The organism is Pseudoalteromonas sp. SG44-1, assembly GCF_014164315.1.
GTDB lineage: Bacteria > Pseudomonadota > Gammaproteobacteria > Enterobacterales > Alteromonadaceae > Pseudoalteromonas > Pseudoalteromonas rhizosphaerae.
Genome location: NZ_JACJEW010000029.1, coordinates 1 through 57,671, shown reverse-complemented (window position 1 = coordinate 57,671; position 57,671 = coordinate 1). Strand labels below are relative to the sequence as shown.

Here is a 57,671-nt window from a genome sequence, read left to right as displayed (position 1 = left end):
GATGTTATCTCTCAACATGCAGCACGGTTATTATTTACCAAAACTCGCGGTGCTCGTAACCAAGATAAAGACATCATCACATCATTTACACCATCAATTGTGATCCGTGAAAGTTCAGGGCCTAAACAGTAGCTACAGCCTTGACTGATAATAAATAAGGCGCTAAAAGCGCCTTATTTATTATCAGTCAATTGCCAGTCTTCTGCCCTGTTATTATAACAGTGCCATTCCACCGCTGAGATTATACACGTCAGTAAAGCCAAGCTGAGATAAGTTAGTTGCCGCTTGTTTTGAACGATTACCACTGCGACAAAGTAAAATATATTTACCCTGTGGGTTCAATTGCCTGTCCACTAATGCATTTGCCATTCTACTTAGCGGAATATTCATCACTCGCGCAGGGCTAACTGCAAATAACTGAGGAATATTGTTTGCCCCATGTTCATATGGTTCACGAGTATCAATTAAATAGACATCGCTTGCAGTTAACATATCTTTTGCTTGCACGGCGTTCAGTTCGTATGCTCTACTGTATTTTAAACTGTCAGCATAACCACACAAAGTTGCAAATTTACATAAATTGTCTTCATCGCTGCGCTGCTTGTTGTTAGCAAATTCAGTATCACTTAGTTCATTGTTCAATAATGCATGCAATAACGGCGTTTGCTGCTGTTGAACTTGCCAATTAATAGCAAAACATTGCTGGTAGTCATGACCAGAACAAATAACTGTCGACTCTGATAAGCATGTTGATAGTTGACGTAATGAGTGTGCCATAGCTAACGCATCCCCACCGTCAATTGCAGTATTACCAAGCCCAGCAGGCAGCAGCAAATCACCGCAAAAGCAAAATAGCACTTGTTGAGAGTTGTTACACCGCAATAAATAACTAACACTATCTTGGCTGTGCCCGGGTGTTGCTAAGCGCTCAATGGTGCATTCAGGTAATACAATACTCGTTTGCTGCACTGGCCACCCTAATTCATACTCGTCATGCAAACTGAATTTTAAGGCCTGAGCCAACAATGTAGTCGCACAGCATCGCTCTTGATGGGCATGTGTGTCTAAAATGGCTGCTACCGTTAAATTTTGTGTGTGTACTATTTTTTCAAGCCGCGGGATAAGCTCAATAATTGGGTCAATGATCACTGCTTGTTTATCTTGACTGACATACAACCAACAACACGCACCTTGATGTCTAAATTGTGTTAAGCCTAATGCACACGCTTCTTGCTGTGGTGATGACGAATCTGAAACCACCAAACAATTAGCTTGTAATATTGGTTTAAGTGAACGAATACGCGCACAGGCAGTGGTTATTTCAGCCTGTGTTGTCGCCGGTCCAAATGATAAACGTATTGCATTTTCACTACGCCAATCACTCACGCCCATGGCATCTAACACAAAACTACGATTTGCGCCTGAGCTACAGGCTGAGCCACCACTGATACGAATACCTGCCGCATCGAACAAATCCATCACTTCTTTACTACTGAGTTCATCGACAGCAAAATTTAACGTTGTTGGTACTGACAATGCAAAAGTATGATTAAAGGTTATATTACCAAAGGTATCCACTAAAGCCTGATGTAATTGTTCACGATAGCCGTTTAACACATCGATTGATTTAAACGTATCGTTTGTTTTATCCAGCAATAAACAAAACAGTTTGTTAAGACCTGCGATGCCTGGCAGGTTTTCAGTACCGGAGCGCATGCCACTTTCTTGACCACCACCGGCAATAAATGGCGTATAGGCACTGCCTTGACGAATATACAACACGCCTATACCTTTCGGTGCGTAAAGTTTATGGCCTGAAAATGGCGCGTAGTCAATCGTTGTATCACTAAGGGCTAATGCGGTTTTCCCTAGCGCTTGTACGCAATCCACCATCCACGCAACTTCCGTGTTATGTGCTCGTATTACCTTTTCAATCGCTTTTAAATCTTGATAAACACCGGTTTCATTGTTAACTGCCATGGTACAAATCATCAGTGCATCACCAGCGTGTTGAGCAATAAAATCTAAATCTAAAAGGCCATCACTCGATACCGGGATCGCAAGCACGGTTGCGTTTATACCCAATACGGCATTCCAATGTATTAATGTATTAGGTACTGCTTTATGTTCAGTCGCGCCATACAGTAATACTGGGTTTGGTTTAGCATGCTCTTTAGCTGCTATGAGCGTAGACACGACAGCTGTTTGAATTCCTTCGGTAGCCCCAGAAGTGAATAAAATATCCCCCTGCTGTGCACCTATCACATCACGGGCTTTTTGACGTGTTTGCTCTAATAAGTGTTTAGCTTGAATACCGGTAATGTGTGAAGAAGAAGGGTTACCAAAGCAGATTTGCATAGTATGCGAAACAACCTCTGCAATACAAGGTAGCACCGGTGTTGTTGCGTTTGCATCAAGGTAAATTTGTGACGATGAGTCAGTAGGTAATATTAAATCAGACATTAAAAAACGCACCATATTACTAAAAGATATATCTTATAACCCATTCTACATAAAATTAATGGGTCGCGTAAGAATCAATTAGTCTCTCAAGTGCGTTTTCTATACCATTTGATACTATACCCAAAATACCTAAATCTTCAGGTGATTTAGGTATAAAGCTAATTAAACAAAGTTCGTGTTAGCTATGCTCAATCAGTTGTTCTTCTTGTTTCGTTGACCAAGCATTGAGTAAGGCTTTTACCAATGACGCTAGTGGAATTGCAAAAAACACGCCCCAAAAACCCCATAAGCCACCAAAAAACAGTACCGCAACAATAATAAATACCGGGTTCAGATCAACCGCTTCAGAAAATAGTAACGGCACCAGCACATTACCATCTAATGCTTGAATAATGCCGTAGATGATCAGTATGGTCCAAAACTGGGTTTCTAAACCAAATTGAAATAATGCCACGGCCGCAACCGGTATGGTAACAAGTGCCGCACCCACAAAAGGGATCAATACTGATAAACCCACTAATACGCCCAATAGCGCTGCATAACGTAAATCAAAAATAGTGAACGCGATAAACGATACTGAGCCTACAATCAAAATTTCAAACACCTTACCACGAATATAATTCATGATCTGTTGGTTCATTTCGTGCCATACCTGCAAGATTAAGCGTCTTTGTTTTGGAACGAGTTTTTCTGCACTTCTGATCAACTCCAGCTTATCTTTGAGCATAAAGAATACCAGTAATGGTACTAAAATAAGATAGATCAACCACGCCACTACATCTTTTAATGATGTCAACGAGACCGATAATAATACTTGGCCAAACTCAATTGCTTTGGCTTCAACACTGCTGACCACTGATTGTACTTGCTCTGCATTAATTAAACTGGGGTATTGCTCAGGCAAGTGCAGTAAAAAAGATTTTCCCTGCTCTATCATGTGCGGGCTTTCTTGCACTAAATTACTAGCTTGCTGCCACAGTATTGGGCCCATGCCGATCACTAAGGTCAGCATCAACCCTGAAAAAATCAACATCACTATAATAGTGGCAGTAAAGCGATGTAAGCCAAAACCCTCTAAATGCGCAACCGGCCAATCAAGCAGATAAGCAATCACTAAAGCAATCAGCACAGGTACAATAAGTGCACCAAAGAAATAAAACATCGCCATTAAAGCGAGTAATAAAAACAATAAGGTCACTGAATGCGGATCTGAAAACTTCCTTTCGTACCACATTTTTACATATTCAAACACGATTTAGCTCCACGATTAACAATCCACGTTGTTGCTCTAATTTGTACTGATAATGATTTTTTTGCAAAAAGCGCTCCATATCTTTGGTAGATTGGTCTGCCAAAAGTGTAAATCTTATCGATTGCGCCGCAGCTAAAGCTTGGCGCAAAGCCAACTTAAACTGGATAAATTGCTGCGGGCATTTAAATCCGCGCAAGTCTTGCTCTAGCATAACCAATTATCTACCCTATAAAAATGAATAATACGGTCTTTATCAGTACTATTAATAACAAATGTAACTTTTTCTTAAAACACGCATCGCAATAGTTTATCCTTGTAGCATAGTTTGTAGTAAGGATAAGTTAATGTCTGGCACGCATAATAAAGCGCAACTACCCAGTAATCCAACTCTTAAAGAAATTAACTGGTATAAAAAACAAATAAATTGGGGTGAACTCCCACCCTTCTATCACCTTGTCGCCTCTTCAGTGAGCGAGTCGGAGGGGATATTAGAACACGGTTTTGATAATGCCGTGAAAAAAATAATTGATAGGCGCAATTGGAATCTCGATTTACTAGGAGGTCATGAAGACACTCTTGGGGAGATCCACTGTGAAAATAAGCCAAGAATTGCGTTGCATCAAGTGTTCACCGACCGAGGCTTTGAATTATGGGCACAACCCTACGCAAAAGACGTTACAATAGATAAATACGTTAAAGATAACCGCTTTATGGAGTTTAACGAGTGGGATCCAGTGTCAATGAAAAGTTTGATCCGGATTAACCAATTACATAAGTTTATTGGTTTTTACTTTGAACGTGGTGACAAAGCAGATAAGGCGCTTATTCTCCATGCACACAAGGTAGTACATAAAATCATTAGTTTTTTACAGCGAGAATTGAACGTTGTAAAGCTAGATGGGGTCACAATCAAAGAATTGTATCAATTGTGCGAACGAGATAGCAGAGCATGCAGTGACGAAATCGACATTGCTAAACTCATGCTAGGTGAAAACCATAACAAGGAATAAAATGCAGCTTAAATCAGCCTTTATTACATTATTCAGTACACTTTTAACATTTAGTGTGCTGGTAAGTGAGCCATTAAAGGCACAAACCAATTTTACATTGCCAGATCTTGGTACTTCAGCATTACAAGCTTTGCCGCTTGAAAAAGAACAAGCTATCGGAAAGGTGATGATGATGCAAATTCGTGGCTCATCACCGGTTGTTAATGATCCTGTGCTTGATGAATATTTAACCACAATTGGCCGTAAGCTAGTTGCCAATGCCAATGATGTACGCTTTCCGTTTTCATTTTTTTGGATCAACAATCCGGAAATCAACGCATTTGCTTTTTATGGTGGCCATGTTGGGGTGCACACCGGTTTAATTGCGCAATCCGATAACGAAAGTCAGTTTGCCTCAGTACTTGGTCACGAAATTGCCCACGTTACCCAGCGCCACCTTGCACGTCGCATGCAACAACAACAAGATAACAGCGCACTCACTATCGCCGGTATGATTGCCGGTATTTTAGCAACCGTTGTGTCTCCTGATGCCGGTATCGCGATTATCTCAGCCAGTCAAACACAAAGCGCATTTAGTCAACTCACTCATAGCCGCTCAGCTGAGCAAGAAGCCGACCGCATTGGTATGCAAACACTAAATAATGCAGGATTTGATCCTTACGCATCCAGTGAATTCTTAACTAAACTTGCTGCGCAAATTCGTTATAAATACAAACCACCAGCCTTTTTGCTGACTCACCCATTACCTGAGAGCCGCGTGTCTGATGTGCGCTTACGTGCACAGCAATTTGAAAAACGTCAACTTCCGGATAGCTTAGAATTTAACCTTGCCAAAAGCCGCGTGATTGCTCGCTACCACCAAACACCAGAAGCGGCTGAAAACTTCTTTAGAAAGCTCATACGTGAAAACAGTTTTTATAATAAAACAGCGCTTAATTATGGCTTGGGTATTAGTTTATTGGATCAAAAAAAGCTCGATGAAGCGGCGCCTATTTTAGACGAACTTTTAAAGTCTGATCCTAAAAATTTATTCTATATTGATACGCATACTGATCTATTGATAGCTCAGAATAAAGCCGCCGAAGCAGTAAAGTTTTTAGCCGCGTTGCATGAAAACCGTCCTAACAATCAAGTTATTACCTTAAACTATGCCAATGCTGCACTTGAAGCTGAGCAATACGATGTTGCAGTGCAAATATTAAAATCATTTTTACTCGAAAAGCCTGAACATAATTTAGGCATGCAACTTCTTGCAGATGCCTATAAAAAGCAAGATAACTTAGCCGCTTATCATGAAGCAAATGCCGACGTTCTTGCACAATACGGCGCCTACTTAAAAGCCGCTGACGAAGTACAAAAAGCACTCAATTTTGTAGAACCACAAGAGCTAATTAAACAACAACGTCTCAAAGCATTGTTAACGCAATACCGCCAAATGCAAAAAGAGCTCGCAAGGCTTTAAGTCTGGTGCTGCTTGGCCTAAAATAGCCTTACTTTATCTAATTGGATTGTTACTATGTCTGTTACTATTTTTCATAATCCACGTTGTTCAAAATCGCGTGAAACATTAGCCCTACTTGAGCAAAAATCGATTCAGCCAGAGATAATCGAATACTTAAAAACACCATTGAATCATGAGCAAATCAGCATCTTAGTTAAACAGCTAGGGTTTTCTTCAGTACGTGAACTAATGCGTACTAAAGAAGATATTTACAAAGAGTTAGACCTTAAAAATGAGCATGATGAAAACGTACTCATTGCAGCCATGGTTAGCAATCCAAAATTAATTGAGCGCCCTATTGTGGTAAATAACAATAAAGCCGCACTGGGTCGCCCACCAGAAAACGTACTAAGCGTACTTTAATGAGCGTCACTATTGTTGTGTTGTATCATTCAAGTCACGGCTCTGTTGCAGCCATGGCACATGAAATTGCAGAGTCGATTGAATGCCAAGGCGGTACTGCACTGCTAAGAACCTTTGTAGCTAGAGAACCTCACGATATTGTGATCAGCAAAGATGACTTAATCCAGTGTAATGGGTTAGCATTTGGCACCCCTACTCGCTTTGGTATGATGGCCTCACAAGCCAAAGCTTTTTGGGAAACCACCAGCGACTTATGGTTAAAAGGGCAATTAATAGATAAACCAGCCTGTGTATTCTCATCATCAAGTAGCATGCATGGCGGCAATGAAGCAACGTTGCTTAATTTGTCACTGCCATTATTACACCACGGTATGCTGTTAATGGGTGTGCCCTATGAAGTACCTGAATTACTTGCCACACAAACCGGTGGCACTCCCTATGGTGCAAGCCATGTTGCTGGTGCACAAAATAGCGCGCAATTAAGTAAAGACGAAATTAAAATTTGCCAAAGCGTTGGCCAACGCTTAGTTAAAATCACGAGAAAATTACAATGACATCGCACAGCGATTTAAACCCACAACTCACACCGAAAAAGGCTATCACTATCCGTTTTCAACGTATTGCAATAATTGGCTATATTGGCTTGTTACTGCTGATGCCACTTTGGTTGTTTTTATTAGAGCCTAGAGAAGGTCATAGCAATGGATTTATTTTTGTTGTGTATATTCTGCCGCTTTTACTGCCGCTAAAAGGCATCATTCAAGATAAACCTTATACGTATGCGTGGGCAAACTTTATTGTTATGTTCTATTTTATTCACGGTTTTACCCTACTGTGGGTCGCACAAGAACAACTAATATGGGTCGTTTTAGAGCTGCTGTTCGCCAGTATGATGTTTATTGGTTGTACTTATTATGCACGTCACCGAGGTCAAGAGCTGGGGCTAAAAATTCAAAAACTAAAAGATGAGTTAGCAACAGAAAAAGCGGCTCATGAATTTAATAAAAAAGACTAAAGTTAATACCAAACGACTTAAATATTTAACCATTCTAGCGAGCTAAATGGTCAGTAACTTAACACGATTGGTATAACAACTAAAAAACGCGCTTAATTAGCGCGTTTTTGTCTACGGTACATGCAAGAAGCTTAAACAACTTCACTTAACGTTGCCAATGCAACAATACTTGCTAAGCCTAGCTGCCCAACTAAACTGATCAATGAGCAACAACGCAGTACAAATAACCCCCATGGGTGTTTAATATGAGGGTATAAAGCGCAGCGCTTCAAACTAATTGCAAAAAAGAAGCAGACAATTGCCAACATGGTTAAGCAAAGCGTCAGTTCACTTTTAATTGCAATCGAATCATCAAAAAAGAAAAACAACTGTAGCGGCAACAATAAAGTCACGATGGCATGTAAGGCGTGGACTTTTTTGATCCGCGAAAATTGTCCATCCGGCGATAATTCTTTAATACCAAAATCACGCTCTAAGCATTTCACTAACTGACTGGCTTTAACACTCACTGCTAAACGATAACAACTTAAGCCATCACAGTTACGAACACGAAAGTCATAGCCAGACTTCAATAATAGCACCATCAAAGGTTCATTTTTTGCTAGTACCGCATAATGTAAAGCACTGTTACCAAGGGCATCACGTTGTTTTTTATCTTGTTTATCTAATAAGGTTTGTACTAAATTAACAAACCCTTTTTCAACTGCCCACATAAAGGCCGTTTTACCATTTTCATCCGCCAACGTGCCTGTTGCACCTTGCTCTATAAAACGCATCGCCATCGTTTGTTTAGCTGTGTCAAAACGCAAATGCGCCAACAGTGCTTGTTCTAATAGCACCACTGAGTCAACATCTGGTGATACTTGGGTTAATAAGGTGAAATAATCCTTTCCGCCAGCAACTTTTTTCGCCGCTAATTCACTTAACGCATTAACGTCATCGATTGAGTCAGGTATAAAGGTGCTAAAACGTTCACGAAAATCAACTTCTTTCCACAGTGCCAAGGCATCTTCAGCACTCATTTTACTGCCCGCATTGAGCGCATACTCGATGATTGTAAAATAGCGTTTTGAGAATAACTGAGATAATAACGTAACGGGTGTTTCTATCGTTGTTTGTGACGCTACAGCTGCATATTTTTCAAGGCGTTGGCAAAGTAATAGCACTAAACTCTCTGGGCTATACTCGTTATCAAAATAGTAATCTTTAGCTGCCGAAATATACTGTTGAGCGGCTTCATCATATTCACAGATATGTTGGAAAAAACACTCTTCAAATGGCTCAAGGGGAGTTAACCAGGTTAAATAATAGATAGGCGGTAGCACAGTGGTACACACGCCATTGTCTTCTTCAGTCGAGCGACAAGCCGGCCATGCTTCTAAAGCGTCTAAAATAAATGCACCGTTTTGCTCAATAAGTCCTTTGACTAATAACGGGTATTCTTTAGGCCAAATAAGTACATTTTCCATTAAAAAAACACAACTCCAGTGTCTATCTTGCTCGGTACAAAGGTCAGTAAAAGAGTTTAACAACTACAAACTGACACTGCGCTTAATATAATTTTAAGTACCCCAGTAAATTAGTGATACCAGTGGGTATGTAAGCGCTTATTCTAGCATACCCAAAACCACACGCTATAGCCAAACCGTGTGATTTTAAAAGAAAATAACAAAGCACCATGCAGTTAACACTGCATGGTGCTTTAGGTTGGAGACTTACTTGGAAATGATTACTTACTGTTAAGCTCAGCTGTCACTTGGTCAAGGCCAACTTCTGAAATTCGTTGAATAACTTCTTTTTGCTTTGCACTGAGTAACGAAATACCTTCAGCGACAATATCATATACTTTCCAGCTACCATCTTTACCTTGGCGAAGCTTAAAGTGTAAGTCAATCGTTGGCGCATTATCTGCAATAATTTGCGTCTTAACCGTGGCAAACTCGCTCTCTGCAGCATCGTTACTTTCTTCGAATTTTATTTCTTGCCCGGTATATTTCATTAATGCACTAGCATAGGTAGTGGTTAAGTAATGCTCCACTGCACTTATAAATGCAGTCGCTTGTTGGCGATCGATACCTTTAATATGCTTACCTAATAATTTATAGGAAACAAATTTAACATCTATATTAGGCATTAAATACTGATCAACAATGTGTGCCATGTCACTTTTGCTCGCTGTGCCTTGGCTGTTTATTTTGCCAATTTCACTAAACAGCTGATCGCCTACCTGAGTTAATAACTGATTAGGTGACTGTTGTGTTTGCGCAAACAAGGAAGCACTAAAAACTAGCGCGATTAATAATAAATAACGACCAAGTGAAATCATTGTTGATAAGTCCTAAGTAAATCTTGTAGCGTAATTTACGCTGTTCATAAGAGATTAAAAAGCCTCAAAATAGCACCTTATTAGTGCCAGTACAGCATCAATTGATTTAATCTTTTTATTTCATATTGTTAGCTAAGCTCATGTAATAACACACAGAGTCTGTGAATTTATGCCACTTGAATTAGCCTCCCCCACGCCCTTATTTTGTAAATAACGTTTTCATCTAAAGAGCTTTACCATGTTATTTAAAACATTAACTGTATTGATTTTATTATCTATTTCCATGTTCAGCAGACTATCTTATGGCGCGCCCTATACACTTTCTCCTCATGGCTATGCCATTGATTACATTCAGGGGGAAGGTGATGTTAAAGGTTTAAAACTGGCATACCAATACCATGCTCCAGCACTACAATCATTAATTGAAAATACCCATATTTACTTAGAATCAAGTATTAATATTTGGGAATACGGCGCAGATAATAGCCATCAGACAAATGTTGTCCTTGCAATGTCCCCGGTATTTCAACATCTGATCAGCTCAGTGCGCGGTATTCCTCTGTATTTCGAAGCCGGCATAGGAATTTCATTAGTAAATGACACTCACTTCGCCGGCAAAAATGTGAGTACCCACTACCAGTTTGAAGACCGACTAGGCTTTGTTGCTGATTTTGGAAAAACCAAAGCTGCGGTGCGTTATTTACACTATTCAAATGCAGGGTTTAAAAGACCAAACCCAGGTCTTGATTTTATTTCGCTGTCGTTTTCTAGACGTTTTTAACCCTAGAAATCTTTGCTACACTAAGTACTTATAAATGACTCATTAGAGATCACCATGCAAATTTGGCATATACTCATCATCATCTTAGTGTTGGCAATCATTATCGGTAATATTTTGCTGATCAAACACTCAGCAAAAATGGATTTTAAAAAACCAACCGATGAAGATGAACTCAAATCAGAGCAACAAAAAAAGCCCTAACTAAGTTTTGTTAGGGCTTTACATCGTAGGGGATGTTCTTACTGCAGCTCCTCACGCAGCTCTTTGGTTGCTTTAACCATATTATCAAGAGCTTGTCGCGTTTCTTGCCAACCACGGGTTTTCAAACCACAGTCCGGGTTTACCCATAAACGCGCAACCGGTATTTTTCGTGCGGCTTTATGGATCAACGTTTTCATCCATGCAATATCCGGTACATTCGGAGTGTGAATATCATATACACCTGGACCAATATCATTTGGATAATCAAAATTCTCAAATGCTTCAAGTAGTTCCATGTTAGAACGTGAGGTTTCAATGGTGATCACATCGGCATCCATATCTGCAATCGCGGCAATAATACCGTTAAATTCGGCGTAACACATGTGAGTATGAATTTGTGTTTCATCTTTCACACCGCTTGCTGAGACCCTAAATGCATACGCTGCCCATTCTAAATATGCTTGCCATTGGCTACATTTAAGCGGCATACCTTCACGAAATGCAGGTTCATCAATTTGAATAATATCAATACCGGCATTTTGTAAATCGACCACTTCATCACGTAACGCAAGTGCAATTTGATTAGCGATGGTGGGTTTGTCTAAATCATCACGAATGAATGACCAAAACAGAATAGTTACAGGACCTGTTAGCATGCCTTTCATTTTCTTACTCGTCAGCGACTGTGCGTATTTTGTCCACTGAACCGTCATCGCTTTTTCACGTGATACATCCCCCCAAATTACAGGTGGTTTTACACATCGCGAGCCGTAGCTTTGCACCCAACCAAACTGGGTAAAAGCAAAGCCTTCTAATAGTTCAGCAAAGTATTCAACCATGTCATTACGCTCCGCTTCGCCGTGCACTAACACATCTAAATCAAGCGCCTCTTGCTCTTCAACAGCGTAGCGAATTTCTGCTTTCATTTGCCTTTGATAATCATCCGCAGATAATTCACCGGCTTTATAATCACGGCGTGCTTGACGAATTACTTGAGTTTGTGGAAATGATCCTATCGTGGTGGTCGGCAGTAGCGGTAAATTAAGTGCTGCATGTTGTTTTTCAATACGTTGAGCAAATGCATGATTACGCTTACCGTCTTTTGCGGTGAGTGCAGTTACACGCTGTTGTACAGCTGTATTATTTACACGAGTAGAGGTTAAGCGTGCTTTAATAGGTGCTGAATAAGCAACGAGCTCACTGATATCATTGCTTTCAAGCGCGGCTTTTAATAATGACAGCTCTTGGCCTTTTTGTTTTGCAAATGCAAGCCATGAACAAAGTTCATCATCGAGCTTTTCTTCTTGCTCTAAATCAACCGGTGTATGCAGTAAAGAACAAGATGGGGCAAGCCATAGATTATCACCGCGCTTTAGCGCAATGTCTTTTATGCTATTAAATACAGCCTCTAAATCAGTACGCCAAATATTACGGCCATTTACTACGCCTAATGATAAAACTTGATCTGTACTTAATAATATATCTAGTTTTGCAACATCAACATTTGTTGCAACACAATCAAAATGTACGCCATCAACAGGGTAACCTGCAATATCATCAAAGTAGGCAGTGACTGAGTCAAAATAACTAGCAAGTAACAACTTCACGCCTTGACCTGCAAGTGCACGAAAGCTTGTTTTTAATGCCTCTTGATAATCTTCAGTCAGCTCTAAACCTAATATAGGCTCATCAACCTGTACCCATTCAATCCCTTGCTGCGCTAATTTAGCGAACACGTGTTGATAAACAGCTAATAGTTTTTCAAGTAAGCTAAGTTTATCAAACTCCTCACCAGCACATTTTGCTAAGTAAAGATAAGTGACGGGGCCGACCAATACTACTTTTGCATTGTGCCCCAATGCTTGTGCTTGAGTAACTTGCTCGAATAACTCAGTGCAAGTTAGTTGAAACTGCTGATCATGAGTTAGCTCTGGAACTATGTAATGATAATTAGTATTAAACCACTTTGTCATTTCGCTTGCTGCACATGAACAACCGCTTGGTGCACGACCACGCCCAATACGAAATAATGTATCAAGATCAATGCTACCATCCGCTTTTTGATGACGCTTGGGCACTGCGCCAATCAATAAAGAGGTAGATAACACATGGTCATACCAAGCAAAGTCACCTACCGGTAATAAATCAATCCCAGCATCTGCTTGAAGAGCCCAATTTTCTGCCCGGATCGTCTTACCTTGATCAAGCAACTGCTCTTGGCTGATTTTACCAGCCCAGTATGATTCTACTGCAAATTTTAGTTCACGCTTTCTACCTATGCGAGGAAAACCTAAGTTATGTAATTGTGCCATGTTGAAATTCCCTTCCAGCTGTTTAGATAGCTAAAACCATAAACCTATACCTGACATCAAACAATTGATGCTTCCTCAGTTTCAACTTGAGGTAAATTCATGGAAATGATTTTTTGCAAACTCAAAAAACACAATGACATCGCTGTCAAATATGATGCTATAGTAGACTTGTAAATTTCACGTAAAAAAACGGGGTTTATAGCCATCTAGACGTTGATGCATCTTAATTTAAGGCGTATTATGGCTGTAATCTGAGTTAAACTCACCTTTACCATGAGAATTATTAAAGATGATTGATGTAAAACACTTAAAGACCATCGCAACCTTGAAAGAAACCGGTTCTTTGGTAAATACTGCGCGCGAATTATTTTTGACTCAATCCGCTTTATCTCATCAAATCAAAGATTTAGAAAACAAGCTTGATTGCCAACTATTTGAACGTAAAACTCAACCGGTGCGCTTTACCCCACAAGGTATGCTATTACTTGAACTTGCCAGCGAAGTACTCCCGCGTGTTGAAGCAACCAAATGCCGTTTAAAAGAAAGTCTTAATCAACCAATTTCACAATTACGACTCAGTGTTGAATGCCATGCTTGTTTTCATTGGTTATTACCAACAATTAAAGAATTCAATAACTTTTGGCCTGATATCAAAGTTGATTATGAGCGCGGCTTTAGTTATGACGCTATTCCTGAGCTGCTCAGTGATGAATTAGATTTAGTACTCACTTCAGACATTCGTGAACCAGATAAACTTGAATACGCACATTTATTTGATTTTAAGCTTAAATTAATTGTTGCCCCAGATCATGAACTAGCGAAAAAAGCCTATGTAACGGCGCTTGATTTGAAAAACGAGACGATTATTTCATACCCTATTCCACGAGAGCGTCAGGATATCTTCAAACATTTTATTCAAAATGCACGTTTTGATGGCACCTTGAAAACCGTAGATCAGGGCTTGCTCATTTTTCAGCTTGTCAGTGCCGGAATGGGGGTTGCAGCATTACCGGATTGGTTAGTAACACCATATGAAAGCCAAGGACTCATTAAGTCGATTCCATTAGGCGCGCTGGGATTAACCCGTCCAATGTATTTAGCCATGAAAAAGAATATGAAAGATAACCCAGTGTATCGCCACTTTTTAAATACCTGTAAGTTAAATAACGGTCGATAAAATAGGTTTAACCCAGTAGCATACAGAAAACCCCTTTATGTGTGCTACTGTGATGTTTGAACTGAAAAAAATCCTCGGTGCAATGCTAATGCCATTGCCTCTGTTTGCTCTACTGTGCTTTGTTTGCTTATTAATCGCACTGCGTACCAAGAAAGTCAGCATATTTATTGGTTTAATCGCAATTACCAGTTTATTGCTGATCAGTACCCCTTTTATTGGTCAAAAAATAATTGCTCCAAATTCACAGTTAAAGTATGTTTTTGATACAAATAAACAGCCGATACTCGATAAAATAGTGGTACTTGGTTGTGATATAAATCCTAACCCAAAACTTAACGCCAATAGCCAACTTGGTAATTGTGCTAAAAGCCGCCTAATCGAAGGTATGCGCTTAGCATATGTGTACCCACAAGCTCAACTTATTGTTTCAGGTGGCGGTTACAATAAAGTGACCAACAGTAGTTTGATGCAACAAACCGCGATAAGTTTAGGTATTGATGCGCAGCGTATTAAACAAAATCCTACGGCTATGGATACCGCCGATGAAGCACGGCTTTTAGCACCTGCTCTAGTTGATTTTAAAGTTGCACTGGTAACTTCGGCAAGTCACATGGCACGAGCAAAAGATCTATTTAATAGCCAAGGCGTTGATGTTATTCCAGCCGCCACTGACTTTCATGACTTTAGCGAATGGCCTACCCATAAACAGTATATTCCAAGTGCTGATGTGCTATTAGCGGTGACCCGTGATTGGCATGAAAGAATAGGCATGTTTTTGATAAGTGTGCGCCGCTGGATTGATCCAGAAGCGCTTTAAGGTCTAACTCACTTAAAGTGAATTAGCTGGCAACTCAAACTGGGTTGTCTATATCAATGAAGGTTACATCAAAACCATGTTGCTCAGCCAATAACTCACCGAGCGCTTTTATGCCATAGCGTTCGGTGGCGTGATGGCCTGCGGCAAAAAAATCGATCTTTTGCTCACGCGAACTGTGAATGGTCTGCTCTGAAGCCTCGCCTGTTAAATAGGCATCAATCCCCTGGCTAGCAGCCAAATCAATATAACCTTGACCACCTCCAGTACACCAAGCGATGGTCTCAATTAGCTCATCACGTACTAGACTCACTAAAGGTTCACGAGCAAGCACTGTTAATATTTTTTGTGCAAATTGCTCACCACTCATTGGGATTTTTAAACGCCCTTTGACTGCGACACTATTTGCTACAGGCTCCAAACCATCGAGTATTTCTAAATCAAGTAGCTGTGCTAATTGCGCGTTATTACCGATTGATGGATGCACATCAAGAGGTAAATGATAGGCAAATAAATTGATATCATGATTAAGTAACGCAGCTATGCGACGCTTTTTCATACCGGTAATAGGTTGCGCTTCACCTTTCCAGAAATAACCATGATGAACTAATATTGTGTCTGCGCCATGCGCAATTGCAGCATCGATTAATGCTTGACTGGCAGTGACACCTGTAACAATTTTTTTTATCTGTTCACGTCCTTCGACTTGTAGCCCATTTGGGCAAAAGTCTTGAATAGAATCAGGTCTTAAAATGGTATTTAGTAATTGGTTAAATTCTCTGCGCTGCATTTTTTTATTCCAGATTAGCGTTAAATTTTGTGCAAATTTTGGCGTTTATAGGGCTAAAATGGAAGGAAAATCGCAAAAAATTGAAAAGTAAGTCAAAAATAGGTATAAATAAATATTCTCAATCTGTGTTTACAACGTATAGGGCCTCTGATGAGCAAACTAGACAAAACAGAAGTATTAAATGCCTTTGAAGCAGCATACCAAGCAGCCAATGGTAAGAAACCTGAAATCACCAGCAAACCTGGTTGGTACAGCATCGACGGCGGCAAAAACTTGCGCCTTGCAGAAGTTGCTGAATTAACAGAGCAGCTAACTTCAGGCGATACGTCTGCACAACCTGCAGCACCTGCTAAGAAAACTAAAACTAAATCAGCAGTGCCAGCTAAAGCAGCTGTTAAAAAAGCACCATTTACTATAACAACAGCTAATGAAGAAGGTTACACTGCCGAAGAGTTTTGGATTGTGTACCTAGCTAAAAAAGATCACGATTGCCGCTTACCTCGCGGTGTTGTGTAATAACTTTAGACTCGTAGCATAAAAAAACCGCTTTTAAGCGGTTTTTTTATGGCCAACAACGTTGAGTTTTGTATTCAACCACCCTGATATATACCCACAGATAACAATAAACACGGTACCAACAAGAACTGGCATAATCAAAAAGTCCCAACTTTGACCACTGACCATAATTAAAATAGGGTTGGCCCCTGCTGCAGGATGTATGGTGTTAGTCAACATCATTGCGGTCACAGCTAATCCAGTCGCAATAGCAATACTGATCGGATCCACGCCTATAAAACTAATAAAAGCCAAACCTATCACGGCAGTGATGAAATGCCCTACAATAACATTTTTTGCTTTTGCTAAAGGGCTTTTTGGTACACCAAACACCAGCACCGCAGTTGCGCCAAATGGTGCCATAAGCCATACACCATAATTCCCTAAACTTTCTAAATATGCTAATACCGAAAGTGTCAGTGCAGAAAAGATACCCGCGATAACGGCTTTGTAAAATACATCATTCATTAATATTACTTCCTTTAGAGGTAGACCGACTTGTCTACATTTAGATGATAGACAAGTCGGTCTACTTATGTCAAGCTTACTTTTTGACTAGGAGCAACCATGGATAAACGTACCCAGATAATTAATACCGCACTCAGTGCGTTCTATCAAAGAGGGATCCATGCGGTAGGCATTAATGAAATACTTAAAGAAGCAGGTGTTGCAAAAAAAACGCTTTATAATCATTTCGTCAGTAAAGATGAGTTGATCTGTGCGTGTTTAGAGCTCAGAGATCAGCGCTTTAATCAGTGGTTGTATGAACAATTAGAAAACTGCAATACCCCCTTCGAAGTGGCTAATGCACTTTTTAGCGCACTCTCCGCTTGGATAGATAATAAAGTCTCTGAGCTTGGACCTTTTAATGGCTGTTTTTTTATTAATACCGCAGCGGAGTTTCCACACAGCGAGCACCCTATCGCGATGCTTTGCAAAGCACACAAAGAATCAGTTTTACAATTATTGTTCGATAAACTCTCACACACAGAACAACTTAAAGGTCAGTTAGAAAAAACCATACAGTTAGCACAATTATTAATGACCTTAAAAGAAGGTATGATCTGTCAAGCTAGAGTGACGCACTCCAGTAATACACTAATGCAAGACCCAGTATTATTACGCCAACTTATAGCAAGTAGCATATAAAAAAAGCGGCTGTTCAGCCGCTTTTGATTGGTTATAACACTAATAATTACTTATCTTCAAAGTACAATTTGTCGCGTGCTTTTTTGCCAACTTCATTCATAGTCGCGGCATCAAATAACCGACCGTTGATCATCGTATAATCAACTTTATCTGTATCACGAATATTAGTCAGTGGATTACCATCAATCACCATTAAGTCAGCAAGTTTACCGACTTCCAATGAGCCGATATTCTGATCAAGGCCGATGTACTTGGCCGGATCAAGCGTCGCCGCACGAATAGCTTCCAGTGGACTCATACCACCTTGAGCAAACATCCAAATCTCCCAGTGCGCTGCAAGGCCTTCGCGCTGACCATGTGCACCTAGATTCACTAAAACACCTAAATCTTGTAGCTCTTTTGCTACCCGTGCATTGTTAAAGTGATTATAGTGATGATCGGGTGCTTTAACACGGCGCATTGAACGTGGTAATAATTGGTTTTTTGGCACAAATTTACTTAAGCGCGGGTGATTCCACACATCAGTCTTATCATACCAATAGTTTTCTCCCCAGATGCCGCCATATGCCACACCAAGTGTTGGCGTGTAGCCTACATCACTTTGTGACCAAAGCTGCTTGATATCATCATAAATATTCGCCACGGGAATTGAGTGCTCAATGCCCGTATGACCATCAACCACCATCGTTAAATTATGCTGTAATAATGAACCACCTTCTGGCACCACCATCATTTCAAGCTCTCGGCCAGCTTCAATTACTTGTTGGCGTTGTTCACGTCGTGGTTGGTTGTATGATTTAACACTAAACGCGCCAACTTTCTTTAATCGCTCTAAGTGAAATTTAGCATCATCTAACGAATCAATGTGTGATGTATAACCTGGCATATTGGCACCATATAAAATAGTACCGGTTGAGAAAATACGTGGGCCTACAATAGTCCCCGCTTTTTGCATTTCGCTGGCTGTAAAAATCTCTGTTGTATCGTTTGATGGATCGTGAATTGTCGTGACGCCTAACGATAGGCCCGCTAAGTTTTTCCAATTTTGCTCAGGAATGATCTCATCGCTGCCTTGTGAACCATGCGCATGCGCATCAACAATTCCTGGCATAATTGTTTTGCCAGATACATCAATTACCTGTGCGCCTTTTGGAATGTTAATATCAACAGCTGTACCAACGGCTTTAATATGTTTACCATCGGTTAATAGTATACCATTTTCAATGACTTGCTCGCCTTTCATGGTAATAATACGTGCGCCCGTTAAAGCTATCATGCCTTTTGGTTCAGCCATTTTGCTACTAAAGCCAATGTTATCGCCACTTTTTACTTTAAAGTCAGCGTCATCCGCTTTATTGATATCAAATAAACCTGCCAAACTTGCATGATAAAGCTCTGGGCCTAGCGTCCAATACAGTTTATCGCTGCTGGCGCTCCAGCTGATATTCTCACCGGCACGAACAGATAACTGCTCAATCGGAAATTGGCTGTCTTTAGGACCAATATTAATGGTTTTACCACTTTGCACTAATGGCGTAACAAACACTTTAAAACGTTCAGCAAAAGCGAGGTACTTGCCATCAGGCGATACTCTAAACTCAGTAGCATGCTCTGACTCATAAAGCTTAGTGATTTTTTTCGAATCAAGTTCAACCACACTTAGCGTTGGCTTAGGCCATGGGCTCATCACAAAAACTCGATCATTAGCTGATGCAAACTGCGGCTGATAACCACTTTTAGAAATTAACTCAGCTTTCCCGCCTTTGCTACTCACTGCATAAATACCCGGATGCAGTGACCAATCAGGGTTTAAAATGCTGCCTCCTGAGGCTTTACGGTACACTACCGTTTTGCCATCAGGACTAAATGTTGGCTCAACATATTTACCTGGCTCTGTGGTAATATCATCACCGCGACCACTACGCGCAGAGACAACTCGAACAGCCCCCTGTTCGTTATCATCCCAGGTTACATAGACTATTTTTTTACCATCACGGGAAAACTGCGGGAACAACTCAAAGTGGTCATTTTGTTCAGTTAAACGCTTTATTTTTCCTGACTCTAAATCGCGTTTATAAATATGTCCTAGCGCTTCAAAAATTGCTGTTTCACCATCCGGCGAAATCTGTACATTACGCAACATTTTTACAGCAAATTCATCGCTATCAATATTTTGTGTAAAACGCACTGCTTGTTGAATTTTCTTACTGGTTTTAACTTCAAATGGTACGGTTTCTACATCGCCATCTTGCACATCAAGTTTATGAATAGTACCGCCAGCCCAAAATACCAGTTGGTTATTATCTGGTGTCCATGCAATGGTTGGATACACGCCATGAATAGCCCAAGTCTCTTGCATATCACGTTCAAGCTTGTCATATAGCTTAGTATGCTTACCGCTGGTTAAGTCATATAGGTAGAGGCTAGTTTGAAAATCATCTCGTTTAATATACGCAAGCTTCTTACCGTCTGGCGACGGGGTTGGTCTAATCGCGCCGCCCATACCATCAATAATCGTTTCTATCTCACCCGTTTCGCGATCATAGCGTTTGATTTTATAAATGCCAGCAACCGAATCTTTTGAATAATGAAAGGTTTTACCCGGTGTGGCATCATGTGAAAAGTACACATAACGGCCATCCGGTGAGAACATCGGCTCACCTAAATCTTTTTGATCATTCTCACGTTTAGTGAGTTGTACACCTTTGCCACCCGCTTTATGATAAAGCCATACTTCACCTGCGCCTAATGAACGGCTCGCTGTAAAATGCTTACGAGCAACAATATAGTCGCCGTCGGGACTCCATGCGGGGCTGTTCAATAAGCGAAACGTTTCATCGGTTACCGCCGTTTGATTTTCACCGTTTAAATCCATCAACCAGATATTATCACCGCCACCTTGATCAGAGGTAAACGCAATATGTTTACCATCAGGACTAAAACGCGGTTGCATTTGCCATGCGATATCAGAGGTCAGTTGAGTGGCAGTGCCACCAGCCATCGGCATAGTGTAAATATCGCCCAGCAAATCAAACACAATGGTTTTGCCATCAGGACTGACATCGATATTCATCCAAGTGCCTTGAGAGACACTAATATTAGCATCAACAAATTGCCCTTGTGGCGCATCCACTTGCCATTTTTTGTCATCATTATCTTGTGCCTGAGCCTGACCATATAGCGCCAGTGACACAGCTACAGCCATTGCTGTATGAAGCATTTGTTTCATCGCCTTCTCGCTTATTTTTATTGCGGTTTTCATCTTATAAACATGATTGCAACAAAAACGGCAGCAAGTTACCAGCGATATCTGATAAAGCGTCGTTATTTGGCGGTTAATGCCATTTTATTGGATCAAACTGATAATAGCCGACCAATAAACTGTATATTTCAGGATCATAATGGCGCAGCTCACTGGGCTTTTCGAGAAAAGTTTCGGTGATCACGGCAAAAAATTCGGCTTCATTAGTTGCACCATAACTATGAATAACATGCGGCATATTATACGCAACATGAGTTTTTAACTGATTATAAGCGCGGCTAAAAACACGCCCCCACTGTTTATAATCTGCCTCTTTAGCTAATATAGGCGTGCCTGTGGTTTTACCTGTTTCTTGATCAAGTTGGTGAGCAAATTCATGAAACACTAAATTATGTCCGTCACTGGGTAAACGATTCCCTTCAAGCACATCGTGCCAGCTTAGAACTAAAGTCCCTCCAGGCCATGACTCGCCTTGACGAACAGTATTATGATAGCTTACTAATCCGGCACTATCACGAGATGTCTGCGGCGCGTAATAGGCACTTGGGTACAGCAAAATTTCTTTCACATTTTGATAAAGTGGCCATGGTTTATTAAGCACCAACACACATGCATCCGCAGCAATTATTAACTTCATACTCTCGTTTAGAATTAAACCATCACAACCAATAAAGCGTTTTTCATTTAGAAACCAGACAATATGACGCTCTAATTTTTCCCGATCAGCATCCGTCATTTTTTGATAGATAGGCATATACCGTAACAATAATGTTTTTTGCTTTTCATCTAAACGATAATCTTGATACTTTTTTTGCCACAAGCGGTTTTGAATAACCGGCCAACGCCAATAAACAACTACAAACGCAATCAGCGCAAATATTAATAATCCATTTACCATTACGAGGTCCTATCAACAGGTGTAGCTTATTAATATGTCCTGTGAGGATAAAATTCAATCATCTAGCCTAGCAACAGCTAAAAAACCGCCCATAACTATGTTAAAGGCGGTCAACTATATTATTACGTAAAATCAATTATATTAACGATATAAACGGTCCCATGCACAAGTACGGTAACCATTACGCTCAAAGTAGAAACGATTACAATTGTCATCGTAGTTGCTATTGCCGACATCAATACGATGACCACTAATATATTGATTATGTAATGACACCTGCTGGCCGTTATACAACAAAGTAAAATGCACGTGAGGACCTGATGATTGTCCCCCTTCACATAGTGCTTGGTTATAATTGTTCGCATAACGACCGAGCCATGCACCTGGCTGCACAAAATCACCGCTACTATACTGCAGATTAGACATATGATAATAGTTGGTTGAATATCCACTCGAATGCGTTACGCGGATATTACATGACGAAAAACGTGTGATAGTACCGCCATGCGCCGCTTGAACATATGGTGTATTTGCGCCCCAACCACCAGAGCCATCATTAAAATCAAGCGATGAATATGGATAACCAGAGCCAGTATTAGAGTGAGCCCCACCGCTGTACCAATAATAACCTGATGACCATGGTAAGTTCATTGAAAAACTAGCCGCGGCAAACTGCTGATTGCTACTTTGTAGTGCACTTTTAGAGGATCTTTGTAACTGAGCGCGACTATCAGGGAATAGAAGCTCAAACGTCGCTAAAAAGCCGGTTAGATCGCTCTTAGCGTAATTAACATTATCTTTGCTTAATACTTGTTTTTTAAGAACACTGACCAATGCTACTGTCGCTGCAGTACTGCTGTTGGTATTGACTCTATTGGTGATTTCCTCGCCCGCATACTTTGATGTTTCCGGGGTGGCTTGGCTATCTTGCCACTGTTTATATGCATAAAAACGTTGACTTAACATCATTACCACATCTTCTAGCTGGGCATCAAAACCGTGTTCGTCCGATAAACCTGCAAAAGCATTATTAATATCTGCGTCAGGATCAGAAAGTAAGCCACTTTGCAGCTCAATCAACGCTAAGATAACTTTAGGGTTGATACTTGTATAACCTGCCCAGTGCAAAACACGCTCTTTTTTATCTTCCAGTACAGGCGCATGCAGTGCAAAGAAATTATCCCAATCTTCACGCAACAAGTCATTATTGAACACAAACTGAGTATCGTCCACAGCCACCAAGGAGGTTAACTTAAGTGACTCAATGGACTGTGCAGTAAAGTTAAAATCATTATGCTTATGGCCTTGTGCAAACAACGCTGGCGACACACCTAAAACACCTGCTAAAGCTACATATATCATCTTACTTTTCATCTTTTGTTCCTTCTGTTCACATCAAAAAGACCCCAAAGTGGGAACAAAAGGTATAGCATCAAATTCAACTAAATGTTAATAAAATGTTTTAATATATGTATTAGTATATATTATATACTCGAAAAGCAATGGCCTGTAGCGTGTTTATCTACCAAAAAAACATACACCCATATTGTCAACAAACCAAGCTTCTAGGCGATTTAAATATATAACCTCAAAATTGAATTTGGGATCATCTTAATTATCAATACACAAGTCCATCGTATAGCACTCTTTGTTAATGACACTTACGAGTTTATCTGACCCCAGAATAGTCAATATCTAATAACAGGAAATATATCTGTCGAATACATTATTAACTCAGTGAGACCCCCCTTTTAAGGAAGATAAAAAAGGGAGAGAGTACAAAACTCCCCCCCGTAGAAACAGCTAACCTTTAAAGCACAGGTAAGGTAATTTTGCCTGTAACAATTTCAGAACTGCCTTTTACAGCATACTCATAACCAAAAGTAACATTATTTTTACTGCTTAATTGATTGTCATCAAGATTTTCTATTTGATAAGTATTATTTGATAACTTATACCACTGACGATCAGGAAGGCTTGTGTAGAAATCAACAGAGTAGTCATCAATTAAAATAGTTTCATTAACAGCAACTGAAACTGTATTAATCTCGCTAATATTTATGTTGCCATCAGATACAATTGTGCTCTCAATTAGTGCAGGATTTACTTTTCCATTGGCTGTATAGCCTAGCAAATTAACTTTAAAATGACTTAAGGTTGCTATTGATGCTGGTAAGTAAAGACTACCATTGTTTGATTTACGCTTAAAACCAACATCTTCATTAGCTGTATTCTTAAGTACTATAGTTTTGCCGTCAGTTAATCCGTTATTATTATCCCAACGCAATTGATTGATATCAAAAGGAGATTGATCTGCAATACGAAATGAGCTTGCGGCTGAGATATTCACGACTTCACCTGTAGACTTCACACTGACTTTTTCAATGTTATACTCATAATGGCCGCCGACAAGAGGAGCGGCTGGTGACAGAGTAACAAATGTATCGTTATATTTAAGCGATGAGGTAAAAGGAACAGAAACGTCATTAAACGAAATTTGCGTTACGCCTTGTGCAATAAAATCGTTTTCATCATCAGTACCTTTAACAACCGTTATTTGACGTTTCTTAATTAATGACGCAGCACTATCAACTAACTCAATAGGCGCTTCCATAAACATATAGAAGTTTTGAGATGTTTCATCTGCTATGGCACTAACAACTCGCGGCCTAGAGGAAAACGACGATACTCTTGGCTTTATTACTAGTGATAAAACACCATCGTCTAGTTCATAAAAACGATTTAAATTATTAAAGCTTGAGTTAGTAACTGACACCCCACCATTTGTAGCATAAAGATTTACTTCACCTGTATCATAGCGATTACCTGAACTATCTACGAAACTAGGTAAAAGTAGTTTCATCTTTGAACTACCATTATATTCAAAAATATACTCTTTACTATCAGCATCGAAAGTTGCTGGCGTTCCTTTAGTAAGATTTTTTAATGAAACAAAGTTCAAATTATCAAATGTATTACCAAGTTCATTAATTACTGAAACACGGACTTCAAACTTTGCGTTTTCAGCTGTTTTAGAAACATACAAAGTATTTCCGTTGGTTAACTCGCTTATATTAATTTGGCTAATACTGTCTGACTGATTGTTATAACTAAAATCATCAACAGCATCATTGTCAACATCAAGGTCCATTAATAGCAGATCAGTAAAACCGGCTACTTTAGCAATAGAGTACATACCAGTATCTGCATTATAGGTAGAACGAATAAAATGTTCATTACGATTCGAAAATTCATTGTACATATTAAATGCAGTGGAAATACTGTAACTAAATTCAAGCCCTGCTACAGGTGTATTTTCACCATTAAGCAGTACTTCAAACTGCACAGTTTCAGCACTTGAAACTTCTAAACTTCCCAATTGAGCTATACCGTAATTCGTTTTACCGTAAAAAGCACGCTCCTGAAAAGAACCATCAGCACTGGAGACAAGCAGAACAAAGTCAGAGTTTTTTGGAAGCTCATTTAATTCAAATAAACCGTTTGAAACAGCGACAGGCTCGCTCCAGTCATTACCAATTTTAATTGATACTTGGGCATTATTAACAGACTCACCTGTTAATAAGTGTTTAACTGATCCAGTTAAAGTTACACTTTTTAGCTCAGCTTGAGCATCAGTATTATTTTCAATAGCAGCTACGATATCGTCATTATTATCTTCAACTTCTAGGCAACCAGAAAGGAAAAAACTAGATGAAATAGCAAGTGCAATAGCAGATTTTCTTAACATTTAAACTCCATGTATTTATTATTTTTACCCAGATTGGGCTCATGTGAAGTATACCGAAGTACTTGCTTATAACGCAACAATACAATCCCAAATCAGGGGCTTAAGTATCTGAACATAAGATGAATTGTCTATTTATCCCCCACAACCAACTGGATTGTTTGTTTTTATAGCAATTAATGTATAAAATCGACTGTCCATTTAATATAGAAAATAACATTAGCAATAAGTAAAGTTAAAGTATTCATAGTAAGTAATTTAACTACGAAGGATAACAGTCAAAGAATTTTTTAATAACCTTTTCACTTCACATTTTAATCTTTATATTTTATTTATTTCGACTCGATTTCGCCCATTACTTTTTGCTTGATAAAGCGCTTGGTCAGCTTGCGCCAGTAACCTGTCATAGTCATTAACTGCCAATGAATCTGCGACTCCAAAACTAACCGTTACCGATAACCCGCTAGCTATGTTTGAAAAATCGTAGTTTGCAATTTGCACACGTAATTCTTCACATAATTGAGCGGCTTGTTGCGCGGTTTTATGAGGGAATAGTAATGTAAATTCTTCACCTCCCCAGCGAGCAACTTGACTATCATCACTCTCATTGAGCTCTCCTAGTATATGAGCAACTACGCAAATTACACGGTCGCCAACAATATGTGACCACCCGTCATTAATTCGCTTAAAATGATCAATATCCATAATCGCAATAGCCAGAGGTGAATCATGTTGCTTAAAGTCAGCAAAATTATCCGCGAGCCAACAATCAAAGGCACGACGATTTGGCAAATCAGTTAGTTGATCATGGGTTGCTTGATGAGCAAAGGCATCTGTTTGTTGTTGTAGATCATTAGTTTGTTGCTCAACCCGCTTGATCAGCTCGATTTCTATTTTTTTATAATGATAAAGTCGGTATCTATAAAGCCCGTAGACCAATGCTAATAAACCGATAAAAACCATGATCTTAAAAGTAGTTTTTTGCCAGAAATATGACTGGATCACAAACGTTAAGGTTTTATCATTATCTTGCCATTGCCCATTAGGGTAGCCAGAACGTACTTTGAACGTGTACTTGCCCGGTGGTAAGTTAGTATATTCTGTAATACTGAGTTGATTACGGTTAACCCACACATTGTTATAGCCAGCCAATTGGGTCTGATAATTCAATCGATGGGGCATAATAAAACTTAAGCCCGCATAATGAAAAGAGAGCCGCGAAACACCCAGCGGTAAAATGATTTCCTCATCTTGCTGCACTAAGGGGGTCATTTTGCCATCTACATACATGGCCTCAATAATTGTCGGTAATGTCTTCTTAGTAGCTTGCTTTAATCGTTCAGGGACGATAGTACTTGCCCCTTGCGCTGTAGCAATCCAAATACTGCCATCTTTATGCAACACCGCAGCAGGATTAGACCCGCCATTAGCCTGGGCGCTAAGCATGCCGTCTCCTTCATCATATAGCTGATACTGGATTGGCAACGCATTATTTTGTGCTAACTGGGCGAGTCGCTGTTTGACTTGCTGTTGATTAACTTGGATCACACCGCGATTACTAGATAACCAAAACGAATCTCCCTGTGCCACAACTTGAAACAACTTATCAACTGGCAAGCCTTGTTCACGCCCAAGAATACTCATCTCTCCGGTTGGGATATGACACCGGACAAGACCACGGTCTGTCGCCATCCAGATATATTCAGACTCAGCATAAAAACCAAAAGCATATGCAGCATCAAAATGGGCTGGAAATACTTTAGCCGTAAACTTTTCTAAACTTGGGCTAAAAAATGCGACCCCAACGCCGGTTCCAATCCATACATTGCCATAATTGTCTTCGCTAAGGGCTATAATAAAATCACCAGGTAAACCATCTACACTTGAAAACTGCTTCAGTGATCCATCCACATCTATTCGTGTCAATCCTGCTGCGGTTCCTACCCATAAGCGCCCTGCACTATCAAATAATAACGCCCTGACCTCATTGCTGGCTAAGCCATTTTTACGATCTAGAACAGGATAAGCTTTACCATTGATAATCCTCATCAAACCTGAGGTATAAGTCCCTAGCCAAATATGTCCTTGCGCATCCTCAGCTAAACTTAAAACCGATAACGAATCATTCCCATAAGCAGCAGGGAATGTGTTTACTTTATTATCTTCAATACGGTTTAAACCTAGGCTGCCGCCTACCCATAAGCTACCATCTGAATGGGACAGCACGGTGCGAACATAGTCCCCTGTTAAACCGCGTTTTGTGGTCCAAGTTGAAAAAGCAGCTTCACGCAATCGGTACAAACCGCCATTTGTGCCAACCCAAATACTATTTTCACGATCTTGTAATAGCGATAAAATCCGATTGGCTGGTAAACCAGCGTCAGCATCAAGTTGTTCAAGTCCTAACGGGCTTAATCGAAACACCCCTTTATTGATCGTACCAAACCAAAGATCATCATGATCATCTTGTAAAATACTTGAGATAGCCTCATCTTTAAGCTGAGCATGAATACTGACAAAACGGTTGTTCACCTGCTTCCATGCGCCTTGTTCACTGCCTACAATGAGTTCACCTTGGCGGGTCAAATACAAGGTGTATATTGGACTTTGTGGTAAACCTGAATCGGGAGTAATTAATCGCGCTGTTTTATTATTAATTTGATACAAGCCTTTGCTGGTTGCAGCCCAAATCATACCGGCTTTGTCTTCTATTAGGCGATAAGCACTGAAGTTTTCTAAAATCGCCGTGTCCGGCGCACTATCAAACTCTCGATATACAACACCTTGGCCCTCAAGAGCTAACCAAGTTTCATCGGAAGGTGTTTTTAATACATGATTTACCATCGCAGTGGCATTAGGCTTAGCGTGCCATTGCCCTTGATATAAATGACTGATCCCACCTCGGGCACCCACGATATATAAACCGCCATCAGCTTGTGGGGCTAAACTACGTAAACCAGAATCTGGTAAACCAGTTATTTCCGTGCGTGTAAATAGTTTAAACTCACGGCCATTAAATCGGGCTAATCCTTCCCATGTGGCAATCCATATATAGCCATCATTTGTTTGCACCACACTATTGATACTATTGTGAGGCAAACCAGAACGGGTATTCCAAGTTTCGGCAAAGTAGTCATTAAGAGGTAAACGGGTTTGCTCAGCAGCAAAGCTGCTAAAAACAACAAAAAAGAAAAAGCAAAGACCTAAACGAATCATTATACTAAACGCCTTCGTAATTATGGCGAGCTAACAACTTAGCATTAACGCAAATTAAATAGATAATGATTTACTAGTAGTTAATTATCATTATATTTTTTGTATAGGAATTATACTAACATAGTCTGAGTTTTATTTTCATTAACTAAATAACACAATTCGTTTACGACTACGCTAAGCACACAGAGCGTCTATGCTTTGCTGCAGCTGGTCAATAAACTTCGCTACATGTAAACCATCCATCAATGCATGGTGCACATCTATTGAGATAGGCAATGTCCCCTTTTGCGCATCAAACTGTCCAAACACTAATTTAGGAATGCCGAAATGATTACCTTGTGTATGTGCGTGAGAGAAGCTTGTAAAGTTCAACCACGGTAAAACCGAAATATGGATCAAATCAGTCTGACCTTCGGTTTGCGCAAAAGCAGTTGAGAATAATGGCTGTTGCTTTGCAGCTAAGCTAACTTTATTTGCATGCACTTGAAAGTCGTTAAACGTAGCTTGTTGTGAAAAATAGCTAAACCTAAAGGTATCATCATCAGCAAGCTCTACAACACTGGCACGTTGAGCAGCTAGTTGCCAAGGTACACCGTCAATGATCCTCAGTAACATTGGTTGATAAGCATTGCTTGCCTGCAATGTCGCATAGATATAGGCATGAAAAAAAGAGCATTGCTGTGATTTACAATACCGATACAGCGCCCCCATATCTAATTGTACACATACATTAAAGTAGGGTTGCGTAAACTCTTTAAACAGTGAGAAATGTTGTTGGCGTGGCCATGTGGCTAAATCGATGGGCGTCATATCTTTAGAAACTATATAGGTCAGGATGACCGTATCGTGAGGGATTTACTGAATAATGTAAAGGCGTGCAATTGCACGCCTATAACGCGTTTATTATAAACCGTTTTTGATGATCTCTTGTGCGAGTTCGTCTGCGATCAAATGCGTTGATTTTTGCTCTTTCTCACTACGCGAAAAAATTTCAGTTAAGGTTTTGAAAATCCCCTCAACATGTTTATTTGATGCCTCAGCACTGTAACCTTCTGGCGCTGTTTCATAATAAACATTAATAATACCACCTGCGTTAATCACATAATCTGGTGCGTATAAAATACCTTTTTCACGAATGATCTCACCGTGGCGAGACTCGGCTAATTGGTTATTTGCACAACCAGCAATAATTGTCGCCTTAATGCGTGGAATAGTCGCATCATTTACTGTTGCACCAAGTGCACACGGTGCATATACATCGACATCAAGGTCGTATATTTCATCAATGCCTACAGCAGTCGCTGCAAAATCATTCACGACTCGATCAATTGCCACTTGGTTGATATCAGTTACAAACAAGATCGCACCCGCGTCATGCAAATGTTTACATAAGCCATAAGCAACAGCGCCTAAGCCTTGTACTGCCACTTTAATGCCACTCAAGTCTTGGTGACCACGTTGATGTTGTAACGCCGCTTTAATTCCTAAAAATGTGCCATACGCTGTAAATGGTGATGGGTTACCACTTTTACCTTCAAGGCCTAATACATAGTTAGTTTCTTTATTCATAATAGCCACATCATCACAGGTGATGTTTACATCTTCAGCAGAATAGTAACTACCATTTAAGCGCTCTAATTGGCGACCAAATGCACGGAATAACTGTTCAGACTTAATTTCTTTGGCATTACCAATGATCACAGATTTACCACCACCAAATGGTAAACGTGCTACCGCATTTTTGTAGGTCATACCCTTTGATAAACGAAGCGCATCGACAACAGCGTCGTCATCACTTGCGTAATCCCACATTCTGCAACCACCAACAGCAGGACCTAAATTAGTATTATGAACGGCAATAATTGCACGAAGGCCTGATTCTTTATCTGAACAAAAAACCACTTGTTCGTGGTTATCAAAATCAACTCGATTGAACACAGCCACTTTATCTTACTCCGAAATTTGTAACCCGTGAGAGGGTATGCACGCTGAAATTGCCGAGACTCTACCACTTCATATTACAGCTTGCCACTATATGAGATGATAAAACCTATCAATATCAGGCGCTGTAATAAATAAGCTAATTTATCGCAATTTTAAACATTTTAAATTCAAAAAAAGTTACTTTTTAGAATAGCTAATTAACTTAACTAAAAATATAGCATGATAACGTTTACGTGAACGTCAATTTGAATATTATTGTAAAGTTTAAATTACAAGGCAATAAACAGCAACAAGAGAGTAATGATGGGTGTTTGCGGGAGATTAGGTGGTTTACATCCAACTGGTCAGAGCTGATAAGCGGTATCTGAGAAGACTCAAATACCGCATAATAAAGCGAATACTTATTTTAACTTAGCGTCTAACTCTGCAATTTTAGCTTTCCAAATTGCTGGGCCTTGGGTATGCGCATTTGCGCCTTCACTATCCACTGCGACAGTGACTGGCATATCTTCTACTTCAAATTCATAGATAGCTTCCATACCTAAATCTTCAAATGCCACTACACGGGCTTTTTTGATTGCTTTAGATACTAAGTAAGCTGCTCCACCTACGGCCATCAAATACACAGATTTATTGTTTTTGATAGACTCAACTGTTGCAGGGCCACGTTCCGCTTTACCAATCATGCCAATTATGCCAGTTTTTTCTAGCATCATGTCAGTGAATTTATCCATCCGAGTTGCTGTTGTAGGACCTGCAGGGCCCACTGCTTCATCACGTACCGCGTCAACTGGGCCAACGTAGTAAATAAACTTATTGTCAAAATCAACACCTGCTGGTAACCCTTCACCAGAATTGATCATATCTTGCAGACGTTTATGCGCTGCATCACGACCAGTTAATATAGTCCCTGACAGTAATACTGTTTCGCCCATTTTCCATTCATGCGTATCTTCTTTAGTTAGCGTATTTAAGTCAACACGACGCGTACCCTCACCCACTTCAAATGTGACTTCTGGCCAATCTTCAAGTTTTGGCGCTTTTAAGTTTGCAGGACCTGAACCATCTAATGTGAAATGTACATGGCGAGTCGCCGCACAATTTGGGATCATAACCACAGGTTTTGAGGCCGCATGAGTCGGTGCGGTTTTTATTTTCACATCAACCACTGTTGTTAAACCGCCAAGGCCTTGTGCGCCAATACCGAGCTTATTTGCGCGCTCAAATATTTCTAAACGAAGTTTCTCTTCGGTGGTTTCTGCGCCACGTTCCATAAGCTCATGGATATCAACTGGATCCATAAGTGATTCTTTTGCCATTACTGCGGCTTTTTCTGCCGTTCCACCAATACCTATACCTAGCATGCCTGGTGGACACCAACCAGCGCCCATGGTCGGCAAGGTCTTTTCGACCCATTCAGCCACATCATCAGATGGATTTAGCATCACCATTTTACTTTTATTTTCAGAGCCGCCGCCTTTTGCTGCCACCATAACTTCAACATTGCCGCCTGCCACTAAATCAATGTGCACGACCGAAGGCGTATTATCTTTGGTGTTTTTACGGCTACCTGCAGGATCTGCAACAATAGATGCACGCAATGGATTATCTGGATTCAAATAAGCACGACGCGTCCCTTCGTCAACCATTTGCTGTACGGTTAAATCTGTTTTGTCCCACTTAACATCCATACCTACTTTCACAAAACAGGTAATAATACCTGTGTCTTGGCACAAAGGACGTTTGCCTTCTGCCGACATCCGCGAGTTAATTAAAATCTGCGCAATGGCATCTTTTGCCGCTTTACTTTGTTCTTTGTTATAGGCTTTTTCGAGCGCTTGAACAAAATCAAGTGGATGATAAAACGAAATATACTGCAATGCATCTTCAATGCTATCAATAAAGTCTTGCTGACGAATTGTACTCATAGGGGTTCCTTAAATTACCTTTACGTGAGAACACGTAAACTAGGCCAAACCAGTGACGGTGGTTTGTACAGCGCTTAGGCAACGTCACTAAACGCTGCCAAAAAATTATAACTTATGATACCCTCCTAGCCCGTTTCGAGCCAGTTCTTCAGGGTAAAAAAATAGATGATAAAGCAACAAAAAACCTGTATTCAATTAGACATTTCGCTCAACTGCCTAGAGGTTTTCGCCTATTTTGCCCATTTACCTTATGCCGTGCTGCTGGATTCAGCCAACAGCGACCATATAAATAGTCGTTACGATCTGATTGCTATTGCGCCAAAAATGCGCCTCGAAGTTAAAAATAACCACACGTTTATTGATGACAAGGCAACTGAACAAGATTGTTTTAGCATTATTAAAGCACAGCTAAATACTCTAGATAGCAGTAAAACTCAGCCTAACCTACCTTTTAGTGGCGGCTGGCTCGGGTATTTTGGTTACGACCTTGGCCGAGTCATTGAAAAACTTCCCAGCCAAGCTATCGATGATATCGATATGCCACAACTAGCTATTGGTCTCTATCTGGATGCACTTATCTATGATAAAAAGCTGCACAGTTGGTTTTATGTCGCACAGCCTGATGTTGATAGATCAGCAATGTATCTACAGGAGTTAGCTCACGCCTCTCCAATTACCTCGCCATTTGAAATCACCCGAGGCTGGTCATCAAATATGAGCCGCGCACAATACAGCGCTAAGTTTGCAAGAATTCAGGGGTATTTAAAAAGTGGCGATTGTTATCAAATTAACTTAGCACAGCGTTTTACAGCACAGTATCAAGGCTCACCGTGGCATGCTTATTGTACTTTGCGCGAAGCTAACAAAGCACCATTTTCAAGTTTTATTAATCATCCTGATGGCGCTATTTTATCTATTTCTCCTGAGCGCTTTATTGCCATTAATGATAATCAGGTTGAAACCAAGCCAATCAAAGGAACGCTGCCACGGTGTCTTGATAAAAAAGAAGATGCGTTACAAGCAACTCGATTACAAAATTCAGCGAAAGATCGCGCTGAGAATGTGATGATTGTTGATTTACTGCGCAACGACTTAGGTAAAGTTGCCAAACCTGGTACCGTGCAAGTCCCGTCACTCTTTGCGATTGAAAGTTTTCCTGCAGTACACCACTTAGTCAGTACCGTGACAGCAAAGTTAGCTGACGATAAAACTGCGGTTGATCAGTTGTATGCTGCTTTTCCGGGAGGGTCAATAACCGGTGCACCCAAAATTCGTGCGATGGAAATCATTGAAGAATTAGAACCGCATCGGCGCAGTATTTACTGTGGTTCAATCGGTTATTTAAGCGCTTGTGGCAATATGGATACCAGTATTACCATCCGAACTTTAGTGTGTCACAAACAACATATTTATTGTTGGGCTGGCGGCGGCATTGTTGCTGATTCACAAGTGGATTTGGAATACCAAGAAACTTACGATAAAGTAAATAAAATCTTACCTTTATTGAAGTAACCTGTGTGAATAGCAAACAGCTTATGGCTCGTTTTCAGCTAACTGCGCCTGCCAATGAGTATATACAGCCAGCTGATAAGAGACATTTTAAACAACGTCCCCAACGAGCCAGTGCCGTTATGTTACCACTGATTGATATAGATAACAGCGCGCACATATTACTATGCAAACGCCCGATGTTCTTAAATCACCACCCTGGGGAAATTTGCTTACCCGGTGGTAAGCATGAGTTGAGCGATGCAAACTTACGCCATACTGCACTGCGTGAACTTAGTGAAGAGCTAAATATCGCCCCATCAAATGTCACTGTCATCGGTCAATTAAGCGATTATTCTACTCTTACCGGCTTTACGATTACACCGTTTGTTGGTGTATTAGCCCCAGATACACATTGGCATGCAGACCAAAATGAAGTGGCCGCCAGTTTTTTGCTGCCCGTCAGCGCACTCGCTGATGTAAACAATTGGCAACCCTTACCTTTTCATCGCTTTGGCAAAACGATTACTTTACAAGGTTTTTCAACTCCTTACGGACTACTTTGGGGAGCTACTGCTAGCATTATTAAAAACTTTACAAAACAGCTTGCCATACCAGTATAAATCTCAATTGCAAAGGGTTACAAGGGTACAATTACGCGTTATTATGTGCGACCGTTCAAAGGCAGCAATCGTGCTGAGTAAAAGTAGAGTAAAGTTATTATGATCAGTGCATTCGATATGTTTAGTATTGGCATTGGCCCGTCATCATCACACACCGTCGGCCCAATGCGCGCATCGCGTTTATTTGTTAACGAACTACAACAACAAAACTTGTTAACCGATGTCACCAGCATTAAAGTTGAGCTATATGGCTCATTGGGACAAACAGGTATCGGCCATGGTTCAGGCAAAGCAGTTATCCTCGGACTTGCGGGTTATGATCCGGAAACCATTGATGCCGATTTAGTAGACGATATTCTCGCTAAAATTGAAAATGAACAAGTGATCCACTTAAATCAAGTGCATCAAGCAAAGTTTCCAAAACAAGGAGCGATTGTATTCCACCGTCGTAAAACTTTGCCAAAACACTCAAATGCAATGGAGATCATTGCTTTTAAAGGCGACGAAAAACTCCATAGTAAAGTTTACTATTCAATTGGTGGCGGTTTTATTGTTACCGATGAAGAATTTGAAAACGAAAAACAAGCTGCGCTCACTGTCCGTGAAGAAAATCCAGCCCCCTTTCCATTTGGCAGTGCCAAAGAATTATTAGAAATGTGTAAGGAGTCAGGCTATAGCGTATCAAGCTTGATGATGAAAAATGAAAAAACCTTACGCACAGAAGATGAAATAAAAGATGAACTATTCAATATTTGGCAAGTAATGAAAGCCTGTATTGAACGCGGTATGCGCACCGAAGGAATTTTACCTGGTGGTTTGAAAGTTAAACGTCGCGCCCCTAGCCTGTACTTAAAGCTCAATATTGAAGTCAGCAATGACCCCCTACGCGCAATGGACTGGGTGGATTTGTTTGCCCTTGCTGTTAATGAAGAAAACGCTGCAGGTGGCCGTGTAGTTACAGCCCCAACTAATGGCGCAGCAGGTATTTTACCTGCGGTATTAATGTACTACCACACATTCATTAAAGAAATAGACCGCGATATTGCAACTCGTTATTTATTAACTGCCGCTGCAATTGGCATCCTGTATAAAAAGAATGCCTCAATTTCAGGTGCTGAAGTTGGTTGCCAAGGCGAAGTTGGCGTCGCATGTTCAATGGCTGCTGGTGCACTGACTGAAATTGTCGGTGGCAGTGTATTACAAGTAGAAAATGCCGCTGAAATTGGCATGGAGCATAACTTAGGGTTAACCTGCGACCCTGTCGGTGGATTAGTACAAGTGCCGTGTATTGAACGTAATGCGATGGGAGCTATCAAAGCAATTAATGCATCGCGTTTGGCTATTCGTGGCAGTGGCGAGCAAAAAGTATCATTGGATAAAGTTATTAAAACCATGCTTGATACTGGTAACGATATGAAAACTAAATATAAAGAAACCGCTCGCGGTGGCTTAGCTGTAAATATAATTGAGTGTTAAGTTTTATAGTCATTAAAAAAGCCGCAATATGCGGCTTTTTTGTTTTCAAAAGATTAAAGTCACTTAACCGGTAACTCTATATCTTCAAACAGCTTATCTACGTCATCTTGATTACGTAGTAAACTCGCTCGCTCAACCCGCTCTTTGGTCAAATGTGGTGCAAAACGCTCTATAAAATCATACATATACGTACGTAAAAAGCTGCCTTTTCTAAAGCCAATTTTAGTGGTGCTGGCTTCAAATAAATGGCTTGCATCAATACACACTAAATCGGTATCTGCAATTTGATCAATCGCCATTGATGCTACAACACCCACACCTAAACCTAAGCGTACATAGGTTTTAATCACATCGGCGTCAGTTGCTGTAAATACAATGTGTGGTTCAAGTCCCTGCGCATTAAATGCTTTATCAAGTTCTGAACGGCCAGTAAAACCAAATACATAAGTAATAAGTGGATACTGGGCAATATCGGCAACGGTCAGCGACTCTGCTTTTTTAGCTAGTGGATGGTCTTTTGCCACCACAATACTGCGATTCCAGTGATAGCAAGGTAACATTACTAAATCAGAGTATAAATGCAGTGCTTCAGTGGCAATTGCAAAATCAGCATCGCCTCGAGCAGCAGCATCAGAAATTTGCTGCGGCGTACCTTGGTGCATGTGCAATGACACCGCAGGGTACTTTTTCATAAATCCTTGGATCACACTTGGCAGTGCATACCGTGCTTGGGTATGTGTGGTGGCAATATTCAACTTACCTTGATCAGGTAATGTATGCTCATTTGCAACCGCCTTAATACCCTCTACTTTAGAAAGGATCTCACGGGAAATATTAATTATTTCAGTGCCCGCGCTGGTAACGTGGGTTAAGTGTTTTCCACTTCGCCCAAAAATCTGCACGCCCAACTCATCTTCCAACATACGTACTTGCTTAGAAATACCTGGCTGTGAGGTAAACAAACTTTCAGCGGTTGCTGAAACATTAAGTTTATGATTTTGGACTTCGACGATGTATCTGAGTTGTTGTAATTTCATGGCTGCATTTTTTAGTGTAGTTATACTGCTTATTTATAAATGCTACATCGCGTCAAGCCAAGTTTTTTCTGATTAACAATAGAAAAAGGCTGTCTGGAATCGTATTTATAAGGTTATTTGCTTAGGCTAGCATAATCCCTCGTCTTGAGGTAGCCATCTTTTGAGCTGACGCGCAAAATGAAAAAATATCATACGCAGATAGTAATAAATGATGAGAAAGTGAATTCTTTTTTACATAAGCCGCGCAAAACTATCCCGTTAGCATATATTTAATGTAAGATTAAAATTATTAGCTTGTGAAATTTGAGACCTAAACCATGATCGTTTCTATTATTATTATGTTGATTGTTGCACTGATTGTCATTGCCCTCTGGGTCAGTGCGGTACAACAGCATAAAGAGAAACAAGAAACAGAACGCCGTAAAGACTTAACCAAACAAAAAAAAATCATTGAAGAATCAGAAGATGTTCTAGTAAATAGCGCCAACATACCTATGTCAGAACATATTTTACGTATTCTGCAACGGCGTATTCATGATGCGTTAGCAGCAATGGTGCAGCTATCTCCTAATTCAAAAGAGTTAAAGAATCGCTTAAAAGAAGCCAATGAACGTTTAGGGAACTCAATCGACACCGCTAACTCAGAAAACTTAGTGTTACCCGATAACGACAAGCAATTAATAGCACTTATTCAAGGTATCAAGAAAGTACGTGCAGTGCTTCGCTCAGAGCATGGTAAAGGAAAAGTAGACAGCCAAATTTTTATTGCTGAAGACAAGCGCTTAGAAAAGCTCCAATTACGAATTAATATTGAAAGCCAGATTAAACGAGGTATCTCAGCGCGCTCTGCGAATATGGTCGGTTCTGCACGCCAATACTTTGAAAAAGCGTACGCAACTGTATCAGCAGTAGCTTATAGCGACGATTATATAACTACAAAACGCCAAGAACTCGAAGGTTATTTAGAAGCAATAAGCACCGACCTTAAAGCCTCCAATGCAACTGCACTGAAGAAAAAAGCAGAGCAAGAACAAGATGATTTAGACGTGCTTTTTGCACCAAAGAAAAAGTGGTAAACCACTTTTTCTTTGTATTAACTTAGGATAAAAACGCAAATTTTATCACAAACATCGCTGTCAATATCCACACACTGATGCTTACTTGTTCTCGTTTACCACACAATACTTTAACAGCTGTATAAGAAATAAAGCCCAGTGCAATGCCATGAGCAATGGAGAATGTTAGCGGCGTCATCAGTAATACCACACTCACTGGAATGGCATCTGTCATATCATCCCAATTTACAAACTTGAGGTTTTGTAGCATTAGCACCGACACGTATAAAATAGCTCCCGCAGTTGCATAAGCTGGCACCATTTTCGCCAAAGGTGCAAAAAACATCATCAATAAAAAGCACATTCCTACAACCACAGCTGTAAGTCCTGTTCTGCCACCCACAGACACCCCTGCAACTGACTCTATATATGAGGTTGTGGTCGAAGTGCCCAATACTGAACCGGCAATGGTTGCGGCACTATCAGCACTTAATGCTCGTCCTAAACGTGGCATATTACCTTTTTCGTCCGCTAAGCCTGCTTTTTGAGTTACCGCAACTAAAGTGCCTGATGTATCAAATAAATCAACGAACAACAATGCAAAAATGACGCTAAGCATTGACAACTCAAATGCCGCTGAAAAATCAAGTTGCATAAAAGTAGGCGCAATTGAAGGTGGCATAGATATCACGCCTTGATACTCTACCAAACCCAGACTTAGCGCGATCACAGTTACTAATAAAATACTGATCAAAACACCGCTTTTAAAATCACGATAAAGTAGCGCTGCAATAACAAAAAAGCTAAAAATAGCCAACAATGGACCGGCAGCCGTTATATCACCCAGCTGCACTAATGTTGCAGGGCTGGCCACAATGATCCCGGCATTTTTAAGCGCAATTAACGCTAAGAACGCTCCAATTCCTGTTGCAATGGCTTGCTTTAACACCAATGGAATAGCATTAATTATCCACTCCCTGACTTTGAACAAACTCAGGAACAAGAAAATACAGCCCGACATAAACACAGCCCCTAATGCTGCTTGCCAGGTATAGCCCATACCTAATACAACACCATAAGTAAAGAAGGCATTAAGCCCCATACCAGGAGCCAAAGCTAACGGATAATTTGCCCAAAAGCCCATGATAAAGCAGCCAATAGCGGCAGCAATACAAGTTGCCACAAACGCAGCACCTTGATCCATACCAGCTTCAGCCAACATAGCAGGGTTGACAAACACAATATAAACCATAGTAATAAAGGTAGTGAGACCAGCAATACATTCGCGGCGCACAGTCGAGTTGTGGTCGCTAATTTTAAATAACGCGTCGAGCATAAGTGAGTTTCATTTTAGATGACAATAATTGCGTGATTTTATCATATATTTCAAGAATAACAGGACAATTAACCTGATATTAGACTAAACTGAGCAGGTAAATGACAACAATAATATGTGTGGCACTATGACAGATACCTCGCCAATTGGCTTAGATTTAGAACAACAGTTAGAAAACGTATTATCGTTTATCACCCAACCGAGCAAAGCCCCACACAGTGCGGTTAAAGCTGATACTCCTGATAACACTGTTAATAAAGCCCTGTATTATTTAAAAAATGATCAACCTCCTCTCGCAGCTAAATGGATGCGCTTAGCTGCAATGTCAGGTAATCAGCGAGCCCAATTTTATCTCGGATTATTTTTTATCAAAGGCCAAGGCGTACCTACTAGTGTTTTTCATGGCGCGGTATGGCTAAGTTTAGCCAGTAGCCAAGGCTATGAGCCTGCAGCAACTGCCTTAACTGATTTACGTAAACATCTAACCACCCGCCGCTTTAAAGATGCCCAGTGTTATGCAGCAACACTGTATGAGCAAATACACCAACAGCAGTTTGCTCACCTGATCCCCAACTCACCTTGAAAAGGGACTAATCTACCCTTTTCATTAAAATCAATTGCCACCTCAATGTAACTAAGTAATATATTGTTTTATAAAAATTATTTTATTTTATGCACATTTCCAAAGCTGATGGTATCAAATAAATATAAAAATCGTTCAAAAAGATAGCAAAAAACACTTGCACACAAACACTGTATAAACTACTGTATATGAGTACTGTATAAACAACCAGTGAGTGAAACTTATGTTACAGCCAATTACCGTCAGAACAGTTAAAAGCTATCAACAAGATAATTTAAGCGCATCAGTAAATTTGATTCAGATAGAAGATGAGATCTCTGCAACTTTTGAACTTCTAAAGGTGTTACACCATTACAATAATAAAAACGCATGGACGTTACTGATTGCACCGGATCACGTACCAAGTAAAGCTTTACTCGATTCATGTTCTATTGATACCAGTAAACTATTAGTGATCAGGCAAAAGCATCTGGTTAATTTAGAGTATGTACTAAATTCTGCACTACATAACGGTAACTTTGCAGCGGTGATCACCTGGACAGACATTGTGAGAGACAATCAAATAGCTAACCTGTCATTAAAGTTAGATCAAGCCAGTGCAAAACTATACTGTTTTACTAAAACCCAACAAGCTACAGAGATAGCATTAGCACAATAAGCTGTTAAAATGCCGTTTTTTAATAAAGCGTATTTTAATTATGACCTCACTCACTGACAGTCTTTGCTTATGTGGCAGCGAACAAAGCTATAGCGATTGCTGTGAAAAATTGCATTTAGGCAATATACAAGCAACAAGCCCAGAGCAACTAATGCGCTCTCGCTTTGTTGCTTATGCCTTAAAAAATGCTAAGTATATTTACCAAACTTATGCACAAGAAAAACAAGCAGCAAACCCACTCAGAGAAATTGCCGATTTTGCTAATAGTTGCCGCTTTATAAAATTAGCCGTGATCAGTGCAGATCAGCAAGAGTACACTGGTTGTGTTGAATTTTGTGTTAGCTATTTTTATCAAAACTTGTTTTGCCAACTGCATGAAAAATCAAGCTTCATAAAAGAAGATGGCCAGTGGCGTTATCTCGATGGTGAGATCTTCCCTGTTGCAGATATAAAAATTAGCCGCAATGATGAATGCCCGTGTGGTAGTGGTAAAAAATATAAAAAATGCCACAGCGTGTAACACTTTCTTAGAGTATAGTTTTTACCGTAAGTATTTATAAATAATCATAAATTCAAAAAACTCGCAAGCCAATGTGGTCTGTCTAAGTGCGATTAACTCTTTGTTGCTTAACCTAAATTTTGGTTCATGTGTTTTCTAACGCATTGATTTAAAGCACTAATATTACTTTTACTCTCCAGCCAAAATTTTCAGGGAAAATAAGGCGAATTTACGCGTCAATAGCATGCCTATTACAAATAAATTCAACGCAGTTAACATTGAAAAATAGCCGCTGGAGATAGATTTATTATCCGAAGCTCAGATTACTTCCGCCAGTAGAATAACGCGGTAGCAGTAGCGAGCCCACTAGGTTAAAAACCTCTTGTCACGATTAAATCACTCCTAGATTAAACAAATTTTAATTCTGAAAGGTCAACATACTCTAGTACTTCACAACAACACCTATAAACAACTAACTCATCCATAAAGCATATCAATATTGCGTTAGAACCAGCCCCGTAACATGCAAATATCTAGTCATATCAAAAAACAATAAAGGAACAAATGTTAACTAAATTTCAAGTATCAAAAAACACTATAATAAAAACTAGAAAATAAATCGTTATTATTTTTATATTTTTTTAAATAATTAAAACAAAACCTAACCCATTAATTTTAATTAAATATATTTATTTAAAACGCATAAAAACAAAACTAAATGATGAAATTAAAACTAATCAATCAGTAATTAGCATTGCAGAAAGTCATTTTTAGCGCAATAATGCCACCGGTAGCACTGCAGTACAAGCATAAACAGGACTTGATTGTGTTAACATTTTTAACAATTAATTTATTTGATTGTTTTGATCTGAACATACAGTAATTAGGAACAACCAATGAATAAACGTACGTTATTTAAATATTCTTTGCATGCTTTGGCCATAACAACTGCTATATATGGAAACAGTGCACTTGCTAATGCGTCAGGCTTTGCCGCAACGAATGGTGGTACAACAGGTGGTGCTGGTGGCGATGTTGTTTATGCAACAACTGGAACCCAAATTCATCAGGCTTTATGTAACCGAGCATCAAGTGACACACCAATTATCATCCACGTTGAAGGCACCATAAATCATGGCAACACCAGTAAAGTATCTGGAGATAGTTGCAATACTGGGCCAGATCTAATTGAACTAAAAGAAATTAGTAATGTTTCTATTATCGGTGTTGGTAGCGGTGCTCTTTTTGACCAATTAGGCATCCATATTCGTTCATCTTCAAATATCATTATTCAAAATGTTCACGTTAGAAACGTCAAAAAATCAGGCTCCCCCACCTCCAACGGCGGTGATGCAATTGGCATGGAGTCAAACGTCAGAAATATTTGGGTCGATCACGTTACACTTGAGGCCAGTGGTGGCGAAAGTTCAGGATATGATGCTTTGTTCGATATGAAGAGTAATACCAAATACGTGACATTATCTTACAGTATTTTGCGCAACTCTGGACGCGGTGGTCTCGTTGGCTCAAGTGATAGTGACGATACTAACGGCCCTGTTACTTTTCATCACAATTACTATGAAAATATTAATTCTCGCACGCCTTTACTAAGACACGCGACAGCGCATGCTTACAACAACTACTACTATGGACTCGTGTCATCGGGCATGAATCCACGAATTGGCGGTAAAATGCGCGCCGAAAACAACTACTTTAAAAATTCCAAAGATCCACTCGGCACTTTTTATACAAATGACATGGGTTACTGGCAAGTCAGCGGCAACATTTGGGATAATATCGATTGGTCTGAACAAGAAAACAAGCTTCACCCAGCAGGCCCTAATCCAACCTCAACCACAACAATCAACATCCCTTATAACTATCAACTTGATAATGCACAGTGTATACCCAACATCATTGCAGCAACGGCTGGCGCGAACAAAGGCTTACAAACATCAAATGGTCAATGTGGAACAACCACACCCACCGATCCAACACCGGATCCAGATCCAACACCTGAGCCAACACCAGCAGGGGAAAATCTAGCTATTAGTGCCGGTGTTGATGGCAGTTCTAAAGCCAGTGGCTCGAGTTATGGCAATGTGAACGACGGCGATATGTCAACTTACTGGTCACCGTCAGCTACCACGGGCACGATCAATATTAAAAACCTTAACACCACCATAAATGCGATTAAAATAATTGAAACCCCAGCTAGTAAAGGAAGCATTACAGCTTGGTCTTTAGTGAACTACGATACAGGTGTAACACTTACTAACGGTGGTGCTGTGCCAAATGTAATCACTTTTTCTAACACTAACTTATCCAAAGTAAGTTTTGTGATTCATTCCGCCAATGGCGTACCGCAAATTGCAGAGTTTGAAGTCTACAATGGTTATACCGACGGCAATAATGGCAACCCAACCAATACACAAGTCAATGGTACTTACCGCATTACCCCAAAACACAGTGGTGCATCATTAGATATTGCTAACTGTCAAAGTGAAGATGGGGCAAATGTTAGGCAGTGGTCTTGGCTTAATAATGATTGCCAAAAATTTAATATTTCAACAGTCGATGGGGTGTGGCATCGTATTTCACCAGTCAATGCTCCTTCTAAAGGGTTAGAGGTCTATACGCATTCAACTACAGCGGGTGAAAATATCAATATCTGGACATACACAGGGAGCTATAACCAGCAGTTTCGTTTTCAAAGTGCCGGCTCTGGTAAGTGGCGTATCATCAACCGAAATAGTGAGTTGTGCTTAGACGTCGCAGACAGCAAAACTGCCGATGATGCTAATATTCTGCAATGGACATGTACCTCAGGAGCAGAAAATCAAATGTTTGAGTTAACCAGACAATAACTAACATTTACTGTGAAGGGCTTTGCTAAGCCCTTTATTATCAACCGTGTTCAGTCAGCGCCTCACGAGTAAAGCGTTGTTTATGTAGTCTATAAATAGTCGATAAATTAATAACAATAACAGTCGCTTCCAATAACACGCCGCCAATAGAGCCAACAATTATATTATTTGCCAACCATAAGCACGATCCTGCAAACAGCAAAACACGCATTTTGATGCCCGTTAAGCAAAATAGTGCAAAACAACCCAAACAGGCGGCAACAATCGCAAGGTAATCCGTCCATTGCTGGGCTGTTAGATAACCGATAACCACGGTTAAAATAATAAAAATGGCTGCTATCCACACCGATTTCACCCGCATTGATACGGCTGTACGCCCCGCTGAAAATAAACAGCACAATGATGAAGTGATAGCATTGAGTAAATAAAAGTGCAGTGCATGATTTAGATTCATCACCACCATCATTATTTTTAAACGACGATCATCCTTTTGATAAAAGCACACCAATGCTAAAACAAAGCTGAGTAAACCAAACCCTTGGGCAATCCAACTATCAACCACCAGCCCTATTCCCCACTAAAATAAATATCTCAACCGCTATTGTGGTTAATATACAATCAAACATCTACACGCTATTACAGATTATTTTCAATCATGGTTTTAATGATCCGCGCTTTAACAAAGTGATCTAATTGGTGGGTTTGTATCCACCATGTCGCAGCTTCCATAAGTAATTCTGGATCATCATTTTTGTTGGCAAAAAAAGCATAAAACGACAGCCCAACATTATCTCCCTTCGCCGCTATTTTTTTGTCGCAAACTTGAATGATCTTAGTCCTTAATTCGTCGCGCATTACGGCGTTACCTCACTTCACTTTTTAAACTGCATTGCATTTCAATAAGTTGGTGTTCGCCAACTATTTCAACATCTTTAATATATTTAAAACCATAACTTTCGTAATAGCCTTGCAAATAGGCATGTGCATGAATTTCAATGATCTCAAGGCCAATTTTACCAGCATGTGATAACAAGGCATTAATAACCAATTTAGCAATGCCGGATCCTCGGTATTGCTTTAACACTGCAATCCTTGCCATAACGCCACACCGTCAATTACGTTTCACTAACCGCGCAGTAGCGACTAAAGCACCGCCATCTGTTACCACCACATGCACAGCTCGTTCGTCGCAACCGTCTAAATCTAACTGCTTAGGAATACTTTGTTCGATCACAAATACCTGGTGGCGAATAGCATGCGCTTGCGCAATCAGTTCAGGGCTAGTGCCTAGCGTAACATCCATTTATTGTGACCTCTTAAACATAATCAACGAGCTAATTTTACTGTAATTGTTGTAGTAGCTGAGCTATTTCAGCCTTCAGCGCTTTATCAGGAATTTTATTTGCGCTAACCTGCGCAGCTTGTAAACTTACGATAGCAGCTTCGGTTTGCCCTAGTTCAACATGCATAGTTGCCATCGCATAACCAATTGACGACATATAATCTTTCGCATTGATGGCGTTAGCTTTAGCTAATGCTTTTTCATAGATCAACAACGCATCGGCAAACTCATCGGTAAAATCAGCGAGCGTTTCCCACTGTACAGGATGATCTTTCTCAGTATTTTCATGCTCAATACACAGTGCTTTTAGCTGCCCATAGAGTGAATCGAACGTAACTTGATCTTGCTGCTGTGCAGCATTCATTAGCTCACCGGCTAAGTTCAATACTGATTTATACAGTTTTGTATTCATTATTCTTTCATTACCTTTTGTTAGAAATTACAGCCAAATTAACTATCTTGCATGGCTAAGAACAACAACTCAAAGCGAAACGAAAGAAAATACAAGGCCGAGAGCGTACTATTCTAATACACTCGAGACTAAAATGATTCATTCTAAAGCGTATCAAGCCTAAGGCGGGGAAAAAATCTCAGCTCAAATCAGGTGATAACCCCCCTGTTACAAGTTATCACCTCAGCCAAATTTTTATTGTTTCAAGGCTAACTCTCAGTTTTTGCTGTATCTTTACCACTTGCATGAATAAAATACAGCGCAATACCCAAACATATTACAGCGCCAATACGACTTGGCGAAAAAGCAATCACATCGTTACCAAGCCAACCAAAATTATCAATTAACATACTCATAAATAATTGACCGAATATTACCGCAACCGTTGCGACTGCGGTGCCAATTCGCTGCACAGCAAACACCATTATCACGATATAGGGTACTCCACACATTGCCCCTAATAATTGCCACTTTGGCACATCCAACAGGGTTAGCGCATGCCTAGGTTCAAAATAAAAGATAAGTAACCCGGTGATCAACGCACCCACCGAAAAGGTTAAAAATGCGCAGCGAAAAACACCTACTTTACTTCCTAATTGGCCATTAATGGCAGCCTGAATACTCAAGGTTGCACCACCAATCACCGCCAGAATTATCATAATTATAGTCATTAGCGTCCCCTAACCTTGTGCCATCAGAATTAATGCAATGACAATAAAAAATAGTGCCATAAGCCGTTTGCGGTCAATCTGGCGATGTTGACTACCAAATAAACCATAATGATCTATCAGCAAACTTTTCGCTATTTGTCCCATCAAGATACTGATCATCGTCATAGCAATACCTATCACAGGTGCTGTGAACGTCAATATAACGACATAAACAGGTCCCAACACGCCGCCTAACAATGTCCATGATGGTTGTTTGAAAAAAGACGGGCTATTGCGAGGACTAAAAAATAGCATCAACATAAAGGTAAGAGCAGCACCAACACCAAACACACTAAATGTGGCCCATAATTCTCCAACCTCACCACCTAAAGGGCCCAATAAGCCTGCTTCTACAGACAGCCCCATTCCTCCCATAACGACAATTAAAATCAAAATAAACTGCATGCAAATCTCCTATTAATAAGGAATAAATAATAACCTAGAGCTTTAACGCGAAAAATGGGATTATATAAGAAACACTTTTGCAGGATTTGCACAAATGAATGATTTCAGTTCGATCAATATCAGAGCGTTAAAATTTTTTATCGCCGTGTATAAATGTAAAAGCTTTTCTGTTGTTGCTCGACATGAAAATGTATCGCCTTCTATGGTCTCTAGGGTAATTTTGCAACTTGAAGATGCCCTTGGTCAGCAACTTTTTTACCGTAACACAAGAGCAATAATGCCAACCGAAGCGGGCCGAATTTTTCATGATTATGCGCGCTCAATGACCGAGCAACTCAACGAAGTACGTAACGAGCTGCAAGATAGAGCAACTCAACCCAAAGGATTGATAAGAATTAATGCGCCGGTATTTTTCGGACAAAAACACATTGCACCTTGGCTTGGTGAGTTTTTAAATCGCTATCCGAAAATTCAAGTAGAGTTGACTCAAACCGATGATTTTATCGATCCGCATATTGATGCCGCTGACGTGATTTTTCGTATCGGATCTCTTGCAGATTCATCGTTACATGCTAAAACATTAGGACTGCAAACTTATCATTTAGCCGCATCCCCTGCTTATCTGAAAAAATATGGCACACCAAAAGTACCGGCTGATCTTAGTCAGCATCAGGGCTTAATTTATCGCGGTTCATCGGGGCAAAATCGTTGGTTATTCAAAATTAATTCGTCATGGCAGCAGCAAAGTGTAATACCGACTTTAGTATCTAACAACGCTGAAACACTGTTTATCGGGGCTTTGAACGACATGGGAATTGTATTATTCCCTGATTGGTTAATTGGTGAAAGCTTAAAAACAGGCACTCTTGTTTCACTCTTAAGTGAATTTGCGCCAACAATCAAAACGGGACCACAAAACATTACTGCAATTTACCCTAATACACGACAGCCACCGTTAAATGTTCGAGTATGTATTGATTACTTTAGTGAAGTTTATGGCAACCCGCCGTACTGGAAATACCAAAATTAAGTATCTGCGTTATGCTCTAACGGGTGCAAACAGACCAATAGTGATACCTAAAAAACACACCCGCTCAGCACACAATTGCATGTAGCTAAGTGACGCAGTTACTCACTGATTTTTTGGTGAATAATTTAGTCTGAGGGTAGATTTATACACTACAACTAGGGGTATACTGGAAATAGGTTTTCAATTGTGGAAAATAGTATGCTCCCAACAACACACCCTATTTTTTGGCGCGACCCCGAGTTACCATTTGTCGAGCTGCGCCAAGTATTAGATGGCCGCAAAGTCACTTATGCTCCCCACTCCCACCAGCAATGGTCAATTGGCGCAATTTTAGCGGGGCAAAGTGAATTCATTTGTGAAGATCGTCTACATCAAGTAACACATGGTAATTTAGTATTAATGAACCCTGATGAAGTCCACGCCTGTAATCCAAAGCAAAACTCAGTGTGGGCTTATTACATGATGCATATAGATAAAAATTGGTTAGCAGCGTTATTGTTCGAGTCTGGCGTCACAAAGCAACAAAACTGGCAAGGAAGTCGCTTGGATACAGTGCTACTACCACAGCTTTATCAGGACTTTGTTATCTTGTGCCAAAACCTAATGACAAATACGTTTACCGCAGCACAAAAGCGCACGTTGCTAAGTAGTTACTTCGTGCAATTATTTACGTACCTTGATTGCGTTGAGCCATTACACGAGCAAACGTTATTACCTGAAAATAAGCTATATCAAGTAGCGAACTACCTGAATGAGCACTGTTTTGAAGACCAATCAATTAACACAATCAGTAAACTTTTTGGCTTTAGCAGCAGTTATTTAGTGCGCGCTTTTAAACGTCATTTTAATATGACTCCGCACGCTTATCGGTTAAATCGTCGTATTCAATTAGGTCAGCAAGCACTAAAACAAGGCCAGCCAATAGCAAGTATCGCTCACAGTGCAGGTTTTAGTGATCAAGCGCATTTTCAGCGGGTCTTTAAACAACGCGTAGCGGCAACTCCCGAGCAATATCGCCGTACTTTATCACTGTAAATTAAAACCACTAAATCAATAATAAAAAGCAGCTGCCAGCCAGTAATAGTGCAAGAATTTTATTCATCACTCGCATTTTAGCTGGGCTTTGAAAATGCTGCCCGAGCCGTATACCTAGCCAAACCCAACAGCCAAGTGATAACCAACAAATAGGTAAATATAAACTTGCAAAAGTAACCAGTTCAAATCCTTGCGCCCCTGGACTATATGCTGCAATGCCTGATAAAGAAGCCAACCACGCTTTAGGGTTAAGCCATTGCATGATCACACCTGTCATAAAGGTAGGGGCATTTTGCTTAGCGTCAGCTGTAAGGCCGCCATCATCTATAAATAATTGATAACTGAGATAAAGTAAAAAAGCGATACCGAGCCACTGTAATACACCAGTGATCCAGGCTAATTGCGCAATGAGATAATGCAAACTAAAACCAATAAACAAAAATAATGCAATGAAACCAAAGGTAGCACCAGTCACAAATATTAAGCCTTTTTTTGCCCCATATCGCGCACTACTACTTAACGAAACAAGGTTAACTGGCCCGGGTGATATAGACGCCGCCAAGGCAAATAGTGCCATTGAGATGATCACTGATAAAGTCATAACGTATACTTAGGTTATTTAAAGTGGCGTTTATTATCTGTTGTTGCAATAAGCCATGTATTGAACAAAATTGACCTTGTTGTAAATAAAATAGCATCTGACAAATTACCCCTGCAAAAACACAGCTGCACTAAAAAAATCGGTGTTACACTAGAATTAGTCCATCTTACAAATTAGCGAACCATGAAAGAATGTAATCAATGTGGTAAATGCTGTATTAAATACGGTGGTGGCGATCTGAGCGCCACGCAAGAAGAGATTGATCTATGGGAGATATTTAACCCCGAAATCTTTGAGTTCGTTAAAAATAACCAAATATGGCACGACCCACAATCGGGAGTAAAACTAAGCCAATGCCCTTTTCTTGAAATAGCCCCAAAAATAAATCCCCTCGCCGCAAATAAATATACCTGCAGTATTTATTTAGACCGCCCTGAAGATTGCCGCCACTATCCTAGCCTTATCACCGAAATGGTAAGAGACGAATGCGAAATGATTGAAGTAATCGATTTAGATAACTATAAAAAAGCACAAAGAAAACTAGATCTATTAATGCAAGACAGTCGCCCTGGCGGCTATACAGAATAAAACAGAGCTTAGCTTTGAGTGAGCTCCTAGCCATTAGACTAAAGACTTAGAACCCAGTAATTCATTAATACATGCCGTATAACTGGCTTTTTCAAAGCAATAAACAACAAATATGAAAATAAGGTATTGATTATTAACAATAGAAATTAACTTTTGAATATTTTCTTCTCTGCTGGCTATACCTGCGCCAAGCTACTTTAATCCGTCATGCTCGACCTTTGCCTAATCGTAATTGATAAACCTCTACTTTATTCTATCGATTCAATATTCATTGCTTTATACAAGCTGTTTTTTTATTTTGAGTTAGCAACAATGTTGCAGGAGAATTCATGACAACCACGCCAAAAGATGACACGTCATCCCAAGCTGAGCAGGTAAGCGATACTCAAACCGTTTCCGATAGCTATAAAAATCTTCATAAACCAAGCTCTGAGTTTGCCAGTCGAGACGATTATCTCGAGCATGAACTGCAAATTATGCAGCCAAAGCGCTGGCGTCCTAACTTGCCTTTTCGGGATTACCGCTTCGAATTTGAAGACTCGATTCCCGCTATGGCAGGGACAATTGGTAAAGTTGTTATGGTAGGCGCTATTGCCGCCACCTTTGCCGCACCGCTTGGTTTAAGTGACGCCTTTGTATTAGAAAACGTACGCTATGAGTTACTCATAGTGGCTATTTTTATCATCTTGTTTTCAGGTTTTATTTTACCCACTGCTAACTTAGCGGGAACCCACGGACCACTCATTCCATTAATTCCCATTGTTGTTGCAGCAGGCGGACACCCAATGGCATTCGGGCTACTCATTGGCGCCTTAGGGTTACTGCTTGCCATCAGTAAAGGCGGCAGTTTGTTGGCACGACTAACCAGTAAAGGGGTGTGCGGCGGATTATTACTTTACTTAGGATTCATAGGCACTATATCGCAAGTAAAGAAACTGTTTGCATGGGCTGAACAAATTCAAATGCCCCACATTGCCTTCATCGTTATTTTGGCCACTATTTTACTGTACGCGCTACTCGAACATTTTAAAAAACGTTGGTTAGCTGTGCCGCTCAGCTGCCTTATTGGTGGTCTAACGGCCTTTGCCTTAGGTGCGCCGTTTGAATTTAAAACCGCCCCCGGGTTACCAAATATGAACCCTATGTATTGGTGGGGTGAAAACACCGGTTGGATGTTAGGTTTGCCGACTCTTGAAAGCTTTGTAGTCGTATTGCCCTTTGCCATACTGGCAGTGGCCATGTGGTCGCCAGACTTTTTAGGCCATCAAGTATTCCAAAAGATCAGCTACCCAAAACGCACTGAAAAAGTGCAAATGAACATTGACGATACTATGCTCAGTGCATCAGTTAGGCAAACCTTTGGCTCTATTTTAGGTGGGTCTAACTTCACCTCATCATGGGGCACGTATATTGTGCCTGCCGCGATTGCTAAGCGCCCTATTCCTGCTGGTGCAATTTTAACCGCACTTTTTTGTGTAATTGCAGGTATATGGGGTTATCCAATGGATCTCGCCATTTGGCAACCGGTACTGTGTGTGGCGTTAATAGTGGGTGTATTTATCCCACTGCTTGAGGCGGGTATGGAAATGACTCGCGAAGGTAAAACCACGCAATCAGCAGCTATTGTGGTATTTGCTTCAACGTTAGTAAACCCAGCGTTTGGCTGGTCACTGACCATGCTGCTCGATAACTTAGGCTTAATTGGCTGTAAAGAGCGCAGCTCTGAGCTGACCCATATGAGTCGCTGGATCATTCCGCTGTTTATGTTTGTATTATTGACCAGTGTTATGGCCATGGTGGGCATGCTGCCAGGTATTCCAGCGTTGCTAGAAAACTTTAGGCACTAATACAAAAAGGGGGGAAGCCAGTACAGCGCTTACCCCCCTTTATAATAACCGTGACTTCGTTTTATTCGTCTTGCAACGCCATAGCAGCAAGTTTCATGGTACTTGCAAATGATTCTGCGCCTGCGATAAACAAGCCATTGTGGCAAAACATTGCGTCATCAATGCCCGTTTGCGCTTGAAATGCAGCATCTGATAAACCAGCCCATGCTTTTGGTAGTGACTTTCTGTCTTCAAATGAACCCGGTTCAACAGGCACCGTTTGCAAAATCCATTTGCCTGAATGCGATGGATAAACCATGTATAACGCTTCTTGCGATAAAACATGCACGGTTTTTTTCCACGGCGTGTATTGCTCTAATACAATCACTCTTGCATCATCTGCGTTATCAATCGCTTTAGCGACGATTGCTTTAGCATTAATGCCGCCACTGGCTGCTGCAATAAAACGTGTTAAAACACGCGATGCAAATTCAACCGCCTCATCAAAACAACGATCAAAGTCACTTTCCTCTTGCCATGTTGGGTTAAACATTGAAATTGTTTGGCTAAGACTGATCCCTTTCGATACACCTTCAACATGACCGCAATCAATCGCATCAATGGTCGATACCAAACCGGCATCAACTGCATGCGCAACATCTTGGTCACCCTGACACAGCTCTAAACCATATTTTTGCCAAATTAAACCAAATGATGAGTATGGGATGCCATTTTCACGCTCACCGGCACCGCCACGTTGGTGATGATCAAAACGTCCAGCAGCTGGGTCATATTCGCCGCCAACATCAATCACTATGTCAGCTTGCGCGATTAATTCTAAATCACGGGTACGTATAAGTTTAAAAGTAGGAAGAATATGCCTAAGTGCGGCGATACTAAACACATCATCCGCATGAAAATTACCGTTATGAGTTGCTACTGTTATATCATTCATTTATTTAATATCATTTTAGAAAGGAGTAAGAAGACGGCGAAATTTAAACTGATCCGTTAGCACAAAATAGATAAGTCAAAATTACAAGCACAACAGTATACGCTATCGGCGAGCAGCCCACAAAAACAGTGAACCACTTTGTGGTAATTAATCGTCTAGAGGAAGATAAGCTACAGTAATAACAAAACAACAGTAGATTGATGGTAAAAACATAACCAATCCATACATGAACTGTCTTCAGTAAAACTTTCTCCTCGAGCGATAACTCAGTCTTTGCTAAATAAAATTGCCGAACCCACGGCCATTAAACTAAGTATATTATTTAAAGAGCAAGTTAAATAATATTGTTGCCTTGCTCAGGATCGCGAGAGCGCTCAGCTTGTTCACGAATTTCATCAGCATCACTGCTCACATCATCAATACCAGCATCCAGATGCGCAATCGGTTTGACTTTTTGATCTTGCGTAGTGGGTTGTTCCGGAGTCTTTTGTGCTTGCTCACTTGGTGCATTTAAAATAATCCGTTCACGAGCATCATCAGGCATACTAATACCATGCGCGTTAAAGCTATTAACCATTTCACGCATCAATTGCGACGCTACCTTAACCGGGCTGTTTTGCTCACTATTAACCCAAAAGTAAATACTGAGATTGATAGTGGCTGAGCCTAATTCATCAAGTAACACCTGTGGGGCCGGATCTTTTAGCACAGCAGCTTGTTTATCCATTAAACTCAGCGCTAACTGCTGAGTGTTACGTATATCGTTATCGTAACCTATGCCTATTTTATAGTGACCGCGCATTTTCGGATTAGCAGTAAGGTTTTTAATCACATTTTTATAAACAGTCGCATTAGGTATTTGAATATGATTACCATCAAAATCAACTAATGTGGTCGCCCGCGCAGTGACCTTTTTTACTACCCCTAAGCAGCCATCGACTTCAATAACATCATCAATACGAAAAGGACGTTGCACACTTAATAGCATGCTCGATATAAAGTTCTCTGCAATATCACGAAATGCAAAACCTAAGATTAGCCCGACTAATCCAGTACCGCTCATTATCGCCACGGCAAATTCACTTAAGCCTGCTAAGCGTAAAAATAAATAAACTCCAAACAAAATGATCACAGTACTAATAAAGCGACGAGCAACAACATGCAATAACCGCCTTTCACTTACATAGCCAATAGGTTTCACTAATAAATAAGACACAGGCTTTGCTAAAAAATAGCACACGATTATTGCTGCTATACCTAAAGTGAGAGCGGGTAACATTTGCCAAGCACTTTGTAAAAAATGCGCAATTTGTGAGTTTATACCTTGCCAAGATACTGGCGCTAAAGGATCCGCATTGGTACTCGTTGTTTGTATTTTTAATGCGCTAATAATTTGATTATTAATACTATTCATTATTTCCATATGTAACTCATGCGCTCTTTATTGATAAAACCATTAATTCTGTAGAAGCAAATTAAACGCCAACTTAAGCTGGCAAGCACCTTGCACCTTAACTTCTAATAAATAGTGACTAATAACCATCAGCAAGGAATAAAATATGGCACATAAACCACGTGGCTACACAGCAGATAAACCAACCGAGATCCCCTTGCTGGGCTGGTGGGATATCAGCAAGCGGGTATATCAAAGTATGTCGCAAGATAACTTATCCTTTGTTGCCGCTGGTGTCGCCTTTTACGCATTACTCGCTATTTTTCCAGCACTGGCAGCCTGTGTTTCGCTGTATGCTTATTTCGCCTCTACGGCGGATGTTAGTGAACAGATTAGTAAGTTTATTACTTTATTGCCACCAAGCAGCCGAGAAATCGTTCTACAACAGGTATCTGAAGTTACCCAACAATCACAAAAAGTGTTAAGTGTTAGTGCAATAAGCACGTTGTTATTAACCACATGGAGTAGCAGTAAGGGCTGCCAAGCACTGATCACAGCCTGCAATATTACCTACCATGAGCAAACCAAAAGGCAGTTTTTCAAAGCGCTTTTAGTGCGCTTTCTATTCTCTATTGGCGCTATATTGGTCGCCGTAATCGCATTATTAATCATTGGTATATTGCCTATCGCACTTAATATTGTTGGTCTAGAAAACAGTATCGATACGGTGATCAAATTACTCACTTGGCTGTTACTAGCAGCGACTTTTCATTTTGCTTTAGCTTTTGTATATCGTTATGCACCCCATAGAAAAGCGGCAAAGTGGCGTTGGGTTACAACTGGTTCAGTAATGGCTACTGGGCTTTGGATCATCGCATCATTAGGGTTTTCATATTATGTGTCACAGTTTGCTTCATACAATGAGACCTATGGTTCTTTAGCCGGGGTCGTGATCATGTTGATGTGGTTGTATATCAGCGCCTATATTATTATTTTTGGCGCTGCAATTAATGCCAGCACCGAACAGCAAACCATGGTTGATAGCACCGTGGGACCTGCACATCAGTCTGGCAATCGCGGGGCTTTTGTAGCGGATAACCTAACGAAAAAACAAAAATCAGAACGTTCTGTTAAAACGAATGAATAGTGCTATTTATACCCATGGTTGTTTAATTTTATTGTGTTTAAATAATACCATACAAGATTCGGAGCAAAGCAATGAAAGTAATAAAGCAACTCAATAGCCATGCAACCCAAGATGGTGATGGCGTAAATATTAGCCGGATACCAGGCTTTGATGGTAAGCATTTAGATCCTTTTTTAATGATCGACGAATTAAAATCCGACGATCACAGTGACTTTATGGGTGGGTTTCCTGCCCACCCGCATCGTGGTATCGAAACCTTTACCTACATTATTAAAGGCGGCTTTGAACACCAAGATCAAATGGGCAATAAAAAAGCTATTCGCGCAGGTGACGTGCAATGGATGAGTACCGGCTTTGGCGTTATCCATAGCGAAATGCCACTTGCCGATGCGATTGAGGGGATGCATGGCTTTCAAATTTGGCTCAATATGCCAAGCACTGAAAAGCTCAGAGCACCGAAATATCAAGATACTACTGAGCACCCTGCACCTGAACATAAAAATAGTCAAGGTGTTGAACTAAAAGCACTGGCTGGCAGTTGGCAATTTGACCAGCAAACTCAGGTTTCAAGCCTACAAGAACTAGCAGCCAATGGCATGCTAGCAGATGTAACATTACCTGTAGGCACTGAGTTTGCCCACCCACCTCTGATACAAAGCAAGGTGATGATTTATATTCATACCGGCTCTATCAACACCGAACAAGGTGGTCCAGTAATGGCTGGCAGCCTACTTATTTTAGAGTCCGGTAGTGATATTAAATTTAGCTCGCAAAGCGGCGCTGGAGTACTTATTTTAGCCGGTGATCCGCTTAATGAACCTATTGCTCACATGGGCCCGTTTGTGATGAATACGCAAGCTCAATTACGAGAAGCAATTAGTGATTACCAAAGCGGTAAATTTGGTAGCTTTTAAAACACGATATAGGAGTCAATTATGGGATTACTAGTCGACGGTAACTGGCAAGACAAGTGGTACGACACCGATAAAAGCGATGGTGAGTTTAAACGCGAGTCTGCACAATTACGTAACTGGATAACCAAAGATGGCAGCGCAGGCCCAACTGGTGAGGCGGGCTTTAAGGCACAGAAAGGCCGTTATCATTTATATGTTTCATTAGCCTGCCCATGGGCGCACCGCACCTTGATTTTTAGAAAATTAAAAGGCCTTGAAGACTATATTGATGTCTCTGTGGTTAGCCCAGATATGTTAGATAACGGTTGGACGTTTGATAAAAACAACCACAGCACTGGAGATGCACTTTTTGATAAGCAATTTATGCATCAAATATACACCGAAAATAAAGCAGATTATTCCGGAAGAGTAACTGTGCCTGTGCTTTGGGATAAACAGCAAAATAAAATAGTCAGTAATGAATCTGCTGAAATCATTCGCATGTTTAACAGCGCCTTCAATGATTTAACTGGCAATAAACTAGACTTTTACCCAAATAACTTGCACGCTGAAATCGATGCAATTAATGAGCTGGTGTACAACAACATTAATAATGGCGTGTATCGTACTGGGTTTGCGACCACTCAAAAAGCCTATGAAGAGGCATTTAATGACTTATTCACTGCATTAGACAAAGTCGAAAGTATTTTACTCAAGCAGCGCTATTTGGTGGGCAACACCCTAACCGAAGCAGATTGGCGATTATTCACCACGCTAATACGCTTTGACAGTGTGTATGTTGGGCATTTTAAATGTAATCTGCGTACTATCGAAAATTACCCGGCACTGTAATGGTCTAATGAAACTGGACAGGTTTATAGCGTAAAATGAGCTAAACCCAAAAGGTATCACTATGACCAGAAAATCAAAAGTAACACTCAGTGCACAACAAAAACTTGAATATGCCAAAT

54 protein-coding genes and 1 pseudogene (1 of these 55 running past the window's edge) are annotated in these 57,671 nt (G+C 40.3%); 27 read left to right on the top strand and 28 right to left on the bottom strand.

The features are described from left to right. Positions 1 to 132, top strand: partial view of a LacI family DNA-binding transcriptional regulator gene (locus tag H5187_RS14290; RefSeq protein ID WP_182718416.1) — the 3' portion only. The gene continues 897 nt to the left of window position 1, outside the view; only the last 132 of its 1,029 coding nucleotides appear in the window; its start codon lies off the left edge, out of view; its stop codon occupies positions 130 to 132. Between the two features lie 81 nt (positions 133 to 213). Here H5187_RS14290 and H5187_RS14285 read toward each other — a convergent pair whose 3' ends face one another. The 3 genes from H5187_RS14285 to H5187_RS14275 all read right to left on the bottom strand — a co-directional run bounded on the left by H5187_RS14285 (position 214) and on the right by H5187_RS14275 (position 3,926). Then, positions 214 to 2,463 (bottom strand): aminotransferase class V-fold PLP-dependent enzyme, encoded by a 2,250-nt coding sequence (locus H5187_RS14285; protein WP_182797974.1) that lies wholly within the window; start codon positions 2,461 to 2,463, stop codon positions 214 to 216. 178 nt (positions 2,464 to 2,641) lie between these two features. After that, positions 2,642 to 3,715 carry an AI-2E family transporter gene (locus H5187_RS14280; protein WP_182718418.1) on the bottom strand — a complete coding sequence of 358 codons (1,074 nt, stop codon included), beginning with the start codon at positions 3,713 to 3,715 and terminating at the stop codon, positions 2,642 to 2,644. After that, positions 3,708 to 3,926 (bottom strand): sulfurtransferase TusA family protein, encoded by a 219-nt coding sequence (locus tag H5187_RS14275; protein ID WP_149982821.1) that lies wholly within the window; start codon positions 3,924 to 3,926, stop codon positions 3,708 to 3,710. The genes H5187_RS14280 and H5187_RS14275 overlap by 8 nt, the downstream gene beginning before the upstream one ends. Positions 3,927 to 4,059: 133 nt before the next feature. Here H5187_RS14275 and H5187_RS14270 point away from each other — a divergent pair, with 133 nt between their 5' ends. The 5 genes from H5187_RS14270 to H5187_RS14250 are packed head-to-tail and all read left to right on the top strand — an operon-like array spanning position 4,060 to position 7,604. Continuing rightward, positions 4,060 to 4,725, top strand: coding sequence for a hypothetical protein (locus H5187_RS14270; RefSeq protein ID WP_149982822.1), 666 nt, complete (start codon positions 4,060 to 4,062; stop codon positions 4,723 to 4,725). Between the two features lies 1 nt (position 4,726). Further along, the gene (locus H5187_RS14265) at positions 4,727 to 6,187 is read left to right on the top strand and encodes a M48 family metalloprotease (RefSeq protein ID WP_182718419.1); all 1,461 of its coding nucleotides are present in this window, start codon (positions 4,727 to 4,729) and stop codon (positions 6,185 to 6,187) included. 54 nt (positions 6,188 to 6,241) lie between these two features. Then, entirely contained in the window at positions 6,242 to 6,589 is a 348-nt protein-coding gene (gene arsC / locus H5187_RS14260; RefSeq protein WP_182784987.1) for an arsenate reductase (glutaredoxin), read from the top strand. Next, a complete protein-coding gene (wrbA, locus tag H5187_RS14255; protein WP_182797973.1) occupies positions 6,589 to 7,143 on the top strand; it encodes an NAD(P)H:quinone oxidoreductase in 555 nt (184 codons plus the stop codon). The genes arsC and wrbA overlap by 1 nt, the downstream gene beginning before the upstream one ends. Beyond that, positions 7,140 to 7,604: a DUF2069 domain-containing protein gene (locus H5187_RS14250; RefSeq protein ID WP_145241003.1), complete on the top strand. Its 465-nt coding sequence runs from the start codon at positions 7,140 to 7,142 to the stop codon at positions 7,602 to 7,604. The genes wrbA and H5187_RS14250 overlap by 4 nt, the downstream gene beginning before the upstream one ends. A 131-nt stretch (positions 7,605 to 7,735) precedes the next feature. Here the strand turns inward: H5187_RS14250 and H5187_RS14245 are convergent, their stop codons facing one another. Both H5187_RS14245 and H5187_RS14240 read right to left on the bottom strand, forming a co-directional pair. Further along, entirely contained in the window at positions 7,736 to 9,073 is a 1,338-nt protein-coding gene (locus H5187_RS14245) for an ankyrin repeat domain-containing protein (RefSeq protein ID WP_182718421.1), read from the bottom strand. 260 nt (positions 9,074 to 9,333) lie between these two features. After that, entirely contained in the window at positions 9,334 to 9,930 is a 597-nt protein-coding gene (locus tag H5187_RS14240; protein ID WP_149982826.1) for a phospholipid-binding protein MlaC, read from the bottom strand. Between the two features lie 238 nt (positions 9,931 to 10,168). Here H5187_RS14240 and H5187_RS14235 point away from each other — a divergent pair, with 238 nt between their 5' ends. Then, positions 10,169 to 10,711 carry an acyloxyacyl hydrolase gene (locus H5187_RS14235; RefSeq protein ID WP_182778740.1) on the top strand — a complete coding sequence of 181 codons (543 nt, stop codon included), beginning with the start codon at positions 10,169 to 10,171 and terminating at the stop codon, positions 10,709 to 10,711. Between the two features lie 54 nt (positions 10,712 to 10,765). Continuing rightward, complete coding sequence (locus H5187_RS14230; RefSeq protein WP_145241011.1) at positions 10,766 to 10,912, top strand: DUF2897 family protein; 147 nt, start codon at positions 10,766 to 10,768, stop codon at positions 10,910 to 10,912. Between the two features lie 38 nt (positions 10,913 to 10,950). On the opposite strand, the gene metE is transcribed toward H5187_RS14230, so the two are convergent. Continuing rightward, complete coding sequence (gene metE, locus H5187_RS14225) at positions 10,951 to 13,224, bottom strand: 5-methyltetrahydropteroyltriglutamate--homocysteine S-methyltransferase (RefSeq protein WP_182794598.1); 2,274 nt, start codon at positions 13,222 to 13,224, stop codon at positions 10,951 to 10,953. Between the two features lie 289 nt (positions 13,225 to 13,513). Here metE and H5187_RS14220 point away from each other — a divergent pair, with 289 nt between their 5' ends. Together H5187_RS14220 and H5187_RS14215 are read left to right on the top strand one after the other, a co-directional pair. Then, positions 13,514 to 14,401, top strand: a complete 888-nt coding sequence (locus H5187_RS14220; RefSeq protein ID WP_182718425.1) for a LysR family transcriptional regulator — start codon at positions 13,514 to 13,516, stop codon at positions 14,399 to 14,401. A gap of 52 nt (positions 14,402 to 14,453) precedes the next feature. Further along, positions 14,454 to 15,218: an ElyC/SanA/YdcF family protein gene (locus tag H5187_RS14215; protein ID WP_182718426.1), complete on the top strand. Its 765-nt coding sequence runs from the start codon at positions 14,454 to 14,456 to the stop codon at positions 15,216 to 15,218. 34 nt (positions 15,219 to 15,252) lie between these two features. Here H5187_RS14215 and H5187_RS14210 read toward each other — a convergent pair whose 3' ends face one another. Further along, positions 15,253 to 16,005 carry a Nif3-like dinuclear metal center hexameric protein gene (locus H5187_RS14210; RefSeq protein WP_182718427.1) on the bottom strand — a complete coding sequence of 251 codons (753 nt, stop codon included), beginning with the start codon at positions 16,003 to 16,005 and terminating at the stop codon, positions 15,253 to 15,255. A gap of 150 nt (positions 16,006 to 16,155) precedes the next feature. On the opposite strand from H5187_RS14210, the gene H5187_RS14205 reads away from it, so the two are divergent. After that, a complete protein-coding gene (locus H5187_RS14205; protein WP_182739946.1) occupies positions 16,156 to 16,521 on the top strand; it encodes a hypothetical protein in 366 nt (121 codons plus the stop codon). Positions 16,522 to 16,554: 33 nt separating this feature from the next. Here the strand turns inward: H5187_RS14205 and H5187_RS14200 are convergent, their stop codons facing one another. Continuing rightward, a complete protein-coding gene (locus H5187_RS14200; protein WP_182739945.1) occupies positions 16,555 to 17,028 on the bottom strand; it encodes an HPP family protein in 474 nt (157 codons plus the stop codon). Positions 17,029 to 17,127: 99 nt separating this feature from the next. On the opposite strand from H5187_RS14200, the gene H5187_RS14195 reads away from it, so the two are divergent. Then, positions 17,128 to 17,709, top strand: coding sequence for a TetR/AcrR family transcriptional regulator (locus H5187_RS14195; protein ID WP_182761282.1), 582 nt, complete (start codon positions 17,128 to 17,130; stop codon positions 17,707 to 17,709). 46 nt (positions 17,710 to 17,755) lie between these two features. Here H5187_RS14195 and H5187_RS14190 read toward each other — a convergent pair whose 3' ends face one another. The 8 genes from H5187_RS14190 to H5187_RS14155 all read right to left on the bottom strand — a co-directional run bounded on the left by H5187_RS14190 (position 17,756) and on the right by H5187_RS14155 (position 32,702). After that, the gene (locus H5187_RS14190; protein WP_182797972.1) at positions 17,756 to 20,938 is read right to left on the bottom strand and encodes an amidohydrolase family protein; all 3,183 of its coding nucleotides are present in this window, start codon (positions 20,936 to 20,938) and stop codon (positions 17,756 to 17,758) included. Between the two features lie 106 nt (positions 20,939 to 21,044). Continuing rightward, the gene (locus H5187_RS14185) at positions 21,045 to 21,869 is read right to left on the bottom strand and encodes a M90 family metallopeptidase (RefSeq protein WP_149982835.1); all 825 of its coding nucleotides are present in this window, start codon (positions 21,867 to 21,869) and stop codon (positions 21,045 to 21,047) included. 141 nt (positions 21,870 to 22,010) lie between these two features. After that, positions 22,011 to 23,243, bottom strand: coding sequence for a M23 family metallopeptidase (locus H5187_RS14180; RefSeq protein WP_182794596.1), 1,233 nt, complete (start codon positions 23,241 to 23,243; stop codon positions 22,011 to 22,013). A gap of 436 nt (positions 23,244 to 23,679) precedes the next feature. After that, a complete protein-coding gene (locus H5187_RS14175) occupies positions 23,680 to 25,617 on the bottom strand; it encodes a hypothetical protein (RefSeq protein WP_182794595.1) in 1,938 nt (645 codons plus the stop codon). A gap of 318 nt (positions 25,618 to 25,935) precedes the next feature. Continuing rightward, positions 25,936 to 28,830 carry a ligand-binding sensor domain-containing diguanylate cyclase gene (locus H5187_RS14170; RefSeq protein WP_182718434.1) on the bottom strand — a complete coding sequence of 965 codons (2,895 nt, stop codon included), beginning with the start codon at positions 28,828 to 28,830 and terminating at the stop codon, positions 25,936 to 25,938. 174 nt (positions 28,831 to 29,004) lie between these two features. Continuing rightward, the gene (locus H5187_RS14165; RefSeq protein ID WP_182718435.1) at positions 29,005 to 29,640 is read right to left on the bottom strand and encodes a CatA-like O-acetyltransferase; all 636 of its coding nucleotides are present in this window, start codon (positions 29,638 to 29,640) and stop codon (positions 29,005 to 29,007) included. 93 nt (positions 29,641 to 29,733) lie between these two features. Beyond that, complete coding sequence (locus H5187_RS14160; RefSeq protein WP_149982840.1) at positions 29,734 to 30,774, bottom strand: Glu/Leu/Phe/Val dehydrogenase; 1,041 nt, start codon at positions 30,772 to 30,774, stop codon at positions 29,734 to 29,736. A 401-nt stretch (positions 30,775 to 31,175) separates the two neighbouring features. Beyond that, positions 31,176 to 32,702 carry a fumarate hydratase gene (locus tag H5187_RS14155; protein WP_145241038.1) on the bottom strand — a complete coding sequence of 509 codons (1,527 nt, stop codon included), beginning with the start codon at positions 32,700 to 32,702 and terminating at the stop codon, positions 31,176 to 31,178. A gap of 165 nt (positions 32,703 to 32,867) precedes the next feature. Here H5187_RS14155 and pabB point away from each other — a divergent pair, with 165 nt between their 5' ends. The 3 genes from pabB (at position 32,868) to H5187_RS14140 (ending at position 36,289) form a co-directional block, all read left to right on the top strand. Beyond that, positions 32,868 to 34,214: an aminodeoxychorismate synthase component I gene (gene pabB, locus H5187_RS14150; protein ID WP_182718437.1), complete on the top strand. Its 1,347-nt coding sequence runs from the start codon at positions 32,868 to 32,870 to the stop codon at positions 34,212 to 34,214. Positions 34,215 to 34,219: 5 nt separating this feature from the next. Further along, entirely contained in the window at positions 34,220 to 34,813 is a 594-nt protein-coding gene (locus tag H5187_RS14145) for a CoA pyrophosphatase (protein ID WP_310737087.1), read from the top strand. A gap of 99 nt (positions 34,814 to 34,912) precedes the next feature. Then, positions 34,913 to 36,289 (top strand): L-serine ammonia-lyase, encoded by a 1,377-nt coding sequence (locus H5187_RS14140; RefSeq protein WP_145241045.1) that lies wholly within the window; start codon positions 34,913 to 34,915, stop codon positions 36,287 to 36,289. A 59-nt stretch (positions 36,290 to 36,348) separates the two neighbouring features. Here H5187_RS14140 and cysB read toward each other — a convergent pair whose 3' ends face one another. Next, positions 36,349 to 37,326: an HTH-type transcriptional regulator CysB gene (gene cysB, locus H5187_RS14135; protein WP_145241047.1), complete on the bottom strand. Its 978-nt coding sequence runs from the start codon at positions 37,324 to 37,326 to the stop codon at positions 36,349 to 36,351. Positions 37,327 to 37,643: 317 nt separating this feature from the next. Here cysB and H5187_RS14130 point away from each other — a divergent pair, with 317 nt between their 5' ends. Continuing rightward, positions 37,644 to 38,402 (top strand): hypothetical protein, encoded by a 759-nt coding sequence (locus tag H5187_RS14130; protein WP_149982843.1) that lies wholly within the window; start codon positions 37,644 to 37,646, stop codon positions 38,400 to 38,402. Positions 38,403 to 38,424: 22 nt separating this feature from the next. Here H5187_RS14130 and H5187_RS14125 read toward each other — a convergent pair whose 3' ends face one another. Continuing rightward, positions 38,425 to 39,717 (bottom strand): NCS2 family permease, encoded by a 1,293-nt coding sequence (locus H5187_RS14125; RefSeq protein ID WP_182718438.1) that lies wholly within the window; start codon positions 39,715 to 39,717, stop codon positions 38,425 to 38,427. Between the two features lie 127 nt (positions 39,718 to 39,844). Here H5187_RS14125 and H5187_RS14120 point away from each other — a divergent pair, with 127 nt between their 5' ends. The 4 genes from H5187_RS14120 to H5187_RS14105 all read left to right on the top strand — a co-directional run bounded on the left by H5187_RS14120 (position 39,845) and on the right by H5187_RS14105 (position 44,324). After that, positions 39,845 to 40,300, top strand: a complete 456-nt coding sequence (locus tag H5187_RS14120) for a sel1 repeat family protein (RefSeq protein WP_149982845.1) — start codon at positions 39,845 to 39,847, stop codon at positions 40,298 to 40,300. Positions 40,301 to 40,523: 223 nt separating this feature from the next. Continuing rightward, positions 40,524 to 40,958 carry a SulA-like leucine-rich domain-containing protein gene (locus H5187_RS14115; RefSeq protein ID WP_149982846.1) on the top strand — a complete coding sequence of 145 codons (435 nt, stop codon included), beginning with the start codon at positions 40,524 to 40,526 and terminating at the stop codon, positions 40,956 to 40,958. A gap of 40 nt (positions 40,959 to 40,998) precedes the next feature. Next, positions 40,999 to 41,478 (top strand): YchJ family protein, encoded by a 480-nt coding sequence (locus tag H5187_RS14110; RefSeq protein WP_149982847.1) that lies wholly within the window; start codon positions 40,999 to 41,001, stop codon positions 41,476 to 41,478. 875 nt (positions 41,479 to 42,353) lie between these two features. Beyond that, positions 42,354 to 44,324 carry an RICIN domain-containing protein gene (locus H5187_RS14105; RefSeq protein WP_182797971.1) on the top strand — a complete coding sequence of 657 codons (1,971 nt, stop codon included), beginning with the start codon at positions 42,354 to 42,356 and terminating at the stop codon, positions 44,322 to 44,324. Between the two features lie 40 nt (positions 44,325 to 44,364). On the opposite strand, the gene H5187_RS14100 is transcribed toward H5187_RS14105, so the two are convergent. From H5187_RS14100 to H5187_RS14075, 7 genes are all read right to left on the bottom strand, one after another. Further along, positions 44,365 to 44,886: a YgjV family protein gene (locus H5187_RS14100; protein ID WP_182761288.1), complete on the bottom strand. Its 522-nt coding sequence runs from the start codon at positions 44,884 to 44,886 to the stop codon at positions 44,365 to 44,367. Between the two features lie 74 nt (positions 44,887 to 44,960). Beyond that, positions 44,961 to 45,179, bottom strand: a complete 219-nt coding sequence (locus tag H5187_RS14095; RefSeq protein WP_145241061.1) for a DUF6500 family protein — start codon at positions 45,177 to 45,179, stop codon at positions 44,961 to 44,963. Between the two features lie 7 nt (positions 45,180 to 45,186). Continuing rightward, positions 45,187 to 45,423 carry a GNAT family N-acetyltransferase gene (locus H5187_RS24640; RefSeq protein ID WP_259399190.1) on the bottom strand — a complete coding sequence of 79 codons (237 nt, stop codon included), beginning with the start codon at positions 45,421 to 45,423 and terminating at the stop codon, positions 45,187 to 45,189. Between the two features lie 12 nt (positions 45,424 to 45,435). After that, positions 45,436 to 45,627 (bottom strand): GNAT family N-acetyltransferase, encoded by a 192-nt coding sequence (locus tag H5187_RS24635; protein ID WP_259399191.1) that lies wholly within the window; start codon positions 45,625 to 45,627, stop codon positions 45,436 to 45,438. Positions 45,628 to 45,664: 37 nt separating this feature from the next. Beyond that, positions 45,665 to 46,081 (bottom strand): tetratricopeptide repeat protein, encoded by a 417-nt coding sequence (locus tag H5187_RS14085; protein ID WP_182734977.1) that lies wholly within the window; start codon positions 46,079 to 46,081, stop codon positions 45,665 to 45,667. Between the two features lie 245 nt (positions 46,082 to 46,326). Then, a complete protein-coding gene (locus tag H5187_RS14080) occupies positions 46,327 to 46,788 on the bottom strand; it encodes a DMT family transporter (protein ID WP_145241067.1) in 462 nt (153 codons plus the stop codon). Positions 46,789 to 46,797: 9 nt separating this feature from the next. After that, complete coding sequence (locus H5187_RS14075) at positions 46,798 to 47,232, bottom strand: DMT family transporter (RefSeq protein ID WP_145241069.1); 435 nt, start codon at positions 47,230 to 47,232, stop codon at positions 46,798 to 46,800. Positions 47,233 to 47,326: 94 nt separating this feature from the next. On the opposite strand from H5187_RS14075, the gene H5187_RS14070 reads away from it, so the two are divergent. Both H5187_RS14070 and H5187_RS14065 read left to right on the top strand, forming a co-directional pair. Beyond that, on the top strand, positions 47,327 to 48,262 hold the full coding sequence (locus H5187_RS14070; RefSeq protein ID WP_182732202.1) for a LysR family transcriptional regulator: 936 nt from the start codon (positions 47,327 to 47,329) through the stop codon (positions 48,260 to 48,262). 198 nt (positions 48,263 to 48,460) lie between these two features. Beyond that, positions 48,461 to 49,297, top strand: a complete 837-nt coding sequence (locus tag H5187_RS14065; protein ID WP_182761290.1) for an AraC family transcriptional regulator — start codon at positions 48,461 to 48,463, stop codon at positions 49,295 to 49,297. A gap of 10 nt (positions 49,298 to 49,307) precedes the next feature. Here the strand turns inward: H5187_RS14065 and H5187_RS14060 are convergent, their stop codons facing one another. Then, the gene (locus H5187_RS14060; RefSeq protein ID WP_145241075.1) at positions 49,308 to 49,898 is read right to left on the bottom strand and encodes a LysE family translocator; all 591 of its coding nucleotides are present in this window, start codon (positions 49,896 to 49,898) and stop codon (positions 49,308 to 49,310) included. 183 nt (positions 49,899 to 50,081) lie between these two features. Here H5187_RS14060 and H5187_RS14055 point away from each other — a divergent pair, with 183 nt between their 5' ends. Together H5187_RS14055 and H5187_RS14050 are read left to right on the top strand one after the other, a co-directional pair. Continuing rightward, positions 50,082 to 50,486, top strand: a complete 405-nt coding sequence (locus tag H5187_RS14055) for a YkgJ family cysteine cluster protein (RefSeq protein WP_145241077.1) — start codon at positions 50,082 to 50,084, stop codon at positions 50,484 to 50,486. A 329-nt stretch (positions 50,487 to 50,815) separates the two neighbouring features. After that, on the top strand, positions 50,816 to 52,333 hold the full coding sequence (locus H5187_RS14050) for a DUF3360 family protein (RefSeq protein ID WP_182797970.1): 1,518 nt from the start codon (positions 50,816 to 50,818) through the stop codon (positions 52,331 to 52,333). Positions 52,334 to 52,394: 61 nt separating this feature from the next. Here H5187_RS14050 and H5187_RS14045 read toward each other — a convergent pair whose 3' ends face one another. Both H5187_RS14045 and H5187_RS14040 read right to left on the bottom strand, forming a co-directional pair. After that, entirely contained in the window at positions 52,395 to 53,267 is an 873-nt protein-coding gene (locus H5187_RS14045; protein ID WP_182797969.1) for an MYG1 family protein, read from the bottom strand. Positions 53,268 to 53,601: 334 nt separating this feature from the next. Continuing rightward, on the bottom strand, positions 53,602 to 54,690 hold the full coding sequence (locus H5187_RS14040; protein ID WP_182732206.1) for a mechanosensitive ion channel family protein: 1,089 nt from the start codon (positions 54,688 to 54,690) through the stop codon (positions 53,602 to 53,604). A 136-nt stretch (positions 54,691 to 54,826) separates the two neighbouring features. On the opposite strand from H5187_RS14040, the gene H5187_RS14035 reads away from it, so the two are divergent. From H5187_RS14035 to H5187_RS14025, 3 genes and pseudogenes are all read left to right on the top strand, one after another. Next, positions 54,827 to 55,807 (top strand): YihY/virulence factor BrkB family protein, encoded by a 981-nt coding sequence (locus H5187_RS14035; RefSeq protein ID WP_182718961.1) that lies wholly within the window; start codon positions 54,827 to 54,829, stop codon positions 55,805 to 55,807. Between the two features lie 71 nt (positions 55,808 to 55,878). Then, a complete protein-coding gene (locus tag H5187_RS14030) occupies positions 55,879 to 56,721 on the top strand; it encodes a pirin family protein (protein WP_182761291.1) in 843 nt (280 codons plus the stop codon). Between the two features lie 21 nt (positions 56,722 to 56,742). Then, positions 56,743 to 57,549, top strand: a pseudogene (locus H5187_RS14025) (glutathione S-transferase family protein); the annotation flags it as partial. Positions 57,550 to 57,671: the final 122 nt, after the last annotated feature.

Bases quoted from the DNA above. Each gene is read 5' to 3' on its own strand.
- H5187_RS14285 (WP_182797974.1), bottom strand. From the start codon at position 2,463: ATGTCTGATTTAATATTACCTACTGACTCATCGTCACAAATTTACCTT.
- H5187_RS14275 (WP_149982821.1), bottom strand. From the start codon at position 3,926: ATGCTAGAGCAAGACTTGCGCGGATTTAAATGCCCGCAGCAATTTATC.
- H5187_RS14270 (WP_149982822.1), top strand. From the start codon at position 4,060: ATGTCTGGCACGCATAATAAAGCGCAACTACCCAGTAATCCAACTCTT.
- H5187_RS14265 (WP_182718419.1), top strand. From the start codon at position 4,727: ATGCAGCTTAAATCAGCCTTTATTACATTATTCAGTACACTTTTAACA.
- arsC (WP_182784987.1), top strand. From the start codon at position 6,242: ATGTCTGTTACTATTTTTCATAATCCACGTTGTTCAAAATCGCGTGAA.
- wrbA (WP_182797973.1), top strand. From the start codon at position 6,589: ATGAGCGTCACTATTGTTGTGTTGTATCATTCAAGTCACGGCTCTGTT.
- H5187_RS14250 (WP_145241003.1), top strand. From the start codon at position 7,140: ATGACATCGCACAGCGATTTAAACCCACAACTCACACCGAAAAAGGCT.
- H5187_RS14245 (WP_182718421.1), bottom strand. From the start codon at position 9,073: ATGGAAAATGTACTTATTTGGCCTAAAGAATACCCGTTATTAGTCAAA.
- H5187_RS14240 (WP_149982826.1), bottom strand. From the start codon at position 9,930: ATGATTTCACTTGGTCGTTATTTATTATTAATCGCGCTAGTTTTTAGT.
- H5187_RS14235 (WP_182778740.1), top strand. From the start codon at position 10,169: ATGTTATTTAAAACATTAACTGTATTGATTTTATTATCTATTTCCATG.
- H5187_RS14230 (WP_145241011.1), top strand. From the start codon at position 10,766: ATGCAAATTTGGCATATACTCATCATCATCTTAGTGTTGGCAATCATT.
- metE (WP_182794598.1), bottom strand. From the start codon at position 13,224: ATGGCACAATTACATAACTTAGGTTTTCCTCGCATAGGTAGAAAGCGT.
- H5187_RS14220 (WP_182718425.1), top strand. From the start codon at position 13,514: ATGATTGATGTAAAACACTTAAAGACCATCGCAACCTTGAAAGAAACC.
- H5187_RS14215 (WP_182718426.1), top strand. From the start codon at position 14,454: ATGTTTGAACTGAAAAAAATCCTCGGTGCAATGCTAATGCCATTGCCT.
- H5187_RS14210 (WP_182718427.1), bottom strand. From the start codon at position 16,005: ATGCAGCGCAGAGAATTTAACCAATTACTAAATACCATTTTAAGACCT.
- H5187_RS14205 (WP_182739946.1), top strand. From the start codon at position 16,156: ATGAGCAAACTAGACAAAACAGAAGTATTAAATGCCTTTGAAGCAGCA.
- H5187_RS14200 (WP_182739945.1), bottom strand. From the start codon at position 17,028: ATGAATGATGTATTTTACAAAGCCGTTATCGCGGGTATCTTTTCTGCA.
- H5187_RS14195 (WP_182761282.1), top strand. From the start codon at position 17,128: ATGGATAAACGTACCCAGATAATTAATACCGCACTCAGTGCGTTCTAT.
- H5187_RS14190 (WP_182797972.1), bottom strand. From the start codon at position 20,938: ATGAAACAAATGCTTCATACAGCAATGGCTGTAGCTGTGTCACTGGCG.
- H5187_RS14185 (WP_149982835.1), bottom strand. From the start codon at position 21,869: ATGGTAAATGGATTATTAATATTTGCGCTGATTGCGTTTGTAGTTGTT.
- H5187_RS14180 (WP_182794596.1), bottom strand. From the start codon at position 23,243: ATGAAAAGTAAGATGATATATGTAGCTTTAGCAGGTGTTTTAGGTGTG.
- H5187_RS14175 (WP_182794595.1), bottom strand. From the start codon at position 25,617: ATGTTAAGAAAATCTGCTATTGCACTTGCTATTTCATCTAGTTTTTTC.
- H5187_RS14170 (WP_182718434.1), bottom strand. From the start codon at position 28,830: ATGATTCGTTTAGGTCTTTGCTTTTTCTTTTTTGTTGTTTTTAGCAGC.
- H5187_RS14165 (WP_182718435.1), bottom strand. From the start codon at position 29,640: ATGACGCCCATCGATTTAGCCACATGGCCACGCCAACAACATTTCTCA.
- H5187_RS14155 (WP_145241038.1), bottom strand. From the start codon at position 32,702: ATGAGTACAATTCGTCAGCAAGACTTTATTGATAGCATTGAAGATGCA.
- pabB (WP_182718437.1), top strand. From the start codon at position 32,868: ATGATAAAGCAACAAAAAACCTGTATTCAATTAGACATTTCGCTCAAC.
- H5187_RS14140 (WP_145241045.1), top strand. From the start codon at position 34,913: ATGATCAGTGCATTCGATATGTTTAGTATTGGCATTGGCCCGTCATCA.
- cysB (WP_145241047.1), bottom strand. From the start codon at position 37,326: ATGAAATTACAACAACTCAGATACATCGTCGAAGTCCAAAATCATAAA.
- H5187_RS14130 (WP_149982843.1), top strand. From the start codon at position 37,644: ATGATCGTTTCTATTATTATTATGTTGATTGTTGCACTGATTGTCATT.
- H5187_RS14125 (WP_182718438.1), bottom strand. From the start codon at position 39,717: ATGCTCGACGCGTTATTTAAAATTAGCGACCACAACTCGACTGTGCGC.
- H5187_RS14120 (WP_149982845.1), top strand. From the start codon at position 39,845: ATGACAGATACCTCGCCAATTGGCTTAGATTTAGAACAACAGTTAGAA.
- H5187_RS14115 (WP_149982846.1), top strand. From the start codon at position 40,524: ATGTTACAGCCAATTACCGTCAGAACAGTTAAAAGCTATCAACAAGAT.
- H5187_RS14110 (WP_149982847.1), top strand. From the start codon at position 40,999: ATGACCTCACTCACTGACAGTCTTTGCTTATGTGGCAGCGAACAAAGC.
- H5187_RS14105 (WP_182797971.1), top strand. From the start codon at position 42,354: ATGAATAAACGTACGTTATTTAAATATTCTTTGCATGCTTTGGCCATA.
- H5187_RS14095 (WP_145241061.1), bottom strand. From the start codon at position 45,179: ATGCGCGACGAATTAAGGACTAAGATCATTCAAGTTTGCGACAAAAAA.
- H5187_RS24640 (WP_259399190.1), bottom strand. From the start codon at position 45,423: ATGGCAAGGATTGCAGTGTTAAAGCAATACCGAGGATCCGGCATTGCT.
- H5187_RS24635 (WP_259399191.1), bottom strand. From the start codon at position 45,627: ATGGATGTTACGCTAGGCACTAGCCCTGAACTGATTGCGCAAGCGCAT.
- H5187_RS14080 (WP_145241067.1), bottom strand. From the start codon at position 46,788: ATGACTATAATTATGATAATTCTGGCGGTGATTGGTGGTGCAACCTTG.
- H5187_RS14075 (WP_145241069.1), bottom strand. From the start codon at position 47,232: ATGCAGTTTATTTTGATTTTAATTGTCGTTATGGGAGGAATGGGGCTG.
- H5187_RS14070 (WP_182732202.1), top strand. From the start codon at position 47,327: ATGAATGATTTCAGTTCGATCAATATCAGAGCGTTAAAATTTTTTATC.
- H5187_RS14065 (WP_182761290.1), top strand. From the start codon at position 48,461: ATGCTCCCAACAACACACCCTATTTTTTGGCGCGACCCCGAGTTACCA.
- H5187_RS14060 (WP_145241075.1), bottom strand. From the start codon at position 49,898: ATGACTTTATCAGTGATCATCTCAATGGCACTATTTGCCTTGGCGGCG.
- H5187_RS14055 (WP_145241077.1), top strand. From the start codon at position 50,082: ATGAAAGAATGTAATCAATGTGGTAAATGCTGTATTAAATACGGTGGT.
- H5187_RS14050 (WP_182797970.1), top strand. From the start codon at position 50,816: ATGACAACCACGCCAAAAGATGACACGTCATCCCAAGCTGAGCAGGTA.
- H5187_RS14045 (WP_182797969.1), bottom strand. From the start codon at position 53,267: ATGAATGATATAACAGTAGCAACTCATAACGGTAATTTTCATGCGGAT.
- H5187_RS14040 (WP_182732206.1), bottom strand. From the start codon at position 54,690: ATGGAAATAATGAATAGTATTAATAATCAAATTATTAGCGCATTAAAA.
- H5187_RS14035 (WP_182718961.1), top strand. From the start codon at position 54,827: ATGGCACATAAACCACGTGGCTACACAGCAGATAAACCAACCGAGATC.
- H5187_RS14030 (WP_182761291.1), top strand. From the start codon at position 55,879: ATGAAAGTAATAAAGCAACTCAATAGCCATGCAACCCAAGATGGTGAT.